Here is a 56,101-nt window from a genome sequence, read left to right as displayed (position 1 = left end):
CAATAATAATCAGAGGGGGAAATGGTTGATGAAAATGAAAACAGGTATCATGGCTATTCTTTTATCAAGTTTATTAGTCGTAACCACTGCATGTGGGGGTTCCGATTCTGCAAGTAACGCCGAAAGTGATGGGGAATGGACCCCATCTAAACCAATTGAAGTCGTTGCTCCTGCTGGTGCTGGTGGAGGATGGGATACGACGGCCAGGACTGTTTCAAAGGTAATGGAGGAACAGAAAATCATTGAAGAGCGTATGGCTGTAGTCAATAAACCAGGTGGAGGAGGTTCTGTCGGCTGGTCATATATCGATAGTAAAAAAGGGGATAACCACACGATGTTCGTCACGTCTCCACCGATGTTCTTTGTTCCCCTTAACGGACAGTCGACATTGTCTCACAAAGACTTCACACCTATAGCCGGGGTGATCGCTGACTATGCAGCCTTTGTGGTAGACGCGAATTCACCTTACGATACGATGAATGATCTTGTCGATGCATTAAAAAAGGATCCGACATCAGTATCCATTGTGGGGGTTTCTTCACCGGGAAGCATGGATCACATGCAGTTCGTAAAAGCGGTTAAGGCAGCGGGGGTAGATGTTAAAAAGCTGAAATATGTTTCGGCTCAAGACGGATCTGGGATGAGCATGCTTCTCGGAGGAAAAGTGGATGTGTACTCCACTGGCCTTGCGGAAGCTTCTGAACAAGCTCGTGCAGGTAAGGTGAAGGTTCTGGCGATTACAGCTCCCGAACGTTTGGAAGGAGATACGGTTTCAGAATTCCCGACGTTAAAAGAACAAGGGATTGATGATGAATTTGTTGTATGGCGTGGATTCTTAGGTCCAAAGGATATGGATCCCGATGCCGTTGCTTATTATGAGAAAGCGTTTAAAGACATGATCGAAACGGAACAGTGGAAGGAAATGCGGGACAAGTTTGGCTGGACGGACAACTACATGTCTTCAGAAGAGTTCAGTACCTTCCTGGATGAAGAGTACAAAGAAATTGAAGCATTAATGGAGGAAATCGGCTTGAAAAAATAATAAGGCCAGGAGCAGAACATCTGCTCCTTCCTTTTCTTGATTAGGAGTGAATCACATGAGAACCAAACCAGATCGAATCATCTCAATACTTTTACTAGTTTTTGCTGGAATCTATTTAGCTCTCAGCTTTCAGCTTCCTGCATTTCCATACGCCATCATCGATAGTGACGTCCTTCCGAAGGGGCTTGGATTCCTGCTCATTATTTTGGCGGTTGTTTTGTTCTTCCAGGCGAAGGATGATACAGAAGAAGATAAGAAAAGACGTTATGTCAAAAAAGAAGATGTCATCATTCTTTTATCGGTATTAGGAGCACTGCTCATATATATTTTTTTACTTGAACCGCTCGGATTTTTATTATCTACTATTCTATTTTTGTTGGTCATCCCGTTTGTATTGGGCTTTAGAAAGAAACTCACAACGGTATTAGTGGCCTTTCTATTTTCAGGCATCATGTATTATTCATTTAACTATTTACTCAACATTACATTACCACAGGGGATTCTACCCTTTTAGGAGGTGACGGGCATGATTGAAAGTATATTATATGGATTTCAAGTAGCATTCACCCCGGAAAATTTATTTTTCGCATTTATAGGGGTGTTGGCTGGTACGATCATCGGGATGCTGCCTGGATTGGGTCCAATCAGTGCCATTGCCATCATGATTCCCCTAAGTTATGGGATGTCGCCGGCTTCCGCATTGATCCTGATGGCAGGGGTTTATTATGGTGCCGTGTTTGGCGGCTCGACTTCTTCTATTCTATTAAATGCCCCCGGTATCTCAGGGACAGTGGCAACAGCATTTGACGGATATCCCATGGCAAAGCAGGGGAAGGCAGGCAAAGCACTCGCCATAGCCGCCATATCGTCTTTTGCGGGTGGAACAATAAGTGTGGTGGCACTTATGCTGGTCGCTCCTTATATGGCCAAGCTTGCCATTACGTTTGGTCCTACTGAGTATTTCGCATTGATGCTTCTGGGCCTGACAGCGATATCCAGCTTATCCGAAGGGTCCACCAATAAAGCACTGATCTCGGCGACGATTGGATTGATCATCGCAACTGTCGGGATTGATCAGCAAACAGGTACACAGCGTTTCACATTCGGAAACCCGGGTTTATTAGAGGGGATCGACTTTCTGATCATTGCTTTAGGATTATTTGCACTATCCGAGGTTTGTCAGTTAATTATCTCACGGAATGAAAATACGTTGAAAGGGAAGAGTGCTGTTGGCAGTTTAAAGCTTGAGAAGAAGGAATTAAAGGAGATGGCAGGACCGATTGGCCGTCATTCCGTCCTTGGTTTTATTTTGGGAGTCCTGCCTGGAGCCGGGGCTACGATCGCTTCATTCCTTTCCTATATTTCGGAGAAACGTTTATCTAAAGAGCCCTCTTCTTTTGGGAAAGGGAATATCAAGGGGTTAGCTGCGCCGGAAACGTCCAATAATGCTGCGACAAGCGGGGCATTCGTTCCCTTGTTAACATTAGGGATACCAGGGTCTGGAACCACTGCTGTATTACTTGGTGCCTTACTTGTTGTAGGGGTGCAGCCCGGTCCATTGATGCTTCAGGATCACCCGGACGTTTTCTGGGGAGTCATCGCAAGTATGTATATCGGGAATCTTTTCCTATTGATACTTAACTTGCCGCTCATCCCGGTACTGGCAAAAATCTTATATATTCCGAAGCAGCTGTTGATCGCTTTGATCATTGTGTTCTGTTTAATAGGGGTATACGCAGTCAGCTTCAACACGTTCCATCTGTATTTGCTTGTAGGATTTGGCGTGTTAGGGTATTTATTGAAAATGTTTAAATTCCCTGCGCCTCCGTTTATTCTCGCATTTATACTGGGGGGAATGATGGAGCAATCGTTCAGACAGGCGATGACAATATCAAACGGTTCTTACAGTGTGTTTTTTCAAAGTAATATCACCATCGGATTACTGATTGTTTCATTCCTTTCACTTGTTCTCCCTACCATTTTAGAATTTACGAAAAGAGGAAAGGCCACGGAAAGTCATGATCTGAAGAAAGAAGCATGATCAATAGAAAAGCAGTGAAGCCCTGAATGCCTCACTGCTTTTCTATTAAGCTTGAAAGAAATATTTTCTCTGAGGTCTCCCGACGCCTCCATATGTAAGCTCCACTTTAATCTTCTTTTGTGAAACAAGATACTCCAGATAGCGCCTGGCTGTTGTACGGGTCACGCCGACTTCCCCCGCCATTTCCTCAGCAGTATAGCCCAGGCTGTGATCGGTTTCTATCCGCTTAAGTATGGAATCCAATGTAATCGTATCGATCCCTTTCGGGGGTTGTTGGACGGTCTGAATGTTACTCGTGCTTTTCTTTCTACTGAACAAGTTGTCCACTTCATGTTGATTTTCGACTTGAGAATCATTCATTCTCTCTTTATAGTGTTGATATTTTAGTAGAGTATCCTGAAATCGGTTAAAGATGATGGGTTTCAGGATATAATCGAATGCCCCGCCACGGATGGCATTGGAGATATGGTCGGTTTCCTTTGCTGCTGTGACGAGGATGACATCTGTGCTGCGATAATGCTTTCTGATCTCCCAGAGAAATTCACTGCCGGTCCCATCAGGAAAGTAGACGTCAAGTAAGATTAGATCAGGATTAACAACAGGTAAGACTTTCTTGGCTTCTGCGATGGTAGTGGCGATCCCGCCTACCTGAAATCCTTCCATTTGAGCAATGTACTGACTGTTGATCTCAGCTGTTTGAATATCATCTTCTATAATGAATACGTTCCACTTACGCAATACTTTCTCCCCCTAATGTTGCTTTGGAATACTAATCGTAAACAAAGCGCCCCCAAGTTCACTATTTTCCACTGTCATGTAGCCGTTCAGGTGCTCCACACTTCGTTGCACCAGGTGAAGACCGATGCCCCTGTCTTTGCCGGCTTTTGTTGAATAACCCCTTTCAAATATTGAGTCTATATCCTGGATTCCTGCTCCGCTGTCTTCTATTTCAAAAATAAAATCATCACCTAAATCAGTCATAAACAATTGAACCCGCCTGTTATGAAATGGCCGGGATAAGACTTCTTCAAAGGCATTATCAAGAATGTTCCCAATGATGGTAATCAATTTTTCCTGCTGCACATCAATAAGTGGCGTTGTAATGGAGCTATCAGGATGAATCGAGAATGAGACCTTCAACTCTTGAGACCGATTATATTTTCCAATGATCAGCCCTGCCAGGACAGGATCAGGAACCGCTTTCAATAGAAATTGAATTAAGTCTTCATATCCAGAGGATTCCTCCTGTATGAGGGCTAATGCCTCTTCGTGGTGATGAAGTTGAATGAGACCAGCAATCGTATTCAGTTTATTTCTGTATTCGTGGGTCTGTGAGCGCAATATACCCGCATATTCTTGCACCTGAGAAAGTTCCTTAGTGAGCTGATCGATTTCATCTTTTCTCCTGAAGCTCGCTACCACCCCGACGATTTCTTCCTCTTCAAAAATAGGGAGCCTGTTGACGATGAGGTCATGATGATTTAATGAAATCTCATCATCCAGCTGGCTTTCCCGTGTTTTTAGGACATCCATCATTTTCGTATCTGGGATGACTTCCAGAATATGTCTCCCTCTGTTGGAGGATTGATGATCAAGAGCCAGGATACTGTGGGCTTTAGCATTTATTTCCGTAATTGATCCATGTTGATCGATTGCGATGATTCCTTCCCGGACCGATTCGATGATCGCCCGCTTTTCCTTGAACTGCATGGCGATTTCAGCAGGTTCCAAACCAAAAATCGCTTTTTTGATTCCTTTCCCTATAAAAAAGGAGCCGATGATTCCGATTAACAGAATGACGCCGACAAGTATCAGTACCCTAGTACGATAGGGAATGACGATGTCATGGATACTGTCTTCAAGAAATCCGACTGACACTACCCCGATGATTTCTTTTTGATCGTTTCTTATAGGAACCTTTCCTCTCACAGATGGTCCTAATGATCCCCGTGCATGAGAAACATAAGATTCACCCCTTATTAAGGCTCTTTCATTGTCTCCACCGACCATCTTTTTCCCGAGCCGTTCAGGCATGGGGTGAGAGTATCGGACAGAGTCTCTATTGCCTACAACAATAAAGGTGGCCCCTGTTTCTTTTCGAATATCTTCTACCAGAGGCTGGATGATCTCCTCCGGCTGATTCGTCTTAAAGGCTTCGATTACAGCAGGCATCTTGGATACAGACTGTGCCACCGCCAAGGCTTGCTTTCCTTTCAAATCCGTCAGCGTGTCTGATAACATTCTAAAGAAAATAATCGACAGGGATAAAATCAAAATCGAAAGAAGTGCTAATACAATAACGATAATCTTAGATTGAAGTGAGAACTTTTTCATCATGGGTTCCTTCTTTTCGGAAAATTCTATTATTACTAGAATAAAAGAGTTGATGGGTTTGTACAAGGGGAGATGAGAATCTACTATAGATGAGTTTTAAACATACAACACGTGGTATATGAAACATAGTACATGAAAGAGGAGGATTCAAACGTTTTGGCAAGCATCGTTACAATCGTAGCCATCATTTTCATCCTGGTAAACTTAATCTATTTCTTTAAGGATAAGCATTTCAAATACAGTTATTTTAGTACAACGCTATTTTATAAGCTGTTTTTCGTACTTTTCAGTATCATGATCGCATTTGCAGTACTCTATTATGTCCTGTCATTTGAGAATCCGATGCTGCGTGTCAGTTCACCCAGTGGCAAGCCGGTAGAGCATACGTTCCTCAATTATCTCTATTATAGCGGGGTGACGATCCTCTCCGTCGGGTACGGAGATTATATCCCGACAGGCCATATCCGATTCTTTGCACTGCTTGAAGCAGCAATCGGATTGCTGCTCCCGACGGCCTATTTTATGAAGGTTTTGGAGTCGAAGGGAAAAGAGAATAGGGAGAATGAATAGAAGAGGGGATCTGATAATGGTGTGAGCGTATACTCCACCAAAGTCAGATTCTTTTTTGGTTCCTTGCCAGCTTCTTCTATCATGAATAGAATAGAGAGGGAATGAAGGGTAAAGAGGGAGTGGCCGTAATAAATAAGATTAAGAAAATGATTTACATATTATTAGGTTTGTTATTTATGGGAATAGGGGTTGTAGGCATCGTGCTGCCCCTAATACCAACGACTCCACTCTTGTTGTTGGCATCCTTTTTCTTTGTAAGGGGATCCGAACGATTTGAGGCCTGGTTTAAAGGAACCAGTGTATATAAGAAGCATTTAGAAGGTTTTATTCGTCATCGGTCCATGACACTGTGCCAGAAGGTTACGCTGCTAATTTTTTCAGACATCATGATTCTTATACCGCTGATTTTATCGGATAGTCTGATAGTTAAGGTGATCCTGAGTTTGATCATTGTGTATAAGTATTACTATTTTATTTTTAAGATAAGGACTGTAGCAGTTCGGGGGGATTGACGGTAGGCATCGAGGCTTAATAAGGGTATATTGGCGCAAAAACTGTGGCTTGTTAACAATTTGGCACAAGTTTTGCCAAAAGTGGCACAACAAAAGCTTAAAGTAGCACAACAAGTTATTGGGAAGAGACATAATACACAACGGGGTATAAGGTCCCTCGACCGACAGATAAGGAATTCCTGCCCCAAAACGTTGCCAGATTTATAATTCAGCACAAATTCCATTAAAATCAACTCAAGAAGACCAAACTATCGTTTCAAACAACATTCTTTAGTGTAAATTCATTTCAAAAATAGCGTGTACCAGGTACAAATGACATCCATTGTACCTGGTACACGCTATGAGTCAACTCCATTACATCCACTACATCCACAGATTCGGCTTCACGACCATAAACCACAGCATTGACAGTAGAAGGATTAGATAAATCCAAACGGTCCGCTTCAATTTCCCAATCAGCCATTCCCGGTCAGCGTCATCTTCTCCAAATTTCCGTATTGTAGGTGAGAACGCTCTTGCGAGAAAGAACAGGGAGCAGAACATAATGACAAGGGTCATGATGATCCACGGTGTACTCCATGTCCAAGGTCCGAGTAGTACCAGAAGGATTCCTGTTCCGACGAGCACATGTCCCGCATGCTTGGAAAGTCGGACCGTGAAGCGGAACGTGTCCAAGTACGAAGGAAGCACGGAATCAGAAGCCGTCCGTAATTTCTTCATCATCGGCAACAGTATGAAAAATGGGCCGATGGAAGCCACGACACTGATTACATGAAGATAGATGAGCGTTCTGTATAATAAATACTCCATCCCTCGTACTCTATTCGTTCACTAATGTGAATTCGTGCACCCATACTTTCATGCTGGGGTGCCACGGCATGCCTGGATGATAAGAGAGGATGGCTTCTTTATATTCCTCAACTGTATTAAACCCTTCCTGCTTGGCATGATTATCTGTCAGCTCACCAAGTGATTGGGAGTAGACGCTTTCTACTATGTATTTCTTTCCTTGAAGCTCCATGACTTCTCCAATATCAGCGTATCGTCCGTTTCTGCGGGTCGCCGTTTTCTCCCCCTTCATCACTTTCTCAACGTCCTCAGCTTTAGTTACCAGACGGTCGATCGTACACGTTTTTGGCGGTAGTTGTTGATTTGTCATTTTACAAAACCCCTTTCGACCTTTAACTATAGCATAGTCCGGGTTCAGGAAAAATGTTGATCAGTATATTTTACTTACAAGGAGTGCACCGAAGAAGTAGTATGTTCATGTATTCCCTCATGATAAAATAAGAAAAGATCTTTGAGGGGAGTCGTGAAATGGAAAACCTAAAAAATATCTTTATACAAAATGAATACATACTATCGAAAGAAAACAGTAAAGCAGTAGAATTCAAGAAAGGGGAAGATATCATTTATTTGCTGCCTACGAAGGATTTATGTGCCGGCATCCACCCACAACGTGTAGAGAATACTAAATCCTTGCGAAGTAGGAGTAATGGTATCACCCATAGTACAGCTTTTACGTTATTTCCGAAGAAGCAGCATACAGGACAGCAGCCTATCCAATATGGATACTCGTTTAAATTTATTTCTGAAAAGGAATTAGATGCTTTTCTGAGCAGCATTGATCGATTGTAAGAGGTGAGTCCATTCTTTGGTGGTAAAAGAATGGACTTTTTTGCGTCCCTACCGCAATCCTTTCTCCTTCTTCGTTATCATCTTGTTATTCTGAAAGGAAATCTGTCCGAATGATTTACTGTTTTCACCGTCCCACACCATATTGATTTGATAGGATGGGGTTCCTTTTTTCCCTCTCTCACCCATTATTTTTCCTTCTCCGCCAATAAGTTCAATGGCTTCTTCTAGTTCCATCCCTTATGTCACACCGTTAAATTCCTCAAGGGTGATGGCCCGGGTACTCTCTTTCGCTTCTTCGGAATTAGAACATCCGAAAAGAAAGGATAAGGAAAGGATACTAATCATAAATCCATTACAATAGTTTCTCATTAATATATATCTCCTCATCTCTTATATCTATGTCACGTTTTAAACTCTAAAATTGTTTCACGAATCGAAATGTTTTTCTGGTAAGAAAAGTCACCTGGTGCTATGATGGGTGAATACTAAATACAGAAAGAAGGCCTCAGGGAGAAGTGAAAAAGTGGCAAACGTATTTGATACTTGTGTTCATCATGTTGATTTGGGGCTTTAATGTTCCTGCATTAAAGGTATTGGTGAGTGAATTTTCGCCTGTAACGATTACATCACTCCGCATCTTTACGGCAGGGATTACCGTATTTGTCATTCTTGGTATCATGAGGAAAATAAGAAAACCAACAGCTAAAGAGTTCTTGTTCATTATCACAGGTGGCTTATTGAATGTGGTCAGTCATCATTATTTTTTATCAGTCGGGCTGACCGGAACGTCGTCGACTAACGGGGGACTGATTCTGGGAACGGGACCTTTGTTGACGGCTTTAATGGCGACGATCATCCTTCGAAACCGGCCGACAGTGATTAAAATCATCGGGTTTCTGTCTGGCAGTGGCGGGGTTGCGATCATTGTGTTGTCAGGCGGAGAGGGATTAGGCGGACTTAAGACCGGAGATCTGTTTATCTTTATCTCCATTTTTTCACAGGCCTTAAGCTTCATTATCATCAGCCGGGCAGCCAAAACGTTGGATCCCCGATTACTTACGGGGTATATGCTGGTGTTCGGTTCCATTGTCTTGTTTGCGATTAGTCTTGTAACAGAGCCGGGAGCACTGAAGGAGTTAGGAAATGCCTCAAGCTCAATTTGGCTTCTATTCTTTGCTTCTGCCATTGTAGCAACGGCAGTAGGGCACATGATTTATAACCATTCGATTGGTGAAATTGGAGCCGCCGAAACATCGATCTTCCTGAATCTCAATACCTTTTTCTCCCTCGTTGGAGCGGCTATTTTCCTTAATGAAACCGTGACGTACCATCACCTGATCGGATTGGTGTTCATCGTGCTTGGAGTGGTGTGCGGTTCCGGTACCCTTGAAGAATTTGTGGTAAAAAGAAAACAGAAACGCTTCCTGGAGGGAAAACAGAATCATCAAATGTAGATGGTTCTGTTTTTTCTTATCCAACATATTTTTAGCTTCCCCTCAATAAAATAAAAGGTCAATTTATTTTGAGGGGGATGGGAATGCTTAACGATCAAATTCAGAAGTTAGTGAATAATTTAATTCAAATCGAGCATGTCTCGACTACCTTATATCTTGCCATGTCCGCCTATATGGCGAATCAGAATTATACGGGGATGGCAAGCTGGCTGCACCTGCAGCCGGTGCCGCACCTGCAGGTGGTTGATCCAGACAGTGAAAAGCTGCTTTCCCTTCATGGAAGCAGCTTTTTTTATTGAATTGAAATGAAAAAGGATACACCCTGCTCATTGAGTTCATACTGAAGAAAACGGATTTCTATTAAGGGTGATCATATGATTTATATTTACAATGATTTCGGTGGGACTCATACGACGTCCTTGGCTGCGGCTTATCACTTACATTTATTAAAACCGGGGAACTTGACAAAGAAGGATGTTCTATCTGTCCCTTTCTTTAACCAGCTTACGAAAAAGGAGTCAGGACACATTCTTTATCATGGAATAGACAAAGAGGATAACCCGGTGTATACGATTGGGCGAAGGAACTCTAAGTATGTCGTTCCTGCACTAGCTGATCTAAGTACCATCCTTCTTAGAAGATATGGAAAAAGGGAGAAAATCATCATTTCCAACACCTCGCCGACTGTTCCTCCCCTTATGACAGCTGGGGGCTTTCTATCAAGGGAGCTGGGAATCGATTCGATAGGCGTGCCCCTTCTCGTGAAAGGGGCACAGCAATGCCACACTCTCATCTATCAACTCGTTGAGGAAACGAAACAAATGTCCAAAGATTCTCATGAACAGGTAGTTGTGTTGGAAAATAAGAAATATCAATATAAAATTGGAAAAAAACATATCTTCTGGAAGAAATAAATATTATAATAAGTAAATACTACTAGGTAAAAGGTTTGTCTTGGTGAAGTTCAGGATGAACCGGATAGAACCATACATAAAGGTAATACTATAGTAAAAACGGAGGTGTCGACATTGGAAGGTAAACCATATCACTATGATGGCAGTCACCATTTCGCAACAGGGGAAGCACAAGAAAACACTCCATTTGAACTAACAGACGAAATGAGAAAGAATATCGGGGGAAACCCTTTTGAAGCTTCCGGCGAGGAAGAGTAAGAAACAACTAAAACCTATGAACAATCGGATGTTGTCTATCAGACACATTCTTTTTTTTTCTGAGAGGTTCAAACCTTGGATAATTCCTTCTTTTTTTCACAAAATAATACAGCGGAAAATATGAGTAAAGGATGGATGCAGAATGGCAAAAGTATTATATATTACGGCACATCCCCATGATGATACTCAATCGTACAGCATGGCGGTGGCGAAAGCATTTATGGATACGTATAAAGAAGTGAATCCTGACGATCAAGTGGTTCACATTGATCTGTACCGAGAACATATACCCCATATTGACGCTGATGTGTTTAGTGGATGGGGGAAACTGCAAACGGGAAAAGGGTTTGAGGAGCTTTCATCGGAAGAAAAGTCGAAAGTGAATCGTCTGAATGAGTTAACAGAACAGTTTATTTCTGCAGATAAATATGTGTTCGTTACACCATTATGGAATTTCTCCTTCCCGCCGGTGATGAAAGCGTATATTGACTCTGTAGCGGTTGCCGGTAAATCGTTTAAGTATACGGAACAGGGACCGGTCGGATTACTGACAGACAAGAAAGCTATTCATATCCAGGCACGAGGTGGGATTTACTCAGAGGGTCCTGCAGCCGGCATGGAAATGGGTCATCGTTATCTGGACATCATCATGCAATTTTTCGGCGTACCTTCCTTCGAGGGTGTATTTGTAGAGGGGCATGCTGCTATGCCTGATAAAGCCCAGGAGATCAAAGAGAATGCCATTGCTAGAGCGAAGGATGCCGCTCAAACATTTTAAAAGGGAAGAGCCTGAACATATGCGTTCAGGCTCTCTTATTATACAATTGTTGGCTTCTCAATCTCATTTCCTTTCGGCTCAGGGACGAAGGCAAGAATGACAAGCCCGATGATAAAGAGGACGACAAGACTGAAGACTCCACTATTGGATTCACCTGTCACTTGGGCGGTGACCGCCACTAACAATGGCCCGAGGATCGAGGCGAACTTACCAAAGATATTATAGAAACCAAAGAATTCATTGGCATTTTTCTTCGGAATTAATTTTGCAAAGTATGCCCGGCTCAATGCCTGGATGCCACCTTGGGAAGAAGCAACGAGCATAGCGAGGATCCAGAAGTCCATTGTGGTCTCTAAAAAGTAAGCATAAATGCAAACGATGATATAAACGAATATCCCTACATACAACATCTTTTTCCCCGTGAATTTCTCTGCCAGCCTTCCGTAAAGAATTGCAAAAGGCCCAGCCACCACCTGAGTAACAAACAGGATGATCAAGAGATTAGTGGCTGTGATCCCAAGATCTGTACCGTATGCAGTGGACATCGTAATGATGGTGCCGACTCCATCAATATAAAAGAAATAAGCAAGAAGAAACAAAAATAGTGCACGATATTTCCTGATTTCTTTCATCGTTTTACCAAGACGCTTAAAGCTATTGGCAACGGGATTCTTTTCACGCTCGATAAAGTAGCGCTGATGGACATTTTTGATTAAGGGGATGGCAAAGAGTCCCCACCATAATGCAGTAATGATGAACGCGATTTTACTGGCGATGGTAACGGAGAAAGGAAGTACCCCATTTTGAGATAATATGATGATGGCGATGCTTATGATAAATGGTATTGTGCTCCCGATGTACCCGAATCCAAATCCACGGGATGACACCCTGTTCATTCGCTCTTCTGTCGTTACGTCGGTTAAAAAGGCATCATAGAAAACATTGGAGCCAGCTGATCCGACCGCTGCCACTGTATAAAAAATTAACAGAAGCAGCCACTGATCACTTGGAACGAAAGCAAGCAGGGCAGTAAATGTAACACCGAGGGCAAAGAAGAAGGAGAAAAATTTCTTCTTGTAGCCTTCATAATCAGCAATCGTTCCCAGAATCGGACCGATCATAGCGAGGATAAAGGTGGCAATCGCAATGGTGTACCCTAAATAAGCAGTCGAATTCGCGGCACTGACCCCTGCATTAGTAGCGGCAGCCTTATAAAAAAGCGGAAATACGGCTGTCGAAATGATAATGGAATAGGCTGAGTTTGCCCAATCATAAAAGATCCAGCTGCTTTCTTCTTTTGAGAAACGCTTCATTGTTTTTCCCCCTAAGGAAACAAAGTCTGTTCTTTATATATCCAGCAATTCTTCGATCACTTTTCCATCTGTTGCACCCAGACTAAGGCCGAGCAGGCGTGCCAGTGTCGGGCCTTCATCTACTAGGTGCATAAAAGGAATTTCAACATTTGACCGGATCCCTTTTCCGGCGGCCATGAAGGTGGTGGAGTAGTTTTCTTTTTCAGGAGAGTATCCGTGAGATCCATACGTATAACGCTTTTCCTTTACATCTTCCGGGGTGATGGTATGAATGAAGGATCCTTTAAGAGCATCTTTAAAATAAAATCCTATTCTTGCTTCAAGCATAAAGGTACAGTATCCATCGGCACCTTTTCTTCCGGCTTCTTCACCAGTGAGTATCTCTTCAATTCCATTGGAAGGATCCATTTGCAATTGCTCCAATAGGGATTGAACTGCTGGTTTCGTTTCAGAATCCTTCACGTACACATAGGCTGATCCATCACATCCTTTGCAATATGCTTTCCAGTCGGTTACCTTTCCCCTGGCATTCAATGTGATTAACCCATTTTCCTTGAAAAGGACGTTCAATTGAATTGCCTTTGATTCATCCAATGCACTATGATCTCCAAGAGCGACAATGGTTGACTGTTCATAGATGCCGTTTTCCTTTAATGCCCGAATGATTTTCCCTAATCGGGCATCATGACGTTGAATGGCGGCATGTGCTTCTTCTGAAGAAAACCCATGGTAATGACGTTGTGTATCAAGATCTGTAAAGTGGACAAGCAATAGGTTGGGTTTCTTTCTGATCGTTGCAACCGTCGATTCCAGAACGAAGTCATCAAGCTCCGGTTGATTAAGGCCATTACGGATGTGACCAAAGAGACGGTTCATGTGTAATTGATAGAGAGGACTGCCATTGAAAAGGGAAACAAGAATTTGGTTATGCCACGAGCGATTGGCGAAAATCTCCGGCATATTATAATCAATATTCCCTTTGGCTGTAACCGGCCACAGAAGAGCGGCTGTGGTCATCCGGGCTTTCTTTGCTTCGTCATATAAGGTGGTACCCTTAATAGCCCTTCTATGCCAATACCAATCCGGAGAAACCCGGCCAGGCTGAATGAGTGTATTATTCACTACACCGTGACGTTTAGGAAATTTACCGGTGACAATGGTGGCGTGACAAGGATAGGTCACAGAAGGGTAAATGGTTTCAACATTTTTGCAAAAGGACCCATGGGCAAGCAGTTCTTGAAAGTGAGGAAGATCCTTTAGAATGGGGTAATCCAAAGCAGATAAACAATCGAAAGATATGACAATCAGATGATCCGTAAGACGAGTCATAATGGCCTCCAGCTTTCGCGTAGGATTGTACTATATACCTATTAATATAGCAGAACATTCAGAATAAAAATATGAAATTTCGAGTATGCATGTTAATGAATCGTAAAGACGAAGATTTACATAAAAAAACAGAGATGGTAAAACCCTCCCTGCCCTTAGTTATACTAAAATTTATATCTTCACTTTTTCCCCGATTCGACTATCCTGCTTCACATCCAGGCTACCTGAATATTCAACCGTATTGATGTCACAATTCTCCCCGATCACAACATTCTTACCGCGAACCAGTTTAGCCTTCGTGTTTTCAAGATACACCTCGTCACCTTCGATCAGATCTGAAAATAGGTAATCTTCCTTTTGGAGAAAGAAGTTGACCACTTGTTTAATCAGTCCGTTCGAGTTATGGTGTTTCACTGCAATCGTTTCGCCACCGATTTCTTTAATGGAGGATTCGTGATTGATTTCGATTTGAATCCGGTCAGCGTTGAGGAGCCCCTCGATATGGACCGAGCCGGAAGAGGAGAAGGTTTCGACTTCACAATCCTTTTCAACTCTTAAAGAACCGCTTGCTTTAATCGATCCCCCTTGAATCTTTCCTCCAACCTTACATGAACCGCTCACCTTGAAATTTTTAAAGATGAGGTCTTTCAATACGTTGCTTGAACCACTTGTGTTCATTTCAGCAGCCATCACCGAGCCTTCATACTTGGAGCTTCCACTGGTCGTAATCGTTTCTGCTTTTGTATCACCTTTAATGGTAGAAGAACCGCTCGTTTTAATGTATCCAGCTTTTACGTCACCTGAAATCGTCCCGGAACCTGAAATTTTAAGCTCGTGGCAGTCGATGTCGCCAGCGATTTTTCCGCTTCCACTGATTTTTACTGCATCAAATTTTCCTCCGCCGGACGTACCGGATCCACTGATCTTCAAGTCATGCAGTTCTTTCTTTTCCATAGTATTCATTCATTTCTCCTCCAATTAAGGGAAGTTAGATCCCTTTTGTATTCGTTAACGTGATTTTCAATTCTTCCATCATCTGTTGTAAATCGAATCTCAATACAGTCTGTGCTAAATGGTCAACAAGCAATTTGGAATGTAGGGGAAGGAGCATCCAGACATATTCCTCTTCTTTGCGAAGACCAACAAGTTCAAGGGAAGAATCTTTCAGTGGAGTGAACTTCTCATGAAGAAAAAGAAATAAGGTTTGCAGTTCTTCTCTTGGGACTTGTATCCTTTTCGCCTTCTCAATGATCAACATATTTAATATATCAGGAAACTCAAATCCCTTTCTTACCGGTAGAAATGCTGTGCAGAAGGATAAGGTATATTCCGACAGAATGTTATACGAAGGTAATTCATCTGCACTGATTTCAATCTTAGTTGGATTTGGTGAAAAGAAATCGGATAGTTCATCCAGTGAATAGTCATCTTTCATCTCTTTGATTGTATCGATACGTGAGAGCATTTTTTCCCTGGGAAAGAACGTTTCCTGACCAGTGAAGCTGGATTTCTTAATAAACCAACTCTCCGGAATAATGTTCTTTCGCTTCCAACGGTAAAGCTGGCCATACGAAATTCCGGTCAGTTCCAATACTTCCTTCTTAGATATAAGATCTGCCTCCAATGAGGGATCACCTCTTCTCTGTAACAAAACATTGTTACGTTACTTGATGATTAGTTTAACAGAACAATGTTACGTTAGTAAAGATGAATTTGTGAAATTTTCAAAAAACATCTCACTCCAAACTATCCAATAAATGTTTAATTATGAGCATCTAGGGTACAAAACAAACAGAAATGTTTTACATAGTAAACATTAATAACCGTTGAGAGGGATGAAAGAATGGGAGACGATCGCCGTACGAAAGTGAATGAGAAAAGCAAGGATGAACAGCTTGAACAGTATCGCGTAGAAGACGAAGGTAAGCATCTTACAACCAATCAAGGATTGAAGGTATCAGAAGATGAATTTTCCTTGAAAGCGGGAGAACGCGGACCTACCTTAATGGAGGATTTCCACTTCCGTGAGAAGATGACTCACTTTGACCATGAGCGTATACCGGAGAGGATTGTCCATGCCCGGGGTTTTGCGGCACACGGAGAGTTCGAACTCTATGATTCCATGAAAGAATATACACGAGCTAAATTTCTTCAGGACACATCAACGAAAACCCCTGTCTTTGTTCGTTTTTCCACTGTGGCGGGATCTAAGGGGTCCGCAGAAACTGTGCGTGATGCACGTGGATTTGCTACGAAATTTTATACGGAAGAAGGCAATTATGATCTTGTAGGAAACAATATTCCTGTGTTCTTTATTCAAGATGCGATTAAATTCCCGGATCTTGTTCATGCTCTTAAACCGGAACCACATAATGAAATGCCTCAAGCAGCTTCTGCCCACGATACATTCTGGGATTTTGTAGCGAATAACCAGGAGTCCGCTCACATGGTCATGTGGGCAATGTCCGATCGGGCAATTCCACGCAGTCTCCGTATGATGGAAGGATTCGGTGTCCATACATTCCGACTGGTGAACGCTTCGGGGAAGGCCCATTTTGTGAAGTTCCACTGGAAGCCTGTATTGGGAACTCACTCTCTCGTTTGGGATGAGGCTCAGAAGATCAACGGGAAAGACCCGGATTTCCACCGCCGTGATTTGTATGAATCCATCGAAAATGGAGATTATCCAGAGTACGAGCTGGGAATTCAGCTCATTAAGGAAGAAGATGAGTTTAACTTTGACTTTGATGTTCTTGATCCTACCAAGCTATGGCCTGAAGAAGAAGTTCCTGTGAAAATCGTTGGGAAAATGACCTTGAATCGCAATGTAGACAATGTATTTGCAGAAACAGAGCAAGCGGCTTTCCATCCAGGATCCGTTGTTCCCGGAATTGATTTCTCTAATGATCCTTTACTACAAGGACGCTTATTCTCCTATACTGATACACAATTGATCCGACTCGGTGGACCTAACTTCCATGAGCTTCCGATTAACCGACCGGTGTGCCCATTCCATAATAATCAGCGTGATGGATATGGCCGTCAAACGATTAACAAGGGTCAGGTGAGCTACCATAACAACTCACTTGCTAAAAATACACCAGCCCCTGCGAGTCAGGAAGAAGGAGGCTACACTCATTACCAGGAGAAGATGGAAGGGCGTAAAGTCCGGGCAAGAAGTGAAAGCTTCAAAGATCACTTCTCACAGGCTACTCTTTTCTGGAACAGCATGAGTGAGCCCGAGAAGGAGCATATCATCCAAGCCTTCAGTTTCGAGCTTGGAAAAGTGAAGAGCAAATCGGTTCAACAGCAGGTAGTCGACATGTTTGCCAATGTAAGCCTGGATCTGGCAAAAGGCTTTGCAGAAGCGATAAGCGCGAAAGTTCCTAGCAGAGAAGGTTCAAAAGTAACCAAATCCTCTCCAGCCTTAAGCCAGGAAAATACGATCAAGAAACCTGCTACCCGTAAAGTAGGGGTCATCGTAGGAAACGGCTTTAAAGGGGAAGAGGTGAAAATGGTTCTATCGGCACTTAAAGAGGATGGCATCCAGCCGGAGATCATCAGTGACAAGCTGGGGATGAGAAAAGGGGATGACGGTACGGAGCTTGAAGTGGACCATACCTTCTTAACAGGGGAATCTGTATTGTTTGATAGCCTTTATGTAGTAGGTGGAGAGGATGTAGATAAAAAGTTCTCTCAAGATACGACCTACTTTGTCAAAGAAGCGTATTCTCACTTCAAACCGATCGGTGCTACGCATCAGGGCACCAACTGGCTGGAAGAAGCAGGTGTCAGCGGCTCAGGTGTGGTAACTGGGGAAGACATGAAGTCATTTGCGAAAGAATTCACAGTAGCCATCTCAGCACATCGTCATTGGGATCGCGAATTAGTATAAAATTTAATAGGCAGCAAGTGGAGTAATTCTCTCTCTACTAGTTGAGAAGTGCTAGATCTGATCATTCAGGTCTGGCATTTTTTATATAATGAAAAACCAAGCCAGTGTAAGTCAATTCCCACTTTTGCATCGTCCAAGTCAATCACTTGATTCACTTCGTTGCACCTACTATACTCTGCAATCAACAGGCCAATCAGCCACTGAAAATGAAAAAATTCCCATAAGCAAAAATCTTGAAAGTCAAAAAAGGTCAAAGTATACTATGTTTGTAAGGTCAAAGAAAGTCAAAGTCGAACTCAGCTTAAACGAATACTAAACACACTGACCTTATCCATAATACAATCTACAAAACTATTTATATAAAACACTACTGCAGGAGGTAATGTTTAATGAAATGCCAAGTATGTCAACACAATCAAGCAACAGTTGAAGTGTATAAGCAAGTGAATGGTCATAAGTCCAGTATGAAGATGTGTTCAACTTGCTTTCAAAAGCAGCAAACGCCTTCTGGAATACATGGAGGATTTCCGTTTGATGAGTTGTTCAAAGGGATGAGCATGGGTGGAAACCAAAATCATGGCTTCCACAATCAGCAATCATCTCCTCAAACCCAAGGCGGAAATGGAGGAAATGGCGTTCTCGATCAGTTTGGACGCAATGTGACAGGAGCAGCCAAAGCTGGTTTGATTGACCCGGTTATCGGAAGGGACAAAGAAGTGGATCGCGTCATTGAAATTTTAAATCGCCGTAATAAGAATAACCCTGTACTCATCGGTGAGCCCGGCGTGGGTAAAACAGCTATCGCTGAAGGGTTGGCCCTTAAAATTGTAGAAGGTGATGTACCATCCAAGTTATTAAATAAAGAAGTGTATGTAATGGATGTTGCTTCACTAACTGCCGGTACAGGGGTTCGCGGTTCTTTTGAAGAACGTTTAAAAGCCATCATCAGCGAACTTCAGAATAGAAAGAACGTGATGTTATTTATTGATGAGATTCATCAATTAGTTGGGGCGGGTTCCGCAGAAGGCTCCATGGACGCAGGAAACATTCTAAAACCTGCTTTAGCCCGGGGTGAACTGCAAGTAATCGGGGCTACGACATTGAAGGAGTACCGCCAAATTGAAAAAGACGCAGCACTCGAGCGTCGTTTCCAGCCGGTCTTGGTCAATGAGCCGACAACTGAAGAAGCTATTGAGATCCTTAGAGGATTAAAAGATAAATATGAAAACTATCATGGAGTCAAGTTTACAGACGAGGCCATTGAGGCTTGTGTGAAACTATCCCATCGATATATTCAGGATCGATTCTTACCGGATAAGGCCATTGATTTAATGGATGAAGCAGGTTCTAAAGTCAATCTGCAGTCAGAGGGTAAAGACAAGACTGCCATCCTAAAAAAATTGAACGATGTAAGAGAGAAGAAGGATCTGGCAACAAAAGAAGAGAACTATGAACAAGCTGCCATCCTTCGCGATCAAGAAGCAGAATTAGAAAGACAAATTAGTGAAGGTGGGTCAGACTCTAAAGCATTTGTAGAAAGAGAACTGATTCAGACGATCGTTGAATCGAAAACGGGTATTCCTGTTGGGAAGCTGCAAAGTGATGATCGAAAACGAATGAAAGCACTGGAAGAAAACCTGGCGGGTAAAGTAATCGGACAGGAAGAAGCAGTGAGAAAAGTAGCGAAAGCGATCCGCCGCAGCCGTGCAGGATTGAAGGCGAAGCATCGTCCAATTGGTACTTTCCTCTTTGTAGGACCAACAGGTGTAGGTAAAACAGAATTAACGAAAACACTGGCAGAAGAGTTATTCGGCTCTAAAGATTCCATGCTTCGATTAGATATGAGTGAGTTTATGGAGAAACACTCAGTATCTAAACTGATCGGTTCACCTCCAGGCTATGTAGGTCATGAGGAGTCAGGTCAATTGACTGAAAAGGTAAGAAGGAACCCTTATTCAATCATTCTCCTGGATGAAATTGAGAAAGCACATCCGGATGTTCAGCATATGTTCCTGCAAATTCTTGAAGATGGACGTCTCACCGACAGTCAAGGTAGAACGGTCAGCTTTAAAGAGACTGTGATCATCATGACAAGTAACGCAGGTGTGACGGACAAGAAGGAAGCAGTGGTCGGTTTTAACACAGGCGGCACAGATGCGATTAAAGAAACGAATATTCTGCAATCACTCGGTGCCTACTTTAAGCCGGAGTTCCTGAACCGTTTTGACAGCATCATTGAATTTGAATCTCTTGACAAAGGAGAGCTTCTTCAAATTCTTGACCTTATGCTTGACGAGTTGAAGGTTGAACTAAAAGAGCAGGGGATTACTGTCACCATCGACGAAGATGCGAAGAGTAAACTCGTTGAACTGGGATATCATCCTGAATTCGGTGCACGCCCATTACGTCGTGTGATCCAGGAAAGAGTGGAAGATAAAATCGCTGACTTACTTCTTGATGAAGATGGCATAACCAACGTAGTCATTTCACTTGAAAACGATGAGATCATCGTCAAATAAGAAAAGAAGCATCCTTTTGGGTGCTTCTTTTTCTATTCTTTCCTCTTCAAAAAAGTGATATATACTGCCATAGCTAAATAAACTCCTAAAACTAAGACAATAAATACAGGGGTCGAAAAGGAAGTCATAAAAACACCCTCACTTTAGATCTTGTAAAGACGGATGGAAAACGAGTAATAAAATCGCGATTATAGGTACGGAAATAATGATGGCAAGTAACGGTCTTTTATGGTGCAATCCTAAGATTGTAAACATGATGACATTAAAAAGTGCAGACCATCCTAAATTCCAGCCATTTTCATAAAGGAACAGTCCTTTTTTATGAAAAAGGTATTCCAATAACGTGAAGTAAGCAATCCAGCAGGCAAGATACAGCCATTTCTTTTTTCTATATGGAAAATAACGAAGAAAGATCATGATGACGACAGGAATGATAAAAAAAGTGAAAACGAGATCAATAAACGTATGATTAAGCCAATCGACCGTCACAGCTTTATATTCCCAAAGTGTATGGTTATAAAAGAGCACGTTATAGGAGAGATTGCAAATAATATAATATTGAACCGTTGGATAATACTCCCTCCAGCGTTTCCAATCAACAAAAAGCTTGGCGAAAATAAGATAAACAACCACTACCAGAATTAGATACATATTGAGTACAATCCTTGTTTTTGTTACTCAGTATGGACTTATCGGAGGTGGAATAGACCTTCTGAATAGATAAAGTGCCTGATTCTCATTGAATCAGGCACTTTAATAGGGTTGTTTTATTCCTTTTCTGCCAGTACTCTATCAATCGCCTGGGCAACACCATGATCTGTATGGAGGCCAGTGACCCAGTCAGCGGCTTCCTTCACGGCTTCCTGTGCGTTCCCCATCGCCACTCCGAATCCGGCTTCACGAATCATGGCTATATCATTCATACTGTCCCCGACCGCCATGACTTGATCCATGGAAAGGTCCAGCCATTTGCAGACCTTGACCAAAGCTGCGGCCTTATTGACCCCTGCAGGATTGATTTCAATATTCGTCGGCGAAGAATTGGTGATTTCCAGTGCTTCATTTTTCACCAGCTCGTCCATCATGACTTTGCGGACGTCATCATCCTGAATATCGAATCCAAACTTCAGCCAGTTATAGGTATCGATTTCCTGATCAAAAGGCTTATTCGTATTGAATAGTCCTTGGGAAGTGGAAGACCAGAAGTATACATCATGCTCTTCTTTTAATTTCCAAAGCTGTTTCACAAGATCAAGATCAAGTGGGATACTGTCTACTAGATTGTATTCATGATCGTAAATTTCCCCGCCATTTACAGTCACCAGATAAGATGAACGGCCAAGCTCATCTGAAATATCCCGGCATGTGAAAAGGGAGCGGCCAGTACTTAATACCACATGAATCCCTTTCTCCTTCGCACGCTGAATGGCTTGTGCGTTTTCAGGAGATACCTCTCCTTCGTGATTTACGAGTGTTCCATCCATATCCAGGGCAATTAATTTAATATCCATCATACCTATCACGTCCTTTAATTCATTCATCTCCAGTGTAATATAATTGGAGCAAATCTTCTAGGGAGCCGACTTAGTGAAGGTATTATTTCCTAAGTACTGTACTTCATATTACAATAGAAAAGAGTATCTATTTGAGAGGGAGAGAACAATGGAGTCTACATATGAAAAGGGTAAGTGGAAGCAGCTTATTACTTTAATAAAGGAAACCGATCCACCGAAAACCCTGTTTGGCATTTCTTTATTCTTGAGCCTACTTACAACGATTGCGGGACTTGCTATACCTTTATTAACAAGTAAGTTGATCGATGACTTCAGTTTAGATTCGTTAAGCAAAGGGGTCATCATAGGCATGATCGCTGCCTTTTTTGTTCAAGCGATTGCGGGAGGTGTGTCTGTTTACATATTGGCGAGGGTCGGGCAGCACGTGATCGCTTCCTTGAGAGAGAAGCTTTGGAGAAAATTACTGGTTCTGCCCGTTCCTTATTATGATTCGCATGAAACGGGTGACTCGGTCAGCCGTATGACCAGTGATACGGGAGTGATCAAAAACTTGATCACCGAGCATCTGACAGGCTTTATTACAGGGATCATTTCTGTAATAGGTGCCATCATCGTGCTGTTTTATTTAGATTGGCCTCTTACCTTGGTGATGTTTTCAATCATTCCACTATCATTATTATTTCTTATCCCGATAGGCAAAAAGATGGCTGATATCTCAAGGGGATTGCAAACCGAGACTGCAAGTTTCTCGGCTATCTTAACGAGAGTCCTTTCGGAAATCCGTCTCGTGAAGTCATCCAATGCGGAGGGGATTGAATTTCAAAAAGGTCAAACAGGAATCAAGAAGCTTTATGTCCTCGGATTAAAAGAAGGGATCATACAAGCGTTAATGTCGCCGGTCGTTTCTTCTTTAATTATCATCGTTCTTGTCCTAATCATTGGGTTCGGTGGTATTCGAGTGACTTCTGGGGCCATGACGGCCGGGGAGCTTGTTGCTTTCTTTATCTACCTCTTTCAGATTATCATGCCGATCACCCAGATCATCGTGTTTGTAACTCAATTCCAGAAAACTGTGGGAGCAACAGAGAAAGTGTTATCGATTCTCAATTTAGAGGAAGAAAACCTTGAGGATGGAAGGTCCGTTCCTCAAACAGATCGTGCCCTGGTTCTTAATGGCGTGACGTTTGGGTATGAAGAGGGGGAGAAGGTGTTAAAGGATGTGACGATAAGGGCTGAAAAAGGGAAAGTTACGGCCATCGTAGGTCCGAGTGGAAGTGGGAAAACGACACTTTTTTCATTGATAGAGCAGTTCTATAAGCCCCAGCAAGGAGCCATTCTCTTGGGGGAAGATACAATCAGCTCATACTCGCTAAAATCATGGCGGGAACTTCTTGGCTACGTCTCCCAGGATAGCCCGGTCTATTCAGGCACAATAGGGGACAATATCTCTTACGGGCTCGATGGGGATATATCAGAGGAAAAGATGATTGCCGCTTCAAAAATGGCCTATGCCCATGAATTTATTAAGGAACTCCCTAACGGTTATCAAACAGAAGTAGGAGAAAGAGGAATCAAGCTTTCAGGAGGACAGCGACAACGACTTGCCATCGCAAGAGCCCTATTGAGGGATCCTGATATCCTCATGCTGGATGAAGCCACTTCAAGCCTGGATAGTCAATCAGAAATTGTCGTTCAGGAAGCCCTAAAGAACTTAATGAAGGGACGAACCACCCTCGTGATTGCCCATCGCTTATCCACCATCGTGGATGCCGATCAAATTGTCTTTTTAGAAAAAGGAAAGGTGACCGGAGTGGGGACACATGAGGAATTGTTTACTTCCCATGCTTTATACCGCGACTTTGCGAGACAGCAGTTAAGGGTAGGGGAGCATCCTGATGCAGGAAGTAAATTAACATGAAACCTTTTACTGAACGAGTTGTAAAAATCATACAGAGCATCCCTTCTGGAAAAGTGATGACGTACGGTCAAATAGCTTCATTTGCAGGCAGTCCAAGAGCTGCCAGGCAGATCGTACGGATTCTTCATTCCATGAGTGAAAAGTATAAACTTCCCTGGCACCGGGTTTTGAATAGCAAGGGGGAAATTGGATTCGGGGATGAAGAGCAAGCGATGACCCAAAGGCTATGTTTGGAAGCTGAAGGGGTTCATTTCATAGGGAAGAATCGGATCAGGTTAGAGGAGTATCGGTATGAGCCCGAACCGGAGTGGGACATTTAATGATAAGGGTGATCAATTCCAATAATTTCAAAATGACGCATAAATTACTCCTCACCTCAAAATTGCATAGCTAAAAAGTTAATTTCTATTGGTTCAGGCTAACGGTACCGGCCGATTCCATTGTGGCATCTCTATGTCAAAATCTTAACCAGGCTTCAATCAAGAAAGCCGAAAACAATGACAAATAAAGATGTAAGGGCTGTGAATCCAATGATCACGTATCCGATGATCCGGATTCCCAATGGCAGACTCCCCATTTCGGGTTTACTCATGGAGGCTCCTTCGATTTTTGACAAATGGTCAGTTACATCATTAAACGGTTTTTTAGGATTTGTCATGGTATCCCTCCTTTCTATATTTTACCATAAAAAAGGTAACCTAAATTCAAGGTTACCTTTTTTTATTAATTCAGCTGTCCATTCCTAAGTCTCTTCAGCCAACGTTTTTGTCGGAAGCTGATAAACAAATAACCAACTAAACTTAATCCAGATACGACGAAACTACCTTGCCAAATGAAATCCACGTCGAATCCCATTCCTGTGAAGGCGCCAACACCACTGAAGAGTAGAAGGATGAAAGCCTGCTTCTTCTGGTTTTCAAATACCACAAATTGAAACTCATTTTGCTGATGATGATCCTTTTGCTCGAGTGCTTTTTCCGGTACGTCCAGGAGCTGACGGACTTTTTGCACCGTTTGAAACAAGGGCTGAGCACTTATCCATTTCATGAGAAGCTCCCACTTGTTTGTGTTACTATCCTTTATCCAATCCATGAAGGCGGGTTTGACGACATCGAGGGTTTCCTCATCGGGACTCAATGTATGGACAAGTCCTTCTATGGTTGCAAAAGACCGACCTAAAAAGATGAAGCGGGTAGGCACTTGTACAGGTAATGATTTCACCATATCATTTATTTCTTTCTTCACGGTTAGCAGATCCATCTGTTTGAACTGCTCCATATCGAGTGTGACAAACTCCTTTAGTACGGGTTCTATCGTTTTCGGACTTGCATCAGGAAGCAAGAACCCTAATTGAGCCAGCGCTTCTGCTGCTTTCCGGAAATTTTTTAGTAGGATTCCTTCCAGAAGATCTTGAAAGTGAGTGGAATCTCTCTTCGAAATTTCCCCGATCATTCCGTAATCAAGGAGAACGAAGGTACCATCCGGTTGAAGCAGTATATTCCCTGCATGTGGGTCGGCATGGAAGATTCCTGGCTCGAGCCATTGGGGAATGAAGAGGCGAAACAATTCCTGAGCTAACTTCTGACCGTCCAATCCATACGACTCAAATGCTTTTCGGTCATTCAATCGAACGCCATCCACCCACTCCATCACCAATACTTTATCTGTACAAAGTTCAGGGTACATAGCAGGAATCTTCACGTTAGGATGGTCCTTGAACCGCTGCTTAAATGAAATGGCCGTGTTCATTTCCTTTGAAAAGTCGAGCTCTTGCTCGATGACCAGCTTCAATTCCTGATAAAGCATTTTGAAATCAATGAACCCTTTTGGAACAGGTGCGAAATGTCTGGCAAACCAAATAATGATGGCAAGGGAGCGGAAATCCGTCTTCACCAGGGAAGGAATCTCAGGGCGCTGCACCTTGATAGCTGCTTGCTTACCATCTGACAGCGTCGCCTTATATACTTCTCCTATAGAAGCTGATGCAACAGCTTCCTGGTCGATGGCCTGAACCTTAGTAGTCACTGAGCTGTCCCATTCACGTTCCAGAACCCTTTCAATCTCCTCCCATGGTGAAGGAGGAACGTGATCGACCAGATCCTGTATTTGATTAATAAATCCTCTCGGCAGTAAATCCTCACGTATACTGAGGAGCTGTCCAACCTTGATCAAAACACCATTTAATTCAAATAAGGTCTCTTTAAACTCTTTTCCTATCTTTTCCCAAAGCTTATCTTTCTCCGATTGGGACTTACCGCGAAGACGGTACCAATAGACTCTTACTACGATGGAAAGAGCCAGTGATAGTACCTTCCACATTCTCCAAAACTTCTTCTCTGACTTCATCGTTTCATCCCCCGTAACTGGACTATCTCTATCTATTATGTAATACGGATAAAAAAGAAGAAAGTTTCTCTAACTTATAATCAAAATATTACATTTTTTTCATTCGATTTTTATGGTATTTTGACACCTTTGTGAACTGCTTAAAAGCCTATTGCAATAAGGAGGGAGAAGAGGTATATTATAAGTGTAAAGGGAATGTGAGAAATTTCACAAACAAAACAGCTATCAAATCGAAACCATCACAAACTTTGATCAACTGTTTTTTTAATCACACTTGTGAAATATTTCACAATATACATCCAAAAGGAGATGATCCATCATGAGATGGTGGGAAAATCAAAAGGTGAGCATGGTTTGGACAGTGATTAGAATTTGGTTGGGCGTTCAGTGGCTGGAAGCGGGTTGGCACAAAGTGAATGATGGTTTTGATGCAACCGGCTTCTTGCAAGGAGCATTGGCTAAGGCGACGGGAGATCATCCAGCCGTTCAAGGGTGGTACGCAGAATTTCTAAAAGGGTTCGCTATTCCCAATGTAGATTTATTCAACATCTTGATTCCTTGGGGAGAAGTGCTGGTGGGAGCTGGTTTGATTGTCGGATTCATGACAATACCTGCACTAGTCGCAGGAGCATTCATGAACTTAAATTTCTTATTGGCGGGTACAGTGAGCACGAATCCAGTTCTCTACACAGTTGCCATCATACTTCTATTTGCCGGCAGAGGGGCTTTCTGTTGGGGAGCTGACCGATGGGTGTTACCATACCTGAAACATATGGTTCTTCCTAAACAGCATAAAAAGCCGATCGTGGTATGATAGTACGTTTAATTAAAACCACCCATGATGGTTTCTCATGGGTGGTTTCTTAATGAATTCCTCAGAACCTATCTTTTTTTACCTACAGGGAGTGCACTATTGGTTTTTCTTCACTCGTGCACGCTGGTTGGCAGCATTGGCGCGAGCTTGTGCTTCCATATCAGCCTGGTCGGCAAGTTCACGTGAGAACTCTTCGTCAACACCGTCAGATTTGAGCTGAGCGGGTGTTTGTGGCAAGCTGTTTTTGTTTCCTCGTTTACTATTTCCGCGTGATCTGCCCAATATGAACATCCCCTTTTCAGTTGGTTAAAAAAATAAAGGTACAGACTAAGGAGTCTGTACCTTTATTCTTCTTCAAAGTAAGGGTTTTTAGTTAGGTAATAATTGTCTATCTATGGGCTTTGGAGCTGAAGCCGCCTGCACGATCAGCTGCTTTGAATTCTCGTGAATACGTTACTTCCTGGGCACTGGATAGAACCGATTTGTTTTTGTCTTTCTTTTTCTTATTATCCATTCGTATGTACATCCCTTCTTTTCAAGATTACTTCTATTTTTGCCTTGAAAAGAAGGGGGCATACCTGTGTTTTAATGATAAATGTCAATCAAGGCACTTTTTAATTCAGGGTATTCAAATTGAAAACCGTTTTCTGAAAGGACACTCGGAAGTACTTTTTGGCCTTCTAGCACTAAGGCGCTCATTTCACCCATTGCTACTTTTAAAGCAAGGGAAGGGACAGGAATCCAGTGTGGCCTGCCAAGCACGGCCCCGAGTGTTTTCCCGAATTCTTTCATGGTAACGGGAGAGGGTGCTGTCACATTCACCGGTCCCGAGATGGATTGTGTTTTAACAATGAAATGCACCGCTCTTGCAATGTCTTTAATATGGACCCACGACATCCATTGGTCACCGGACCCAACCGTTCCTCCCACAAACATTTTATAAGGAAGAGCGATACGAGGGAGGGCGCCTTCCTCCTCTCCCAGTATAATTCCGAAACGAGCATATGCAACCCGGATATCCAACTGATTCGCCTTGCTCGCTTCTTTTTCCCATATTTGAACGGTTTCTCCTAAAAAGTTGTCTGCCGTTTCCGTTGACGCTTCCGTATACGTATTCGTTTTTGAAGAAGGATAGTAGCCGATTGCACTTGCGTTAATAAGACACGCGGGTTTCTCTTTCAGTGCCTTAATAATGTTCATTACCTCTTGAGTCGAGTTGATTCGGCTATTGATGATTCGTTTTTTACGCTCATCCGTCCAGCGGCCGCTGTTGATGGATTCCCCTGCAAGGTTAATGAAGGCTTGGATTCCTTCGAGCGCATCTTCGGGTTTCGCACCGTCGGACAGCCATTTTACGTAGGTAACACCTGAACGATTGTCGTATTTATCCGGGTTCCGGGTAAGTATCATTACTTCGTGATGGTGTTCGAGAAGTTCATCCGTCAAAGCCTGACCGACAAAACCCGTACCACCTGTTATAGCGATCTTCATCATCATCCCTCCAATATACATATTATTTTACCTATCTACAGAATAAAAAACATATGCTGAATGTGTTAGGATTACTATGAGGTGGAAAAAATGGGTAAGATTACGAAAATAACGAAGCAAGTAAAGAACGATGAGCGTTACAATTTATTTATAGATGGAAAATATTCTTTCAGTGTCGATGAAGCAGTATTGGCGAAGTTCCAGCTCAGAAAAGGATTGGAAGTCGATGAGCTTGAAATCTCCGAGCTACAGTACGAAGACGATGTGAAAAAAGCATTCAATAAAGCCATTCAGTATTTAGCCTATCGAATGCGTACGGAAAAAGAAATTAGGGACCATTTACAAGAAGGTGATCCTGAAGATGGCGTCATACAGGAAGTGATTCATAAATTAAATGATATTAAATACATCAATGATTTAGAATTCGCCCACGCTTTTGTCGGGACCCACATGAATACCTCTGATAAGGGTCCGACATGGATCCGCGGGGAATTAAGAAGAAAAGGGGTGGATGACCCTTATATCGAAGAGGCCCTTGCTGTATTTACCGAAGAGAAGCAGGTAGACAAGGCGGTCGGACTAACCGAAAAACTTCTTCAAAAGTACCGGAAAGATTCCAAAATGATCGCCAGGCAAAAAATTGAACAAAACCTGATGCGAAAAGGTTATCCTGGTTCTGTCATGAAAATTGTCTGGGAGACAGTGGAATCTGATCGTGATGACGATGAAAAATGGGATGCCGTCTATCACCAAGGGCTAAAGGCTCATAGAAAACTTAGTTCTAAATATGATGGATATGAGTATGTCCAAAAAATGAAACAAACGCTATATAGAAAAGGTTTTTCAATGGAGGACATTGAAAGACTTTTAGAAGAGTTAAAAGAAAATGAAGAATGATCTTTGGTTTTCAAGATAGAGTGAACTACAAGGGGGAAGCCTGGTGGAGATTTTCACGATACTATTTGCTTGTTTAACACTGTTGCTGCTAATCGGTACGACTAAAAAATTTAAGCTATATGCAGGTGGATTAGTGGTGGGGGCAGCCATTCTATTTATTATTGGTGAAATCATCATTAAAGTCCAAACTGGCTTCTATTCACTGGGGAAACAAGAGTGGTATAACCTAGGATACGCCGAAACCATGGGGAAATGGGTGATGCCATTTTTTATTTTGGGTTTGACGATCTTCTTCATCCTCGTGAACACCCGGATGATTCAGCAGTTTCTAAAAAGAAAAGACGGTATCCGCTGGGTTTGGATGGCATTTTTAGTGGTTATTGATGCATTCGCTGTATTTTTAGTGCCAGTGTTATTATTTATCGTGGCCTTTATATTCTTCCCCTTTGCTCCATAAATGAGAAGGCAGTCTTCGTTGAGGGAAGGCTGCCTTTTGAGGCTTATTTTTTTGATTCAATGACGATTTCGTCTTTTTCTTTGTATTCATTCACAATCAATTCAGCTACTTCTTTAGGGGAGCGAAGCCTTGATGGATCACTGATATGATCACTGTTCTCCCAAAATGGAGTATTCATCCCACCCATATACGCATTCACGATGCGAAGATTTGAATCCTCGTACTCCTTCTGTAAACTTTCACCGAATCCTCTCAGAGCAAACTTACTCGCTACATACAATGATTCGTTCTTTTTACCTCTAAGGCCAGCTGTTGAAATAATGTTAATGATGGTGCTATTTTGGGCCAGTTGATTTAGCAGTGCCTTGGTAAGTCGAATGGGACCCAGTGCATTCGTTTCAAACATGCTTACTAATTCCTCATCGTCCGTATCCTTGAAGGGGCCGAAATAACCTATCCCTGCGTTATGTATGAGTAGTTCTACATGTTGGCCCTGGAGGTGAGTTTCACTGAATTGTTGAATGGCACCAGTTGAACGTATATCCAACGTGGCAAAAGAAACCTTTCCGCCTATGCTTTCGATTTCTGCTGCCGCTTCGTTTAAGCGGTCTTCCGTTCGTCCAAGAAGGAAGATATGATATCCTTGCTGGCTAAGAAGTTTTCCTAATTCTTTTCCGAGGCCCGAGCCTCCTCCTGTGATGATGGCTGTTTTCATGAAGGTAACATCCTTTCTCGTGAATGTGGTTAGATGATTGTCCGAAGTGCTTGTCGGGTCTACCGAGCCGTCTCCGCTTTTCTTATTGTCCAGCTCCAGCGGCTAGCCCCTCGAGGTCATAAGCCGCGATGGCCAAAAAGGCAAAGAACGCCTTTTCAGCCATCCCGTCTTATGCTTGTCGGGGCTGACCAAGCCGCTTCCGCTTTTCTTATTGTCCAGCTACGACTCCTAGCCCCTCAAGATCACTTTTTAAAAATCCCATAAGGCAAAGAGCGCCTTTTGGGATTTTCCAAAAGTGCTTGTCGGGTCTACCCAGTCGTCTCCGCTTTTCTTATTGTATCATTTTCTCTATACTACTATTAGTAGAGGTGATGAAGATGGAACAAGAGAGAAGATATAGTGAGATGACGGAGCATGAGTTAAAGCAGGAAATTGCTTCGTTGAAGGAAAAGGCAAGAAAGGCTGAACAGCTGGGGATTGTGAATGAGTTTGCCGTATTGGAGCGAAAGGCTCTTATGGCCCAGGCTTATTTAATGGATCCTGACAGCTACAAGCCTGGTGGAATCTACGCGATAGAAGGAGATCCCGGTACATATTTCAGAGTGGACTACTTAAACGGGGTATTCGCTTGGGGATATCGCTTGGGTGGCGATGGAAAAGAAGAGGCTTTGCCTATCTCCCTTTTAGCTGGAGAAAAGAAATAATGAAGAGGTCCGTCATAGGGACGGACCTCGGAAGCAGTCTAGGAACGCTTGCGTGTCTGGTTCTCTAGAATGATTAAGTCTTGAGTTTGTGTGGTTTGTCCATTAGCTTGGGAATGGGCATGCTTTGGATTGTAGAATGCCTTGTTAAATGGACTACTGTACTTATTTCGGTAGAAGTTGTTTTTCATGTTTGCCATCGTGACTACCCCCTAAACAAATTTCACTTCATTAAAGTGAGTCGTGATCTCTTTCTCCAGAAGCTTTCATACGTTCTTGAGGATGGGTATTGATGGTGCCGTTAGCCCTTTTAGATGCAAATTCCGCTTTAGCTCTCGGTTCACCTTCGAATTTATTGTTATTCATGTTAGGGAACCCTGTCGTTTTATTTCGCATAATGTGCCTCCTAAAAGGTGAAATGTACTTACTCATACCGTGAAGAAGCAAAGATTCACAACTAAGCTTAACCACGTACTAATAGTATGGGTGAAATGGTGTACATTATCATAAAAGCGGGAACTAAATATATGGAAAAGGAGGAGACAAAATGGAGTCAACATTCCACGAATTAACACAATTGTTAATTGAAAAAAATAACAAGCTATCTTATGAAAAAGCGAGAACCTGGATTGAACTTGTCTGGGAGGATTTCGAAGCAACATACGCAAAAGCAGGTTACGATTATAAAGGGAAAGCAGTAACGGAGAAAGTCGTTCGCCAATGGGTCAATACGTACGGGGAACAGATCCATGAATTTGCTGCACAAAACCCTAAATACAAACACCTGATCGACGATAAAGAAGATGGCGATTTAGTACACTAAAGTGATGAGGGACGGACCTTGAAAAGGTCCGTCCCTCACTGCTTTAATCGATTAAAATGTCGATGTCGACTTTTGAGCGGAGTTTTTCTTCGCTGAAGACCCATCCTGTGTAGGAGCTGACGATGTTCAGGTCTTTGTCGAGCTGGACCAGGGCGACAAATGGATAGTGTCCATTATTTCTGTAGCGAAGATCGATAAAGCGTACTTCAAAGTGATCGTCGTATTCGTCCAATTCCCAGCGGAAAACCGGTGAAAAGGAAAGAAAGGCTGCAAGATTTTTATCTTTTTTAGCAGCATTGATCACTGGATTTTCAGGTATCGGTATCCGTTCAAATTTATCAAAAATCGTAATCGACCGTCTAAATGCCCTTGCGACATAATAATGCTCCTTCGTCACGATGGCTAATCGCCATTGGAAAAATCGGATGGTGGGCGAAACGATGATTTTCTCCGCTTTCGGAATTCTTCGCTTCACCGCATTTTTCACTGCTTTTTGAACCTGGAATCTCAATACATAATAAGCAAAAATCACAATGTACATGACCAAAAAGGTTTTTCCCGGTGGTAATCCAAAGCCCCAAAGGATCAATCCCCCAATATGAATCCCGAAAATAATCGGGTCAAACGTGTTAATGACCCCTAAAGCGACCCATTTCGACGAAATCGGCCTGATTGCCTGGGTCCCATAGGCGTTGAAAATGTCGACAAATACATGAAGGAATACGGCCACAAATGTCCAAATCCATAAATGAAGCAAATCTGCCCCCGGGAAAAATGGATAAAGACAAGCGACGATTAAAAGCGGCCATAGAGCAACGGCTGGAATGCTATGGGTGATGCCTCGGTGATGACGTATATAAACAGCATTATTGCGTAATTTCAAAACGGTATCAATGTCTGGTATTTGAGAGCCGATGACTGCTGCAACTAACACACTTTGAGAAGTGGCTGCACTTTCAGCAACAACGGGATCCAGGGTGGCTAAGCCCCCAAGAGCGAAACCCATGACAATATGAGTGCCTGTATCCAAAAAAAGTCCTCCCTTGGCTCATTTTCATCTGTTTTCTTTATGACTTGTATTCATTTTTGAACATGATATGGTTAAAAGGAGTTTATTTCAATGAAAAACACTTTACACATTTACTTAGAATATGAAATAAAACAAAATTTTCAACCTCAATATAAGCAGATTATGAATAATATTGTAGAGACATTACCACAATACGACGCCTTTAATATCCAATGGGAAAAGTCTGAAGCCGACTCTAATCGTTACATCGAACGGTTTATTGTGCCCACGGAATCCCATTTCCATGTTTTGAAACGTTTACGAACTTCCCGTCGTCATTTATTATTTGGATTATTGGACGAATGTATTTGTGGAGGGTTAAAAGAAATAAACCTTGTTGGATTAAAAACACAGCTTTAATTATTTATTCCCTATTCAACGTAACATTTAACATCCTGGAGGTACAAAATTGACTGAAGAACCATTGAAACATTTACAAACCATTAACCGTGAGGAATTCCAGAAAGATTTAATCTCATGGTTTTCAAGAGAACAGCGAGATCTGCCGTGGAGGAAGGATCAAGATCCCTACAAAGTGTGGGTGTCCGAAATCATGCTTCAGCAAACGAGGGTGGATACGGTCATACCTTATTTTAACCGATTCATCGAAAAATTTCCTACCATAGATGCTCTTGCAATTGCAGACGAAGAAGATGTCCTGAAAGCATGGGAAGGACTCGGCTATTACTCGAGAGTCAGGAATCTCCAATCCGCTGTAAAAGAAGTGAACGAAAAGTATGATGGTATCGTCCCTGATACTCCGAAAGAGATTTCGTCTTTAAAAGGAGTGGGCCCATACACAGCGGGAGCGATCTTGAGTATTGCCTATGGCAAACCGGAGCCTGCTGTCGACGGAAATGTCATGAGGGTATTTTCACGTATCCTGTCCATCTGGCTGGATATTGCCAAACCTGCTTCACGAAAAGTGTTTGAAGAAGCCGTCAGAAATTTGATTTCTGAAGAGAACCCATCCTATTTCAATCAGGCATTGATGGAACTTGGTGCCCTGATTTGTACTCCGACTTCACCATCCTGCTTACTATGTCCTGTTCGGGAGCACTGCCAGGCATTTGAAGAAGGGGTTCAAACTGAGCTTCCGATCAAATCGAAGAAGAAATCTGCCCGTAAATTGAATATGGCGGCAGCTGTTTTGTTTACGGAAGATGATCGAGTCGTTATTCATAAACGTCCAAATAAAGGTCTGCTTGCGAATTTATGGGAATTCCCTAATTTTGAAGTGGGAAATTCAAGCGGCGGTCGAAAGCAATTGGTTGATTTCATGGAGGAAGAATACAAGGTAGATTGCTCTTTGAAAGCAGGGGTTGTCACGAAAATCCAGCATATATTCTCTCACATAGTGTGGGACATTGAAGTATATGTTGGTTCTATCGACAGCGCTACTCTTGATGCCAGCGACCTGATTGCCGTTACGACTGAAGAATTAGAGAAATATGCCTTCCCCGTTTCCCATCAGAAAATTTGGAAGGAAACTGGAGCAGGAATACTGCAAAAATAAAAAAGAGCAGCCGTGATGGTTGCTCTTTATATAATCATTTCAATCGTAACTAACCTTCGTGCCATGAGTATAATCTGCTTCACCCCGCTTCAATCCACCGCGGTTTTCAATTTCCTCAATAATTTCTCGGTGAATCGATTGTCCTTCTGCGTTCAAATAGGGTACTATTTGTTGTAGTGAATGATGAAAGAAAGCAAGCTCGCTTTTCTCCCATTCATTTTTTGGAATCATTGAAAGCTCTGTCATATCTCTGCCTACATACATAACTCATTCCTCCATTTAACTGACATGCTCTTATTAGTGTGCATGTTAAAGACATGGTTATGCCTTACACCAAATGGAAAATGAAATTGAAAGGATGATCAACATGAGTCAAAAAGTAGCATTAGTCACAGGTAGCAGCCGCGGACTTGGACGGGAAATCGCAATTCAACTAGCTGAAAAAGGATACGATATCGTCGTTAATTACGCACGAAGCAAAAAAGGTGCACTTGAAACGGCTGAACAGGTGGAAAAGTTGGGACGAAAAGCATTTGTCGTACGGGCGAATGTAGGGGACGTCGATAAAATCAAATCGATGTTCGAACAGATCAAAGAAGAGTTCGGCCGTTTGGATGTTTTGGTTAGTAACGCAGCATCAGGGGTTCTTCGTCCAGTCATGGAGCTTGAAGAATCTCATTGGGATTGGACGATGAACATTAACAGCAAGGCATTACTATTCTGTGCCCAGGAAGCAGCAAAGTTAATGGATAAGGGAGGACGCATCGTAAGCATAAGCTCATTGGGATCCATCCGTTATTTAGACAATTACACAACTGTGGGAGTATCTAAAGCTGCAGTTGAAGCATTAACGCGTTATCTTGCCGTTGAGCTTGCACCACGTGACATTATCGTAAATGCAGTTTCCGGTGGTGCGATCGATACAGATGCACTCAAGCATTTCCCTAATCGTGAAGAGCTCCTGGAAGATGCCCGCAGTAAAACACCTGCAGGACGAATGGTGGAAATTGATGATCTTGTGAAGTCTGTCATGTTCCTCGTTTCGGACGATTCTTCCATGATTAGAGGACAAACCATCATCGTCGATGGCGGTCGTTCACTACTCGTTTAGTGGAATGTTTTTCCTGAAAAAAATCGAATAGTGAAATCCACGCTTGGTTATCTTAATAAGCGTGGAGGTGATTACAATGGCAAAACAACCAAACAAAACTCAAGCTGGTACAAGCGTTCAACATGTTAAGCAACAAAACGCTCAAGCTGGTGCAACTCAGCAACAACAATACGGTACTGAGTTCGCTTCAGAAACAACAGCAGCTCAACATGTGAAACAACAAAACCAACAAGCAGAAGCTAACAAAGCGAAAGCTTCTGGTAAATACGGTCAACAACAATAATTGAATTGTTCTTGACGGAGAAAGCACCCAATTGATTGGGTGCTTTTTCGTATTTTTACATATAATGGAATTCGGACGCCCGCACACACTCAGATCCACATCGACAAAACTGGTGGCATTGTGACAGAAGTTGTCAAAGGGTTTGGGGTAGGAAAGGAGAATGTTTTAGGAGAGCTTGTTTAGAGGAGTTGGTTGGAGTGATACAGCATCGATTTAATGAGTTGGTTTCAGAGCAGTTAGAAACGATGGATAAGTTGTTATATCTTCAGTCTGAGATAGAACGGTGTCAGGATCTGGAAAAGGAATTACTTCAGCTTCAAGAGATGACGAAGGTTGAATCTATAAAGAGAGAGATTGCGTCAAAAAAGAAGGAACTTAAAGAGATTCAAAAAATGTTTCAACGGCAAACCGATGATGTGATTCGTTCATATCAAAAGGAACAAAACAGTGTGACAACGTAAAAAGCAACTTTAAACGTAAGTGGAAACGAGATATGTTTCACGAATAAACCTTTCACCCAAATGCGGGTCAAGTAAAAGGCAGCTCTCCCAATTTATAATAAAAACCCATTTTTGAACCGAAATCGGGCGATTCTTAAAGGATATTTTCTTTAAGGATAGCCCTTTTGTTTTAAATTTTCTGAGGAAACGTTATAATGATAGAATAGATAAGTATATATAAGGGTAATTATGAAATGAAAGAAGGGGATACGATGGCGGTTCCCACAGAAGGAAAATCTGTACAAATACATAGCTTTAAGCATGATGGCAACATTCACCGGATATGGAATGAGACGACGATCCTGAAAGGAACAAGCAATCAGATTATCGGTGGAAATGATCGAACGATGGTGACGGAATCCGACGGAAGAACGTGGATGACCCGTGAACCGGCAATATGCTATTTCCATTCAGAGCTATGGTTTAACATTATTTGTATGATTCGTGAGGACGGTATTTATTATTATTGTAATTTAAGTTCACCATTTGTATATGATCATGAAGCGATCAAGTATATCGATTACGACTTGGATATTAAAGTGTTTCCTGATATGACATATACATTGCTGGATGAGGATGAGTATGAAGCTCATCGTAAATTGTACGGTTACCCGGATGTGATCGATCACATCCTGAAGCGAAATGTAGACAAGCTTGTTCGCTGGATCCGACAAAGAAAAGGGCCTTTTGCTCCGGACTTTATTGATATTTGGTACGAGCGCTATTTGACTCACAGGGGGTAACACAGCTGGAAAATTGTATAGGCATTAAAGGGCTGACCCAGTAAGGAGCAACCTTTTCATTCCCAAACAGGATTTGAAGAGGAACAGTGCTGCGTTCCATACAGGGTCATCCCTTTTTATTGGGGCAAAATAAATACTAACATCTTAGAAAGGAGTAATCACTTGGATAGTATCAAACGCTACCTTCAATTTGTAAAACCTTATCGGTGGCAAATTATCGGTACATTAATTATAGGTATTATTAAATTTACGATTCCCTTATTGATTCCGATTTTAATCAAATATGTCATTGATGATATAGTAGGGGCTTCTGGCTTATCTGCGGAAGAAAAGACCGATCAATTACTGATGATCATGGGGATCATGCTTGTCCTTTTCTTACTTGTAAGACCGCCTGTAGAGTATTATAGGCAATACTTTGCTCAGTGGACGGGTAACAAGATCCTGTATGATTTGAGGGATCATTTGTTTTCACATATTCAACGACTAAGCTTTAAATATTATTCGAATACAAGAGCGGGGGAAGTCATTTCCAGGGTCATCAATGACGTTGAGCAAACGAAGAATTTCGTGATCACCGGACTGATGAATCTATGGCTCGATGCGGCTACCATAGTCATTGCCCTCTCCATCATGTTTACGATGGATGTTTCGTTAACACTTGTTTCTCTTATAGCGTTTCCTTTCTATGCTTTCTCCGTCCGTTATTTCTTTGGAAGACTTAGAGGGTTGACGAGAGACCGTTCTCAGGCATTGGCGGAGGTTCAAAGTCATTTACACGAACGGGTCCAGGGGATGGCCGTCATAAAGAGCTTTGCTGTTGAAGACTACGAACAGAAACAGTTTCAGGATCAGAATAGCAATTTCTTAACCAAGGCCTTGAAGCAAACAAGCTGGAATGCGAAAGCGTTCGCGGTTGTGAATACTATTACGGATATTTCTCCATTAATCATCATTGGATATGCTGGACTGCAAGTCATTGATGGAGATTTGACCATTGGTACGATGGCTGCCTTTATCGCATATATCGATCGTCTTTATGGTCCGCTTAGACGACTGGTGAATTCTTCAACAACCTTGACTCAATCGATCGCTTCCATGGACCGTGTATTTGAGTTCATGGATGAGAAGTATGATATTGATGATGAACCAGGTGCGATTCCTTGTAAAAATGTACGCGGGGATATTCATTTTAAAAATGTTTCCTTCCGCTATGAATCTGAAGAGGAGGAGGTACTGCGTAATCTCAACCTTGATATTAAAACGGGTGAAACCGTTGCTCTGGTCGGGATGAGCGGAGGAGGGAAATCATCCTTCGTCAGTCTGATTCCCCGGTTCTACGATGTTACAGATGGTGAAATTCTTTTAGATGGTACGGATATCAGAAGATTTCAGGTGAGATCATTGCGGGACAATATCGGAATGGTTCTTCAGGACAATATTCTCTTTAGTGAATCGGTCAAGATGAATATTAAATTCGGTAATCCTGATGCGACGGATGAAGAAGTAATAGAAGCTGCCAAGGCGGCGAACGCACATGATTTCATCATGAAATTACCTCAAGGCTATGACACGAAAGTAGGGGAACGAGGCGTGAAACTATCGGGCGGACAGAAGCAACGTGTCGCGATTGCCAGGGTATTCCTTAAAAACCCGCCGATACTCATACTGGATGAAGCAACGTCAGCTCTTGATCTGGAAAGTGAACACCTGATCCAGGAATCCCTTGAAATCCTGGCGAAAGATCGGACGACCTTCATAGTCGCCCATCGTCTATCAACGATCACTCATGCTGATAGAATCATTCATATGGAACACGGAGAAGTTGTCGAAATGGGGACACATGAAGAGTTGATGGCGAAGCAGGGCCATTATTATAAACTGTTCCAAGTACAACAGCTTGATCAATAAAATGTAAAGTCATGACTTATCACGATACATGTGATAAAAGTCATGACTTTTTTTGTATATCAAAAAAATATATCGAACTTATTGCAGGTGTGTCGTGAAGAAAGTAGGGCTAAATAACTTTATCTGGAAGGAATGAAAAGAATATTTGGACATATATTGAATTGAATTAGGAATGAAAGAGCATATGAATTTTGTGTGGAAAAATTCTGAAAATAGATTGCAACATTTGTAACATCTTGTATAATAAGAAACATATAAAATTTAGAAAATAAGCACTATTAAGAAAAGAGAGATAGTTTCGAAGAGGAGGATTTGAATGAGCGAAGCGCGTCCTTTACTAAAAGTGGAAGATTTAAGGACCTCCTTTTTTACTGATGACGGAGAAGTTCCTGCAGTCGATGGAGTTAGTTTTCATGTGAATGAAGGGGAGGTGCTCGGGGTCGTCGGGGAAAGCGGATGTGGTAAAAGTGTTACATCCCTATCCATCATGGGCCTTGTGCCGAAACCACCGGGGAAAATAGTAGGTGGAAAGATTCTTTATAAAGATGAAGATCTGACACAAGCATCGGAAAAGCGGATGAGAGATATCCGGGGTAATGATATAGCGATGATCTTCCAGGAACCGATGACATCTTTAAACCCTGTTTTTACCATAGGTGATCAATTAACGGAAGCAATACGGATACATACGAAGGTTGGAAAGAAACAAGCAAGAGATAAAGCAATCGAAATTATGAAGATGGTAGGTTTGCCGAGATCGGAAGAGTTGATCAATGAATACCCGCATCAGCTATCAGGCGGTATGAGACAAAGGGTCATGATTGCCATGGCAATGGTCTGTGATCCACGTGTGTTGATAGCAGACGAGCCGACAACCGCTCTTGATGTGACGATTCAGGCCCAAATTTTAAAATTGATGAAACGATTAAATAAAGAGCTGAATACAGCGGTCCTCTTGATCACTCATGATTTGGGAGTTGTAGCCGAAACATGTGAACGAGTGGTCGTTATGTACTCAGGTAAAGTGGTGGAAGAGGGTACGGTAGAAGAAATCTTCAAGAACCCGCAGCATCCTTACACGAAAGGTCTGATTCAATCCGTACCGGACATGAGAATCAAGCAGCAGCGATTGCATTCAATTCAGGGGAATGTTCCTAAACCGGGATCCATCAAGACCGGATGCCGGTTTGCAGCCCGCTGTGATTATGCCTTCGATCGCTGTTTAGTCGAAACACCGGAATTATATGAAACATCACAAGGACATTGCACACGATGCTTCCTGTTCGATGAAGTGGAGGAGGGAGTTTATGACGGAACCGTTGCTAAAGGTTGAGAATCTTAAGAAACACTTTCCGATTACAGGAGGAATTCTTGGACGACCTGTCAGTTCGGTAAAAGCGGTAGATGGGGTTTCTTTTACCGTGAATAAAGGAGAGACACTTGGGATCGTAGGAGAAAGCGGATGTGGAAAGTCGACGACGGGCAGGATGCTTATGAGACTCATCGATCCATCGGAAGGAAAGGTGACATTCGAGGATCGAGAACTTACCAGTCTATCAAACTCAGAAATGAGAAAGATTCGCCGGGAAATGCAAATGGTCTTTCAGGATCCTTTTGCTTCCTTGAATCCAAGGCATACTGTTGAGCAGATTCTCGAAGAACCATTAAAGGTCCACGGAATGGGTTCAGCGAAGGAAAGAAAAAAGAGGGTTCATGAACTACTCAATATTGTTGGGTTAAGCAGTTATCATGCAAAACGTTATCCACATCAATTCAGTGGTGGACAAAGGCAGCGAATTGGTATCGCCAGAGCACTTATGACAAACCCAAAACTCATCATTGCCGATGAGCCTGTGTCAGCTCTTGACGTATCCATTCAGTCCCAGGTCCTGAACCTGATGCAGGATTTGCAAAAAGAGTTCGGACTCACCTATATCTTCATTGCGCATGATTTAGGTGTAGTTAGACATATAAGTGACCGGGTAGGCGTGATGTACCTCGGAAAAATGGTAGAGCTGAGTAATAGTGAAACTCTCTATGAAAAACCGCTTCACCCATACACCCAGGCACTACTATCAGCGGTACCGGTGCCGGATCCTGATTTCAAAAGAGAAACAATTCTCTTGCAAGGGGATATTCCGAGCCCGTCCAATCCACCGAGTGGTTGTACATTCCACACCAGGTGTCCGCATGCTACGGAGATATGTAAACAGAAAGTGCCGGAATTCAAGGAACACCAACCAGGGCATTATGTAGCTTGTCATCTTTACTAGAAGGCAAGTCTCATAAGTATATAAACATTATTCAGGAGGGGATTTAGTTGAGAAAAAAAAGCTGGTCAATTTTAATGCTGCTCATCCTACTCGTATCATCCGTTCTTTACGGATGTGGAGGGAATGAAAGCTCTTCAGGCGAAGGCAGCGATAGTAAAGATAGTGGCGATCCTAAAGTATTGATCTTTGGTCGCGGAGGGGATTCAGTAGCACTTGATCCTGCTGCGGTTACGGATGGTGAATCATTTAAAGTAACAAAGAATATCTTTGAAACTCTAGTTGAATTTGGTGAGCAGGATACAGAACCAAATCCAGGATTAGCTGAAGAGTGGAAGGTATCTGATGATGGTTTGACGTATACGTTCACACTTCGTGAAGGGGTCAAATTCCAAGATGGTACAGACTTCAATGCTGACGCAGTCGTGAAGAACTTCGAGCGTTGGATGAATGGAAATGAAGAGGCATTCTACTACTATAAATCTATGTTTGGTGGATTTAAGGGTGATGAAGGTCATGTTATCAATGAGGTAAAAGCGGTTGATGAGAAAACCGTTGAGTTTGTCCTTAAACGTCCACAGGCTCCGTTCTTAAAGAACATTGCGATGAGCCCGTTTGCGATTGTAAGTCCTAAAGCTCTTGATGAGTTAGGTGATAAGTTAGGTGAAGCACCGACTGATGCCGGAACAGGTCCTTTCAAGTTCAAAGAGTGGAAGCGTAATGACAAAATCGTTTTAGTCAAGAATGAAGACTACTGGAAAAAAGATCTACCGAAATTAGATCAAGTTGTCTTCAAATCAATTCCTGAAAACTCTGCACGACTTAACGCGCTGGTTTCTGGTGAAATCGATCTTGCAGATGGTATCAATCCAAGTGATGCAGCCCAAGTTGAAGGTAATGACCAATTACAATTATTCGAACGTCCTTCTATGAACGTTGGATACTTAGGGTTAACATCAACTCGTAAACCTTTTGATAATCCAAAAGTACGTCAAGCGATCAACTATGCAATCAACAAGCAGGAAATCATTGACGCATTCTTCGAAGGAAGAGCAGAAGTAGCGAAAAACCCAATGCCTCCAGTTATTGGGGGATACAATGACGCACTTGAAGGATATGAATACAATCCTGAAAAAGCCAAGGAACTTCTTGCTGAAGCAGGACTCGAAGATGGATTCGAAATGGAATTATGGGCAATGCCTGTTCCACGTCCATACATGCCGGATGGTCAAAAAGTAGCTGAAGCGATTCAAGCCGACCTTCAAGAAGTAGGGGTGAAAGCGAAAATCGTATCTTACGAGTGGGCGACATACTTAGAAAAAGCCCGTAACGGAGAAGCGGATGCATTCTTACTTGGATGGACTGGTGACAACGGTGATGCAGATAACTTCCTATATGTATTACTTGATAAAGACAATATCGGAAGCAACAACTACACTTACTACAGCAATGATGAGCTTCATGAATTATTAATTGCTGCTCAATCTGAAACAGATCAAGCAAAACGTGAAGAGATGTACAAACAGGCTCAAGAAATCATCCATGAAGATGCTCCTTGGGTACCTCTGGCGCACTCTACACCATTATTGGCTGGTAGTGCGGCTGTGAAGAACTTCCAACCGCATCCAACCGGATCTGACTTCTTAGGTTCAGTAGATATGGAATAATCGTAATAAGATTCAACCTAGGGGAGATGAGTTTTAATCTCCCCTTTGTACATACAAAAGCGGAGGCGGCTCGTTCAGCCCCGACAAGCATAAGGCGAGCTTGCACGAAAGGCGTTTTTTGCCTTTGGGGCAAGATTGACTTATGACCTCGAGGGGCTAGCCGCCGTAGCTGGACAAAAAGAAAAGCGGAGGCGGCTCGAACAGAGCATGTAACGTGAAAACGATTTAAGCAAGCTACCAAGAATACTAGAATCTCCTTTCAGAGAGGTGAACAAAATGTTCCAATACACCATACGAAGATTACTTCAATTAATACCCGTATTATTAGGGATGACCTTTATTGTATTCTTTATCATTCGTGCGATACCAGGGGACCCCGCCCAGGTGATCTTGGGTCAACAGGCTTCTAAGGAAGCCATTGAGCAGCTTAGAGGTCAGTTAGGTCTTGATAATGCCTGGTATGTTCAATATTTTGAGTATCTAAAAGGCCTTTTAACAGGTGATTTAGGCAGTTCCATTCGTACTAAAACAGAAGTTTCAAATGAAATCTGGCCGTACTTGGCCGCGACAGCAGAATTGGCGATTGTAGCGATCATCATTGCCGTGGTCATAGGGGTGAATGCGGGTATTATCAGTGCCTGGTTCCAAAACTCGTGGTTTGATTATACAGCTATGATCCTGGCTTTGGTCGGGGTGTCCATGCCGATCTTCTGGCTTGGTTTGATGGAGCAGTGGATCTTTGGTATTCAACTTGACTGGCTCCCGACCACAGGAAGGGAAAACATCCGAAATCCAATCGATGCCATTACGAATCTATATATTATAGATACCATCATACAGGGGCGTTTCGACCAATTAGGTGAAGTGCTGAGGCATCTGATCCTTCCGGGGATCGCACTTGCTACGATTCCAATGGCGATCATTGCCCGTATGACCCGTTCAAGCATGCTTGAGGTGATGCGTTCCGATTATATTCGAACTGCCCGTGCCAAGGGTTTGAAGATGTTCTGGGTGGTGTACAAGCATTCTCTTAAAAATGCCATCATTCCAGTACTGACGGTAATCGGTCTGCAAATGGGGCTCCTATTAGGGGGAGCGATATTGACTGAGACAATCTTTGGATGGCCTGGAATTGGTCGCTATATTTATGAAGCGATCGGCTTCCGTGATTATCCTGTTGTACAGTCCGGCATTCTCGTAGTCGCAACGATCTTTGTCACCATCAACTTAATTGTCGATTTACTATATGCCGCAGTCGATCCGCGCATTAAATACAACTAACATCAATAGAAGAAAGAGGTGAACTCTCATGGCAGAATTAGCAGAACCACAAAAGGAGCTTCATCCTTCCCTGCAGGAAGAAACGGTTTCTCCTTGGAAGGAAGCGTGGAAAAGCTTTAGAAAAAACAAAATAGCTTTAGTCGGATTTTTCATCGTGCTTTTCTTTGTCGTCTTAGCCATTGCTGCACCCGTCATCGCCCCACAAGGCATCAATGAACAAGATTTATCGAAAAGACTTCAAGCTCCATCTTCCGAACATTGGCTCGGAACAGATGACTTTGGGCGGGATATATTGTCCAGAATTATTTATGGGGCACGAATTTCATTATGGGTAGGTTTCTTTGCAGTTATCGGTTCCGCAGTAGTAGGAAGTCTACTTGGTATCGTGGCAGGTTATTATGGAAGATGGGTGGATACGATCATCTCACGAATCTTTGATATTATGCTTGCATTCCCAAGTATCCTGTTAGCGATCGCTGTTGTAGCTGCTCTTGGGCCATCCCTGAGAAATGCTTTAATTGCCATTGCGATTATCAATATCCCAAACTTTGGACGACTCATTCGGTCACGGGTGTTGAGTGTAAAGCAGGAAGAGTATGTTATGGCTGCTAAAGCCATTGGGATGAAAGATAGCCGTATTCTATTGAGTCATATCCTTCCTAACAGTATGGCGCCGATCATTGTACAGGGAACCCTTGCCATTGCGACTGCTATTATTGAAGCAGCGGCACTTGGCTTCCTTGGTTTAGGAGCTCAAGCCCCTCAACCGGAATGGGGGAAAATGCTGGCTGACGCACGTACGTTCATGCTGCAAGCCCCTTGGACAATGATCTTCCCTGGACTTGCCATCATGCTGACGGTACTGGGATTCAACTTGATGGGGGACGGACTTCGGGATGCCCTTGATCCTAAGATGAAAAACTAAATAGAACAATAAAACGGAGCAAAGGCATTAACATCCTTTGCTCCGTTTTCTATTTATTCTTCTTCTTCCCCGATCATCACTTCATTGTCTTCTTTATGATACGATTGAAAGCTTGTGATAAGTTTTTCCAGATGCTCTAAATGCTCATCGTATTCAAAGATAGCCGAGAAAATATGAAGCAGATGGAAGTTATGAATATTTTCATCTTTACTATGCTGTTTTACTTCCTGGATCATGATATTCATCAGTTCTTTCCGATGCATGCACACATCCTGCTGAGCTTCAGACTCTGCATGTGGATGCATTTTACCTAAGAACTTCAATAGAAGCTGTTCGTGGTAAGTAAGGAGACAATCGAGCTGGCCTTTGATAACTCCCCGTAATTCATCCGGTAACTGAAAGATTTCATTTTCATACCGGTTCAATCGCTTCAAAATGTCAAAGCTACGATTCGTTGATGAAATCATCTGACGGAAAATCACAAGCTTACGACTTTTGACAATCGAATTTTTCTTAAAATAATCTCGTTCTTCTTTATAGAGAAGATACAATTGATCGACCTTTATAAGCTTTTCTTTAATACGCTCCAAGTCTTTTTTTAAGAGGTGGAACTCTGTTGCGTGCCTTGAACTTAATCGAATCCACTTTAAGATTTCTTCTGTTGAATCAGATATTTTATGATATAGCTTCGTTTCGTATTTCGGCGGCAGGAAAATCAGGTTAATAATGAACGATGAGAATACCCCGATCATGATGGTTGAGAAGCGGATGAATGCAAATTGAATAAAATCCTGATCCGTCACTTCCATAATCGCGATCAACGTTACCAGGGCAAGACCAATCGTGTTTTGCAACTTTAGTTTAAGAATGATGGCAATGGCTATGACAGCAGCAAGACCTACAATAAGTGGATTGCTACCGAATAAGAGAACGAAAATAACAGCAATCCCAGCACCGATCAGGTTCGCTTGAATCTGTTCGATGATCGATAGATAGGAGCGATAAATGGTGGGCTGTACGGCAAAGACCGCCGCGATTCCAGCAAACACTGGAGAAGGTATACCCAATAGCTGCGATACAAGTAAAGCTAATACAATCGCAATTCCCGTTTTTAGGATGCGAGCACCAAGTTTCATGGAATTAGGATCCTTTCTTGTGTAACGTATTTATAAACAATACTGTACTATACATGTACTTACAAGTAATATCAATAGGCAAATCTAAATAAGTTTTTACAGAATATGTACCTTTTTGTAGAGGGGGATAAACAAATCACAGCAGGCGGAATTCTTCTACAGAATGAATAAATATGCCGGGAAGGTAAGAGTTATTCTGAAAATGGTAAAAAAAAGACTGCCCAACGCAGGTGGGACAGTCTTTAGGTTATTCTATTATAATTGTGCGAATGCACGATCGACTGCATCGATCGTTACTTGGATATCTTCTTCTGTATGAGCGGTCGTAATGAACCATGCTTCATATTTAGAAGGAGCCAGATTGATTCCCTGATTAAGCATCAGCTTAAAGAACTTCGCAAACATTTCCCCATCGGTCGCTTCAGCTTGCTCATAGTTTTCCACTTTTTCTGTAGTAAAGTAAAGTGTGAGAGCTCCTTTTAATCTGTTAATGGAGATTGGTGCGTTATGTTTTTCAGCTGCTGTAAGGATCCCCTTTTCAAGCATTTCTCCGAGTTTATCAAGTTTCTCATATACGCCTTCTTCTTTTAACACTTCAAGGCAGGCAATTCCTGAAAGGATGGAGGCGGGATTTCCTGCCATTGTACCTGCTTGATAGGCAGGACCTAACGGAGCGACCTGTTCCATGATTTCTTTCTTCCCGCCGTACGCCCCGATTGGAAGACCGCAGCCGATGATTTTCCCCAGCGCCGTCAAGTCAGGCTTTACCTTTAACATATCCTGAGCCCCGCCGTACATGAAGCGGAATGCCGTGATGACTTCATCGTAAATCACAAGGCTTCCTGCACTGTGTGCAATTTCATTTACCTGTTCTAAGAAGCCTTCTTTCGGCTCCACAATTCCGAAGTTCCCAACGATCGGTTCAACGAGCACTCCAGCAATTTGATCTCCCCATTTTTCCATTGCTTCTTTAAAGGGTTCGATGTCATTAAAAGGAACGGTAATGACTTCCTGGGCGATGCTCTTCGGAACGCCGGCAGAATCCGGGGTGCCGAGAGTAGAAGGGCCTGAACCTGCAGCGACAAGTACCAGATCGGAATGACCATGATAACATCCTGCAAATTTAATGATCTTATCTTTTCCTGTGTAAGCTCGTGCTACCCGTATCGTCGTCATGACGGCTTCCGTTCCTGAATTCACGAAACGTACTTTATCCATGTATGGCATTGCTTCTTTAATCATTTTCGCGAATTTCACTTCATGACGGGTAGGCGTTCCGTATAGGACACCGTTTTCTGCTGCGGATTTGATCGCTTCTGTGATATGTGGGTGAGCATGACCGGTAATGATAGGACCGTATGCTGCCAAGTAATCGATGTATTTGTTCCCATCTACATCCCAGAAGTATGCGCCATGTCCTCTTTCCATCGCCACCGGAGAACCTCCGCCTACTGCTTTATATGAACGGGATGGACTGTTCACGCCTCCGACGATATGTTCCAGTGCTTCTGTATGTAAAGTTTCTGATTCAGTGAATTTCATGTTTACCTCCTGAAAAAAATGTATTTGATTATCTGGTAAGCTACCACTCTATTGTAGTACGCCTATTTGTACTTTAGCAAATAGGGAATCATTGGACACATTTATTTTCAAGCAGACTGTTCAAAGGGAACCTGTTCTCTGTGGTACACTATTCTTTGTTTGTAAAAGAGGCACCAATACTTATCGATTATAGGAGGACGCAGCATGAATGCAATCGAAGTCAATCATTTGCGTAAGGAATTCAAGGCTTTTTCCAGTCGTTCCGGATTAAAAGGGGCATTCAGGGATTTGTTTACGCGTAATTATAAAATCGTTCCTGCGGTGAATGATATCTCATTCAATGTGAAGCAGGGAGAGATGGTCGGATACATTGGTGAAAACGGTGCAGGGAAGTCCACCACCATCAAAATGCTGACTGGGATCTTGACACCAACCGGTGGAGAGCTGACCGTCAATGGAATGAATCCTCACCGCGACCGGGAAAAATTTGTTCAGACAATCGGGGTTGTGTTCGGACAGCGTTCACAGCTCTGGTGGGATATCGCGGTTCAGGAATCCTTTCAGCTTTTAAAGAAAGTGTATAAAGTGCCGGATCAGCAATACCAGGAACATATGGATCATGTCATAGAGACGCTGGATATCGCACCGCTTCTGGACAAGCCTGTCCGTAAATTATCCCTGGGACAGCGGATGAGATGCGAGTTAGCGGCGGCGCTAGTTCACAATCCGCCTTTGCTATTTCTTGATGAACCAACGATCGGGTTAGACGTTCTAGTGAAACTGAAAATCCGTCAATTTTTAAAAGAAATCAATGAAAAGTACAATACGACGATTTTGTTAACCACACATGATTTATCTGATATTGAAGCTCTTTGCGAAAGGGTCGTCATGTTGGATGAAGGAAAAATCATTTATGATGGTGCACTGAGTCAGCTGAAAGAGAACTGGGGAGACCAAAAGGAAGTCGTGTTTCAATTTCTTGATGATACGTCACTTACTGCTTTATCCGACCTTACTGGAAATCAGAATATCTCCTGGTCTTTCGATGAGAAAAAACAGAGCTATTCGGCTTTAACTGAAGCGGATGATGAAGTAATCTCACAACTGATAACGAAAGTCGTGGCGAACTTCAAAGTGAAAGACATGAAAATAGAAGAAACGACAACAGAAGAAATCATTCGAAACATCTATGAAAAAGGAGCTGTAACAAGATGAGTAATGGAATAGAAGCCATCATTCCATTTAATAGTGAGCTCCAGTGCGAAGGAGGGTATCATGGCTAAGTATATTGAAATGATTCGCATCCGCTTTCTCATGATGCTGGCATACAGAACTAATTATTATAGTGGAATATTAATATATAGTATCAATATAGGTGCTTACTATTTCTTATGGCAGGCTATTTACGGTGGAAAGCAAGATATAGAAGGGTTGTCAATCATTCAAATGACCACCTATGTAGCCGTTTCCTGGATGGCCAGGGCCTTTTATTTTAATAATATTGACCGTGAAATCGCTCAGGAAATTAAAGAAGGAAAAGTGGCTGTTGAATTTATCAGGCCCTATAACTATCTTGGGATGAAGACGATGCAGGGACTCGGAGAGGGAATCTTCAGACTGTTATTTTTCTCGTTCCCGGGAATGATTATTGTCAGCCTCATCTTCCCGCTTCAATTCGGTACAGGATTAGATACATTGGGCTTATTTGCGATTTCAATCCTGTTTAGTTTCATTATCAATACACAAATCAATTTGCTGACGGGGATCACGACCTTTTTCTTATTTAATAATGACGGTCTCATCCGGGCGAAACGAGTGGTCATTGATTTGTTCTCCGGCTTATTGCTTCCGATTCATTTTTTCCCGCTTTGGGCGCAAAATGTGATGGGATACTTACCGTTCCAAAGTATAAGTTATGTTCCCAGCATGATTTTCACCGATGGCTTTACTACTTCTGAATCATTCAATGCGATACTTATGCAGGGCGTATGGTCATTGGTTCTTCTCATACCTATCAAGATACTCTGGGTCATGGCAAAAAAACAAATGATTATTCAAGGAGGGTGACCGATGTTTTATGTGAAGATGTTTTTTCAATACGTCGCCCAATATATGAAGATCAGACTGCAATACAGGGCCGACCTGGTTGTGGAGATTCTTTCTGATTTACTGTTTCAGGCAGTTAACCTCGTATTTATCCTGGTCGTGTTTGGCCATACTCAGCTGTTGAGCGGCTGGACAAGAGACGAAATTATTTTCATCTATGGTTTCTTCCTGGTCCCGTTTGCACTATTTAGTTCGTTCTTCAATATATGGGACTTTAACGACAGGTATGTGGTCAAGGGAGAGTTCGACCGGATACTGACCCGTCCCATACACAGCTTGTTTCAAATCATCTTAGAGCGAATGGAACTGGAGTCGCTTTTCGGAGTGATCACGGGCCTTTCGGTTATGTTTTACGCCGGGGGAAGACTGGATATTACCTTTGAATGGTACGAACCCATTTTATTTATCCTTTTTGTCATTGGGGGAGCTCTGGTGTATGCAGGGATCTTCATCGCCCTTGCCAGCATCGGGTTCTGGTCGGATGCGAAAACGTCGATCATGCCGATGATGTACAATATCGGAAACTATGGAAGATACCCCGTTGATATCTATAATAAAGTGATTCGTTTCGTGTTAACGTGGATTCTTCCATTCGCGTTCGTTGGAGTCTATCCATCTGCCTTTTTCCTGGAAAAGACGGAATGGTATCCATACTCGTTTCTGACTCCTTTTGTGGGCATCGGATTTTTTATCTTCTCGATCGTGTTATGGAATGAAGGAGTGAAACGATACAGGGGTGCAGGTAACTAGAATGATTCTGAGGTATAAAGCGTACATATACTAAGACAAGCAGAAAAAAGAGGGTATGTACATGCTTTATATCATTGGTTTTTTCATTCTGTTCTGCATGGTGATGAGTTTACGGGCTTTATTTTATCCTTCCAGATGGAAAGAGCATCACGTTTCATTTCATCACTTTATCTTCCTGGGGATGAGTTATATCACGATCATGATCGGATTTGGCCTTCTGTTTACACTCCTTGAGCTTGAAGGGGTTCCGATTCTCGTTGAAGGAGGGAAACCTTTAACCGGAGACTTTCTCGATCATTTCTTTACCACAATGTATTTCAGTGGCATCACCCTCTTCTCAGTAGGGTACGGGGATGTCACACCTATTGGGATCGGGAGAGGAATTGCCCTCATTGAATCATGGCTGGGTTACACTATCCCTGCGGCCTTTGTCGTGAAATCATTCCTAAACTACGAAAACAAGTAGCGTATGGTTTGAGTTTTTTCCTGCTTTTGGGTACGCTAAAGTCAGAATACTATCCAATGGAGGGGAAGATACATGACAGTTGGTCAAAAAGCACCGGAATTTGAATTACTTGCAAGCAATGGAGAAAAGGTGAAGCTTTCGGATTACCAGGGAAAAAACGTGGTCCTTTATTTCTATCCAAAGGATATGACACCTGGCTGCACGACAGAAGCATGTGATTTCAGGGATCAGCATGAAAACTTCGAAAATCTGGATGCCGTTATCTTAGGAGTGAGCCCGGATCCTGTTGATAAGCATGAAAAGTTTGTAGACAAGCATGGATTGCCATTCCTTCTTCTTGTAGATGAAGATCACAAGGTGGCAGAGGAGTACGGCGTGTGGAAGCTGAAGAAAAACTTCGGGAAAGAATATATGGGAATTGAACGTTCCACCTTCATTATCGATAAAGAAGGAAACCTTTCAAAGGTATGGAGAAAGGTGAAAGTGAAGGGACATGTGGAGGAAGCTCTGCAATACATTCAAGAGAACCTTTCCTAAGCCTATTTTCAAGCCTATTTTAACTGGGTCGAGGCTTTTGTCCATTCACAAAGCGTGTAAGGACATATAGTAAGAGTAGGGCAACCTCCTCAAATAAGTCAGTCTCATCCGTGTAGAAGGATCGACCATGTCGGTCCTCTTTTTTTTATGCCTCAAGGATGCTAAAGCTAGGGCGATTGCTCTCCCGTATGGTAAAATAATGGGTAATAGTGATGGGAGGCAGCCACATGAAAATCATCTTTACATTTCAACCCAAGGAAGAATTCGTCTCAGACATGAAAAACAGCTTCCCTGCGGTTGAATTTCTCTTTTATAAAAAAATCAAAGAAGCAGAAAATGAACTTCCAAACGCAGAGGTGATTGTCACTATGGGTGAAGACCTAACGGACGACCACATTGAAAAGAGTGCGAAGTGCAAATGGATCATGGTCACTTCGGCAGGACTGGAAAAAATGCCATTTGAAGCCATCAAAAAAAGAGGCATCCTGGTGACCAATGCAAGGGGAATCCATAAAATTCCTATGGCTGAGTTTACAATCGGATTAATGCTTCAGTATGCAAAACAGCTTCAAGCGGTATTGAAACAGGAAAGCGATAACGTGTGGAGCCGAAGACTTCCGACCGCAGAACTTCATCAAGCTTCTCTCCTTATACTCGGAGCGGGAGCGATTGGAGGAGAAATCGCCCGGTTGGCCAAAGCGTTTCACATGAGAGTGAGTGGTGTGAACTCCAGCGGATCGCACGCGGAACACTTTGACAGCATGTTCACACTGGAAACATTCACAGAGCAGCTGCAGCACGCAGATTACGTCGTATCCGTTCTCCCCAGTACTGCTAAAACGAAGCATCTCCTAAAGGTTGTTCACTTTGAACAAATGAAGGACACGGCTGTATTTATCAACATAGGCCGCGGTGATTTGATAGAAGAATCCGTTCTTCTTGAAGCGAATGAAAAGAAGTTGATCGGTCATATGTATCTTGATGTGTTTGACAAGGAACCACTACCCAAGGATCATCCTTTCTGGCAGAATGAAGGGATAACGGTGACACCTCATCTATCCAGCATCACAAAAAAATACATGCCAAGAGCACTTGATATTTTTAAAAAGAATTTAACTACATATAGTAAGAAGAGTGGAAACTATATTAACGTGATTGATGCAGAGAGGGGATATTAGGATGAAAATATATACAAAAACGGGAGATAAGGGAACGACGTCTTTAGTATATGGAACGAGAGTGTCAAAAAAAGATCAGCGTGTAGAGGCATACGGGACATGCGATGAAGCAAATTCCATGATTGGTTTAGGTCTAAGCTACCTTAAAGCTGAATACTTTGATGGAAAAGAAAAGTTTGAGGAGTTCTTTCATAAGGTACAAACCATTCTCTTTCATGTTGGAGCGGAACTGGCTACTCCTGCAGGGAAAGAAGTGAAATGGAAGCTTGAAGAATCACATATTAAAGAACTGGAAGAGCAAATCGACTTTCTTGATGGCGCCCTTACGCCCCTTAGCAATTTCATCCTTCCTGGAGGTCAGCCTGCTGGAGCTGCATTTCACACAGCCAGAACAATCGTGAGAAGAGCCGAAAGAGAAGCGGTTGGCATTGATGAAGACATTAATCCGTTGGTCCTTTCTTATCTGAACAGACTTTCTGACTACCTTTTCGTTGCAGGCCGCTATATAAACCAGCAGCTCGGGGAACAAGAGAAAAACTTACACGAGTAACTAGGGAGAAAGATTGACAAAAGGGACCGATGATTAGTACACTATTTATAAAGATTATAAAATAATAATTCTTATGAAAAGAGGTGCATGACGATGTCTGAAGAAGGACAATTAAAAGAAGCGATTTCGACATTGAAGGAAACGGGAGTCCGTATTACTCCTCAACGTCATGCGATATTAGAGTATCTCATTGATTCAATGGCTCATCCAACTGCTGATGATATATATAAAGCACTTGAAGGTAAATTCCCGAACATGAGTGTCGCTACTGTTTATAATAACTTACGCGTATTCCGTGAAGTAGGCTTAGTGAAAGAGTTAACCTACGGTGATGCCTCCAGTCGCTTTGACTTTGTGACAACGGATCATTACCACGTCATCTGTGATGGCTGCGGTAAAATTGTTGACTTTCATTACCCGGGACTGGATGAAGTGGAACAACTGGCTTCCCATGTCACTGGATTTAAAGTGAACAACCATCGTATGGAAATCTACGGAACATGCGCTGACTGCTCTACAAAGGAAACCCACTAGATAAGAATGGTTCTTCCCGTAGAACCATTCTTTTATTTTACAAAAAAGACCTTCAATAGAAGGTCTTTTCTCATGCAGGTTTATCTCTTCTTTTTATTATAACCCTCATCAAACTCTTCGCCTTCTAAGTTCGGATCAAGAGTTAATGGTTCATTACAATACATACACATATCTACACGCCCAAGGACCTTGGTGACTTTTCCGCAATTAGGACATGTCACTTGCACGGCCTTAGTGGAGAGCATCCCGATCCAGAAGTAAACAACTGTGCTTCCGATGATTCCCAGAAAACCCAGCAGCATAAATGTTGTCATAACCCATGGATGTTCTCTAAAATATATACCTACGTACATAATGATAAATCCGATGAAAACCAAGCTTAAGGCAAACGTTCGGATTTTATTGATTTTACTCGAATATTTCTTAGCCATTTGTTTGTCCCTCCTAAAAAAATACTATACCATATTTGGTGTAATAAGAGGGATGCGAAACCGTTTTGTCGAAAAATGACTATATTCAGAGAAGGAAATCCCCTTTGAATGTCGAAATAGTAACCAACCAATGAGTGATGTGGAGGAGTATGAAATGGAAGACATTTTACGACCGTTATACCAAGAGCGTACTAGTCACCCCAATACTTTAGGAGCGCTTTTAATAGAACAAAGCAAGAAATCCAGCCCGTTGACAGATACTTTTGATATTGTCCTTTTTCTAGTTGTGAAAGAAGCTGAAGAACCAGTGTTCATTAAGCACTATTCCTATAAAGAGCAAAAGGCAGCCTTACATATCGTAACGGAAGCTAAGCTGAATGAGTGGATCTTACTCGGGTCCAACCGCAAAGTAATCGATTGGCTATTCAATGGTAAAGTACTGTTCGATCGCAACGAATATATTCATAATCTTAAAACAGAGTTAAGAGATTTCCCCTTCTATGGAAGAAAGATCAAGATGGGTATGGAATTTGCCAAGTTGATTCGTCGTTACATGGACGGTAAGGAATTCTTCGAAAGTAAGCATTATTTAGATGCCTACAATCACATCGTTCATTCATTGCATCATTTAGCAAGGCTCGCGGTCATCGAAAATGGATTTCATCCAGAGGTAACAGTATGGAACCAAGTAAAACAAATCGAGCCTGAGATTTATAAACTATATGAAGAGCTTGTAACAAGCGATGAAGAAATTGATAAACGACTTGAGCTGCTGTTTCTGGCAAGCGAGTTCCTTATCCACTCAAGAACGAAGGTTTCGACGGAACATCTATTGAACATCCTGGACCAAAAAGAACACTGGACGTTCCAGGATCTTCTTAATCATCAAGAGGCCAAACATTATTCAGTGGATTTAAGCATGCTCATCGAATATCTGACAGATAAAGGATTCGTTGAAATCGTAGATGTGGAGACAAAGGGACAAGGGATTTATCATCGCTATTACCGAGCCGTAAAATAATTATAGTGAAATATTAATTTTTCGTTGACTTCATTTTAAAACCTTGTTATATTAGTAAATGTCGCTGCTGAACGACGACAACGAGCGGGCAGTGGCGACTTGAAAAAAACTTAAAAAGTTGTTGACATAAACTCCACAACTTGGTAAGATAATAAAGTCGCTTCAAACGAAGCGCTTACACATTGAACCTTGAAAACTGAACAAAACAAGACAATACGTCAACGTTAATTCTAGATTTATTTTTAAAGAGCTATTCAAACTTTTATCGGAGAGTTTGATCCTGGCTCAGGACGAACGCTGG

At 42.4% G+C, this 56,101-nt stretch carries 65 protein-coding genes and 1 pseudogene; 41 read left to right on the top strand and 25 right to left on the bottom strand.

From position 1 onward, the window contains the following. Positions 1-34: 34 nt before the first annotated feature. The 3 genes from ACFQWC_RS11180 to ACFQWC_RS11170 are packed head-to-tail and all read left to right on the top strand — an operon-like array spanning position 35 to position 3,083. Positions 35-1,042: a tripartite tricarboxylate transporter substrate binding protein gene (locus tag ACFQWC_RS11180; RefSeq protein WP_299745145.1), complete on the top strand. Its 1,008-nt coding sequence runs from the start codon at positions 35-37 to the stop codon at positions 1,040-1,042. A gap of 55 nt (positions 1,043-1,097) precedes the next feature. After that, a complete protein-coding gene (locus tag ACFQWC_RS11175) occupies positions 1,098-1,556 on the top strand; it encodes a tripartite tricarboxylate transporter TctB family protein (protein WP_299744937.1) in 459 nt (152 codons plus the stop codon). Positions 1,557-1,568: 12 nt separating this feature from the next. Continuing rightward, on the top strand, positions 1,569-3,083 hold the full coding sequence (locus tag ACFQWC_RS11170; protein ID WP_377107331.1) for a tripartite tricarboxylate transporter permease: 1,515 nt from the start codon (positions 1,569-1,571) through the stop codon (positions 3,081-3,083). A gap of 45 nt (positions 3,084-3,128) precedes the next feature. Here the strand turns inward: ACFQWC_RS11170 and ACFQWC_RS11165 are convergent, their stop codons facing one another. Beyond that, a complete protein-coding gene (locus tag ACFQWC_RS11165) occupies positions 3,129-3,821 on the bottom strand; it encodes a response regulator (RefSeq protein ID WP_377107329.1) in 693 nt (230 codons plus the stop codon). 12 nt (positions 3,822-3,833) lie between these two features. Continuing rightward, positions 3,834-5,417 carry an ATP-binding protein gene (locus ACFQWC_RS11160; protein ID WP_377107327.1) on the bottom strand — a complete coding sequence of 528 codons (1,584 nt, stop codon included), beginning with the start codon at positions 5,415-5,417 and terminating at the stop codon, positions 3,834-3,836. Positions 5,418-5,573: 156 nt separating this feature from the next. Between ACFQWC_RS11160 and ACFQWC_RS11155 the strand changes: the two genes are divergently transcribed. Both ACFQWC_RS11155 and ACFQWC_RS11150 read left to right on the top strand, forming a co-directional pair. Then, positions 5,574-5,987, top strand: a complete 414-nt coding sequence (locus ACFQWC_RS11155; protein WP_299744950.1) for a potassium channel family protein — start codon at positions 5,574-5,576, stop codon at positions 5,985-5,987. A gap of 101 nt (positions 5,988-6,088) precedes the next feature. Beyond that, entirely contained in the window at positions 6,089-6,499 is a 411-nt protein-coding gene (locus ACFQWC_RS11150; RefSeq protein WP_377107325.1) for a YbaN family protein, read from the top strand. A gap of 363 nt (positions 6,500-6,862) precedes the next feature. On the opposite strand, the gene ACFQWC_RS11145 is transcribed toward ACFQWC_RS11150, so the two are convergent. Both ACFQWC_RS11145 and ACFQWC_RS11140 read right to left on the bottom strand, forming a co-directional pair. After that, positions 6,863-7,309 carry a hypothetical protein gene (locus ACFQWC_RS11145; protein WP_299744956.1) on the bottom strand — a complete coding sequence of 149 codons (447 nt, stop codon included), beginning with the start codon at positions 7,307-7,309 and terminating at the stop codon, positions 6,863-6,865. Between the two features lie 10 nt (positions 7,310-7,319). Then, positions 7,320-7,658, bottom strand: a complete 339-nt coding sequence (locus ACFQWC_RS11140) for an ASCH domain-containing protein (RefSeq protein WP_299744959.1) — start codon at positions 7,656-7,658, stop codon at positions 7,320-7,322. Between the two features lie 158 nt (positions 7,659-7,816). Between ACFQWC_RS11140 and ACFQWC_RS11135 the strand changes: the two genes are divergently transcribed. Beyond that, positions 7,817-8,137 carry a hypothetical protein gene (locus ACFQWC_RS11135; protein ID WP_377107323.1) on the top strand — a complete coding sequence of 107 codons (321 nt, stop codon included), beginning with the start codon at positions 7,817-7,819 and terminating at the stop codon, positions 8,135-8,137. Positions 8,138-8,185: 48 nt separating this feature from the next. On the opposite strand, the gene ACFQWC_RS11130 is transcribed toward ACFQWC_RS11135, so the two are convergent. Together ACFQWC_RS11130 and ACFQWC_RS11125 are read right to left on the bottom strand one after the other, a co-directional pair. Continuing rightward, positions 8,186-8,371, bottom strand: a complete 186-nt coding sequence (locus ACFQWC_RS11130) for a hypothetical protein (protein ID WP_377107321.1) — start codon at positions 8,369-8,371, stop codon at positions 8,186-8,188. Between the two features lie 3 nt (positions 8,372-8,374). Then, positions 8,375-8,506, bottom strand: a complete 132-nt coding sequence (locus tag ACFQWC_RS11125; RefSeq protein ID WP_299744968.1) for a hypothetical protein — start codon at positions 8,504-8,506, stop codon at positions 8,375-8,377. 146 nt (positions 8,507-8,652) lie between these two features. Between ACFQWC_RS11125 and ACFQWC_RS11120 the strand changes: the two genes are divergently transcribed. From ACFQWC_RS11120 to ACFQWC_RS11100, 5 genes and pseudogenes are all read left to right on the top strand, one after another. Beyond that, positions 8,653-9,591, top strand: a complete 939-nt coding sequence (locus ACFQWC_RS11120; RefSeq protein WP_299744972.1) for a DMT family transporter — start codon at positions 8,653-8,655, stop codon at positions 9,589-9,591. Between the two features lie 83 nt (positions 9,592-9,674). Then, positions 9,675-9,812 (top strand): annotated as a pseudogene (locus ACFQWC_RS11115) (ferritin-like domain-containing protein); the annotation flags it as partial. A gap of 153 nt (positions 9,813-9,965) precedes the next feature. Next, the gene (locus ACFQWC_RS11110) at positions 9,966-10,505 is read left to right on the top strand and encodes a DUF3189 family protein (protein WP_299744975.1); all 540 of its coding nucleotides are present in this window, start codon (positions 9,966-9,968) and stop codon (positions 10,503-10,505) included. A 114-nt stretch (positions 10,506-10,619) separates the two neighbouring features. Further along, on the top strand, positions 10,620-10,763 hold the full coding sequence (locus ACFQWC_RS11105) for a hypothetical protein (protein WP_299744978.1): 144 nt from the start codon (positions 10,620-10,622) through the stop codon (positions 10,761-10,763). A 142-nt stretch (positions 10,764-10,905) separates the two neighbouring features. After that, positions 10,906-11,541 (top strand): FMN-dependent NADH-azoreductase, encoded by a 636-nt coding sequence (locus tag ACFQWC_RS11100; RefSeq protein WP_299744981.1) that lies wholly within the window; start codon positions 10,906-10,908, stop codon positions 11,539-11,541. 38 nt (positions 11,542-11,579) lie between these two features. Here ACFQWC_RS11100 and ACFQWC_RS11095 read toward each other — a convergent pair whose 3' ends face one another. From ACFQWC_RS11095 to ACFQWC_RS11080, 4 genes are all read right to left on the bottom strand, one after another. After that, complete coding sequence (locus ACFQWC_RS11095; protein ID WP_377107318.1) at positions 11,580-12,854, bottom strand: MFS transporter; 1,275 nt, start codon at positions 12,852-12,854, stop codon at positions 11,580-11,582. 33 nt (positions 12,855-12,887) lie between these two features. Next, positions 12,888-14,183 carry an alkaline phosphatase family protein gene (locus ACFQWC_RS11090; RefSeq protein WP_377107316.1) on the bottom strand — a complete coding sequence of 432 codons (1,296 nt, stop codon included), beginning with the start codon at positions 14,181-14,183 and terminating at the stop codon, positions 12,888-12,890. A 171-nt stretch (positions 14,184-14,354) separates the two neighbouring features. After that, the gene (locus ACFQWC_RS11085; RefSeq protein WP_299744987.1) at positions 14,355-15,146 is read right to left on the bottom strand and encodes a polymer-forming cytoskeletal protein; all 792 of its coding nucleotides are present in this window, start codon (positions 15,144-15,146) and stop codon (positions 14,355-14,357) included. Between the two features lie 25 nt (positions 15,147-15,171). Next, complete coding sequence (locus ACFQWC_RS11080; RefSeq protein WP_299744990.1) at positions 15,172-15,807, bottom strand: DUF4004 family protein; 636 nt, start codon at positions 15,805-15,807, stop codon at positions 15,172-15,174. A gap of 219 nt (positions 15,808-16,026) precedes the next feature. Here ACFQWC_RS11080 and ACFQWC_RS11075 point away from each other — a divergent pair, with 219 nt between their 5' ends. Then, the gene (locus tag ACFQWC_RS11075) at positions 16,027-18,078 is read left to right on the top strand and encodes a catalase (protein ID WP_299744993.1); all 2,052 of its coding nucleotides are present in this window, start codon (positions 16,027-16,029) and stop codon (positions 18,076-18,078) included. 389 nt (positions 18,079-18,467) lie between these two features. Beyond that, a complete protein-coding gene (locus ACFQWC_RS11070) occupies positions 18,468-20,597 on the top strand; it encodes an ATP-dependent Clp protease ATP-binding subunit (protein WP_299744995.1) in 2,130 nt (709 codons plus the stop codon). Between the two features lie 138 nt (positions 20,598-20,735). Here the strand turns inward: ACFQWC_RS11070 and ACFQWC_RS11065 are convergent, their stop codons facing one another. Both ACFQWC_RS11065 and ACFQWC_RS11060 read right to left on the bottom strand, forming a co-directional pair. Continuing rightward, positions 20,736-21,248: a CBO0543 family protein gene (locus tag ACFQWC_RS11065; RefSeq protein WP_299744998.1), complete on the bottom strand. Its 513-nt coding sequence runs from the start codon at positions 21,246-21,248 to the stop codon at positions 20,736-20,738. A gap of 116 nt (positions 21,249-21,364) precedes the next feature. Continuing rightward, the gene (locus ACFQWC_RS11060) at positions 21,365-22,111 is read right to left on the bottom strand and encodes a Cof-type HAD-IIB family hydrolase (protein ID WP_377107312.1); all 747 of its coding nucleotides are present in this window, start codon (positions 22,109-22,111) and stop codon (positions 21,365-21,367) included. Between the two features lie 148 nt (positions 22,112-22,259). On the opposite strand from ACFQWC_RS11060, the gene ACFQWC_RS11055 reads away from it, so the two are divergent. After that, positions 22,260-24,029: an ABC transporter ATP-binding protein gene (locus ACFQWC_RS11055; RefSeq protein ID WP_299745003.1), complete on the top strand. Its 1,770-nt coding sequence runs from the start codon at positions 22,260-22,262 to the stop codon at positions 24,027-24,029. Then, positions 24,026-24,349, top strand: a complete 324-nt coding sequence (locus ACFQWC_RS11050) for an MGMT family protein (protein WP_299745006.1) — start codon at positions 24,026-24,028, stop codon at positions 24,347-24,349. The genes ACFQWC_RS11055 and ACFQWC_RS11050 overlap by 4 nt, the downstream gene beginning before the upstream one ends. Positions 24,350-24,504: 155 nt before the next feature. Here ACFQWC_RS11050 and ACFQWC_RS11045 read toward each other — a convergent pair whose 3' ends face one another. Together ACFQWC_RS11045 and ACFQWC_RS11040 are read right to left on the bottom strand one after the other, a co-directional pair. Next, positions 24,505-24,687: a hypothetical protein gene (locus ACFQWC_RS11045; protein WP_299745009.1), complete on the bottom strand. Its 183-nt coding sequence runs from the start codon at positions 24,685-24,687 to the stop codon at positions 24,505-24,507. A 65-nt stretch (positions 24,688-24,752) separates the two neighbouring features. Continuing rightward, entirely contained in the window at positions 24,753-26,375 is a 1,623-nt protein-coding gene (locus ACFQWC_RS11040) for an ABC1 kinase family protein (protein ID WP_299745012.1), read from the bottom strand. 319 nt (positions 26,376-26,694) lie between these two features. On the opposite strand from ACFQWC_RS11040, the gene ACFQWC_RS11035 reads away from it, so the two are divergent. Beyond that, positions 26,695-27,189, top strand: a complete 495-nt coding sequence (locus tag ACFQWC_RS11035) for a DoxX family protein (RefSeq protein ID WP_299745014.1) — start codon at positions 26,695-26,697, stop codon at positions 27,187-27,189. 96 nt (positions 27,190-27,285) lie between these two features. On the opposite strand, the gene ACFQWC_RS11030 is transcribed toward ACFQWC_RS11035, so the two are convergent. From ACFQWC_RS11030 to ACFQWC_RS11020, 3 genes are all read right to left on the bottom strand, one after another. Beyond that, entirely contained in the window at positions 27,286-27,471 is a 186-nt protein-coding gene (locus ACFQWC_RS11030; RefSeq protein ID WP_044339722.1) for a YfhD family protein, read from the bottom strand. Between the two features lie 106 nt (positions 27,472-27,577). Then, positions 27,578-27,703, bottom strand: a complete 126-nt coding sequence (locus ACFQWC_RS11025; protein WP_079531092.1) for a YfhE family protein — start codon at positions 27,701-27,703, stop codon at positions 27,578-27,580. A gap of 71 nt (positions 27,704-27,774) precedes the next feature. After that, complete coding sequence (locus ACFQWC_RS11020) at positions 27,775-28,680, bottom strand: TIGR01777 family oxidoreductase (RefSeq protein WP_299745036.1); 906 nt, start codon at positions 28,678-28,680, stop codon at positions 27,775-27,777. A gap of 90 nt (positions 28,681-28,770) precedes the next feature. Here ACFQWC_RS11020 and recX point away from each other — a divergent pair, with 90 nt between their 5' ends. Beyond that, positions 28,771-29,577 (top strand): recombination regulator RecX, encoded by an 807-nt coding sequence (recX, locus tag ACFQWC_RS11015; protein ID WP_299745039.1) that lies wholly within the window; start codon positions 28,771-28,773, stop codon positions 29,575-29,577. A 43-nt stretch (positions 29,578-29,620) separates the two neighbouring features. Further along, a complete protein-coding gene (locus tag ACFQWC_RS11010; protein ID WP_299745041.1) occupies positions 29,621-30,034 on the top strand; it encodes a hypothetical protein in 414 nt (137 codons plus the stop codon). A gap of 43 nt (positions 30,035-30,077) precedes the next feature. Here the strand turns inward: ACFQWC_RS11010 and ACFQWC_RS11005 are convergent, their stop codons facing one another. Continuing rightward, positions 30,078-30,749 (bottom strand): SDR family NAD(P)-dependent oxidoreductase, encoded by a 672-nt coding sequence (locus tag ACFQWC_RS11005; RefSeq protein WP_299745044.1) that lies wholly within the window; start codon positions 30,747-30,749, stop codon positions 30,078-30,080. Positions 30,750-31,126: 377 nt separating this feature from the next. Between ACFQWC_RS11005 and ACFQWC_RS11000 the strand changes: the two genes are divergently transcribed. After that, positions 31,127-31,453 (top strand): YfhH family protein, encoded by a 327-nt coding sequence (locus tag ACFQWC_RS11000; protein WP_299745047.1) that lies wholly within the window; start codon positions 31,127-31,129, stop codon positions 31,451-31,453. 38 nt (positions 31,454-31,491) lie between these two features. Here ACFQWC_RS11000 and ACFQWC_RS10995 read toward each other — a convergent pair whose 3' ends face one another. Beyond that, entirely contained in the window at positions 31,492-31,650 is a 159-nt protein-coding gene (locus ACFQWC_RS10995) for a YpzG family protein (RefSeq protein ID WP_082051311.1), read from the bottom strand. A gap of 31 nt (positions 31,651-31,681) precedes the next feature. Next, entirely contained in the window at positions 31,682-31,846 is a 165-nt protein-coding gene (locus ACFQWC_RS10990; protein WP_044339716.1) for a small, acid-soluble spore protein K, read from the bottom strand. Positions 31,847-31,997: 151 nt separating this feature from the next. On the opposite strand from ACFQWC_RS10990, the gene ACFQWC_RS10985 reads away from it, so the two are divergent. Beyond that, the gene (locus tag ACFQWC_RS10985; protein WP_299745057.1) at positions 31,998-32,273 is read left to right on the top strand and encodes a YfhJ family protein; all 276 of its coding nucleotides are present in this window, start codon (positions 31,998-32,000) and stop codon (positions 32,271-32,273) included. A gap of 43 nt (positions 32,274-32,316) precedes the next feature. Here the strand turns inward: ACFQWC_RS10985 and ACFQWC_RS10980 are convergent, their stop codons facing one another. Beyond that, complete coding sequence (locus tag ACFQWC_RS10980) at positions 32,317-33,303, bottom strand: metal-dependent hydrolase (RefSeq protein ID WP_299745060.1); 987 nt, start codon at positions 33,301-33,303, stop codon at positions 32,317-32,319. Positions 33,304-33,393: 90 nt separating this feature from the next. Between ACFQWC_RS10980 and ACFQWC_RS10975 the strand changes: the two genes are divergently transcribed. Continuing rightward, on the top strand, positions 33,394-33,702 hold the full coding sequence (locus ACFQWC_RS10975; RefSeq protein WP_299745063.1) for a hypothetical protein: 309 nt from the start codon (positions 33,394-33,396) through the stop codon (positions 33,700-33,702). Between the two features lie 49 nt (positions 33,703-33,751). Further along, complete coding sequence (mutY, locus tag ACFQWC_RS10970) at positions 33,752-34,858, top strand: A/G-specific adenine glycosylase (RefSeq protein ID WP_299745066.1); 1,107 nt, start codon at positions 33,752-33,754, stop codon at positions 34,856-34,858. A gap of 39 nt (positions 34,859-34,897) precedes the next feature. Here the strand turns inward: mutY and ACFQWC_RS10965 are convergent, their stop codons facing one another. Then, positions 34,898-35,122 carry a hypothetical protein gene (locus tag ACFQWC_RS10965; RefSeq protein WP_299745069.1) on the bottom strand — a complete coding sequence of 75 codons (225 nt, stop codon included), beginning with the start codon at positions 35,120-35,122 and terminating at the stop codon, positions 34,898-34,900. A 103-nt stretch (positions 35,123-35,225) separates the two neighbouring features. On the opposite strand from ACFQWC_RS10965, the gene fabL reads away from it, so the two are divergent. The 10 genes from fabL (at position 35,226) to nikC (ending at position 45,549) form a co-directional block, all read left to right on the top strand. Next, entirely contained in the window at positions 35,226-35,969 is a 744-nt protein-coding gene (fabL, locus tag ACFQWC_RS10960; RefSeq protein WP_034762580.1) for an enoyl-[acyl-carrier-protein] reductase FabL, read from the top strand. Positions 35,970-36,045: 76 nt separating this feature from the next. Further along, positions 36,046-36,252 carry a gamma-type small acid-soluble spore protein gene (locus ACFQWC_RS10955; protein WP_299745079.1) on the top strand — a complete coding sequence of 69 codons (207 nt, stop codon included), beginning with the start codon at positions 36,046-36,048 and terminating at the stop codon, positions 36,250-36,252. A gap of 197 nt (positions 36,253-36,449) precedes the next feature. Continuing rightward, entirely contained in the window at positions 36,450-36,713 is a 264-nt protein-coding gene (locus ACFQWC_RS10950) for a YgaB family protein (RefSeq protein WP_299745082.1), read from the top strand. Between the two features lie 251 nt (positions 36,714-36,964). Beyond that, positions 36,965-37,495, top strand: a complete 531-nt coding sequence (ntdP, locus tag ACFQWC_RS10945) for a nucleoside tri-diphosphate phosphatase (RefSeq protein ID WP_299745151.1) — start codon at positions 36,965-36,967, stop codon at positions 37,493-37,495. Between the two features lie 162 nt (positions 37,496-37,657). Next, a complete protein-coding gene (locus tag ACFQWC_RS10940) occupies positions 37,658-39,406 on the top strand; it encodes an ABC transporter ATP-binding protein (protein ID WP_299745085.1) in 1,749 nt (582 codons plus the stop codon). Between the two features lie 316 nt (positions 39,407-39,722). Beyond that, on the top strand, positions 39,723-40,739 hold the full coding sequence (locus ACFQWC_RS10935; protein ID WP_299745087.1) for an ABC transporter ATP-binding protein: 1,017 nt from the start codon (positions 39,723-39,725) through the stop codon (positions 40,737-40,739). Next, positions 40,714-41,679: an ABC transporter ATP-binding protein gene (locus ACFQWC_RS10930; protein WP_299745090.1), complete on the top strand. Its 966-nt coding sequence runs from the start codon at positions 40,714-40,716 to the stop codon at positions 41,677-41,679. Before ACFQWC_RS10935 ends, ACFQWC_RS10930 begins: the two co-directional genes overlap by 26 nt. Before the next feature lie 74 nt (positions 41,680-41,753). Further along, positions 41,754-43,343, top strand: coding sequence for an ABC transporter substrate-binding protein (locus ACFQWC_RS10925; protein ID WP_377107989.1), 1,590 nt, complete (start codon positions 41,754-41,756; stop codon positions 43,341-43,343). Positions 43,344-43,619: 276 nt separating this feature from the next. Then, positions 43,620-44,624: an ABC transporter permease gene (locus tag ACFQWC_RS10920; RefSeq protein WP_299745093.1), complete on the top strand. Its 1,005-nt coding sequence runs from the start codon at positions 43,620-43,622 to the stop codon at positions 44,622-44,624. A gap of 28 nt (positions 44,625-44,652) precedes the next feature. Next, positions 44,653-45,549: a nickel transporter permease gene (nikC, locus tag ACFQWC_RS10915; RefSeq protein WP_044339707.1), complete on the top strand. Its 897-nt coding sequence runs from the start codon at positions 44,653-44,655 to the stop codon at positions 45,547-45,549. A gap of 53 nt (positions 45,550-45,602) precedes the next feature. Here the strand turns inward: nikC and ACFQWC_RS10910 are convergent, their stop codons facing one another. After that, a complete protein-coding gene (locus ACFQWC_RS10910) occupies positions 45,603-46,685 on the bottom strand; it encodes an FUSC family protein (protein ID WP_113970037.1) in 1,083 nt (360 codons plus the stop codon). A gap of 255 nt (positions 46,686-46,940) precedes the next feature. Next, positions 46,941-48,227, bottom strand: coding sequence for a glutamate-1-semialdehyde 2,1-aminomutase (locus ACFQWC_RS10905; RefSeq protein WP_377107301.1), 1,287 nt, complete (start codon positions 48,225-48,227; stop codon positions 46,941-46,943). A gap of 204 nt (positions 48,228-48,431) precedes the next feature. Here ACFQWC_RS10905 and ACFQWC_RS10900 point away from each other — a divergent pair, with 204 nt between their 5' ends. The 8 genes from ACFQWC_RS10900 (at position 48,432) to perR (ending at position 54,348) form a co-directional block, all read left to right on the top strand. Next, entirely contained in the window at positions 48,432-49,442 is a 1,011-nt protein-coding gene (locus ACFQWC_RS10900; RefSeq protein ID WP_299745104.1) for an ABC transporter ATP-binding protein, read from the top strand. 60 nt (positions 49,443-49,502) lie between these two features. Continuing rightward, positions 49,503-50,294, top strand: coding sequence for an ABC transporter permease (locus ACFQWC_RS10895; RefSeq protein ID WP_299745107.1), 792 nt, complete (start codon positions 49,503-49,505; stop codon positions 50,292-50,294). A gap of 3 nt (positions 50,295-50,297) precedes the next feature. Beyond that, on the top strand, positions 50,298-51,083 hold the full coding sequence (locus ACFQWC_RS10890; RefSeq protein ID WP_299745110.1) for an ABC transporter permease: 786 nt from the start codon (positions 50,298-50,300) through the stop codon (positions 51,081-51,083). 61 nt (positions 51,084-51,144) lie between these two features. Next, positions 51,145-51,549, top strand: coding sequence for an ion channel (locus tag ACFQWC_RS10885; RefSeq protein WP_299745113.1), 405 nt, complete (start codon positions 51,145-51,147; stop codon positions 51,547-51,549). Positions 51,550-51,621: 72 nt separating this feature from the next. Further along, positions 51,622-52,086, top strand: a complete 465-nt coding sequence (bcp, locus tag ACFQWC_RS10880) for a thioredoxin-dependent thiol peroxidase (protein ID WP_299745115.1) — start codon at positions 51,622-51,624, stop codon at positions 52,084-52,086. Positions 52,087-52,313: 227 nt separating this feature from the next. Further along, a complete protein-coding gene (locus ACFQWC_RS10875) occupies positions 52,314-53,264 on the top strand; it encodes a D-2-hydroxyacid dehydrogenase (protein ID WP_299745118.1) in 951 nt (316 codons plus the stop codon). Between the two features lies 1 nt (position 53,265). After that, the gene (locus ACFQWC_RS10870; protein WP_299745121.1) at positions 53,266-53,814 is read left to right on the top strand and encodes a cob(I)yrinic acid a,c-diamide adenosyltransferase; all 549 of its coding nucleotides are present in this window, start codon (positions 53,266-53,268) and stop codon (positions 53,812-53,814) included. A 93-nt stretch (positions 53,815-53,907) separates the two neighbouring features. Continuing rightward, positions 53,908-54,348 (top strand): peroxide-responsive transcriptional repressor PerR, encoded by a 441-nt coding sequence (gene perR / locus ACFQWC_RS10865; RefSeq protein ID WP_377107297.1) that lies wholly within the window; start codon positions 53,908-53,910, stop codon positions 54,346-54,348. Positions 54,349-54,428: 80 nt separating this feature from the next. Here perR and ACFQWC_RS10860 read toward each other — a convergent pair whose 3' ends face one another. Next, on the bottom strand, positions 54,429-54,779 hold the full coding sequence (locus ACFQWC_RS10860) for a YgzB family protein (RefSeq protein WP_299745127.1): 351 nt from the start codon (positions 54,777-54,779) through the stop codon (positions 54,429-54,431). A gap of 154 nt (positions 54,780-54,933) precedes the next feature. Between ACFQWC_RS10860 and ACFQWC_RS10855 the strand changes: the two genes are divergently transcribed. Next, positions 54,934-55,800 (top strand): nucleotidyltransferase-like protein, encoded by an 867-nt coding sequence (locus ACFQWC_RS10855; RefSeq protein WP_299745130.1) that lies wholly within the window; start codon positions 54,934-54,936, stop codon positions 55,798-55,800. The last annotated feature ends 301 nt before the right edge of the window (positions 55,801-56,101 follow it).

Origin of the sequence: Rossellomorea sp. GCM10028870, from assembly GCF_042666755.1 — a bacterium.
Classification (GTDB): Bacteria; Bacillota; Bacilli; order Bacillales; family Bacillaceae_B; genus Rossellomorea.
The sequence above is the reverse complement of the archived record's forward strand: the minus strand, read 5'-3'. Positions and strand labels throughout refer to the sequence as shown.

Coding starts and splice junctions, on each gene's coding strand:
- ACFQWC_RS11180 (WP_299745145.1), top strand. CDS start 35: ATGAAAACAGGTATCATGGCTATTCTTTTATCAAGTTTATTAGTCGTA.
- ACFQWC_RS11175 (WP_299744937.1), top strand. CDS start 1,098: ATGAGAACCAAACCAGATCGAATCATCTCAATACTTTTACTAGTTTTT.
- ACFQWC_RS11170 (WP_377107331.1), top strand. CDS start 1,569: ATGATTGAAAGTATATTATATGGATTTCAAGTAGCATTCACCCCGGAA.
- ACFQWC_RS11160 (WP_377107327.1), bottom strand. CDS start 5,417: ATGAAAAAGTTCTCACTTCAATCTAAGATTATCGTTATTGTATTAGCA.
- ACFQWC_RS11150 (WP_377107325.1), top strand. CDS start 6,089: ATGAAGGGTAAAGAGGGAGTGGCCGTAATAAATAAGATTAAGAAAATG.
- ACFQWC_RS11145 (WP_299744956.1), bottom strand. CDS start 7,309: ATGGAGTATTTATTATACAGAACGCTCATCTATCTTCATGTAATCAGT.
- ACFQWC_RS11140 (WP_299744959.1), bottom strand. CDS start 7,658: ATGACAAATCAACAACTACCGCCAAAAACGTGTACGATCGACCGTCTG.
- ACFQWC_RS11135 (WP_377107323.1), top strand. CDS start 7,817: ATGGAAAACCTAAAAAATATCTTTATACAAAATGAATACATACTATCG.
- ACFQWC_RS11130 (WP_377107321.1), bottom strand. CDS start 8,371: ATGGAACTAGAAGAAGCCATTGAACTTATTGGCGGAGAAGGAAAAATA.
- ACFQWC_RS11125 (WP_299744968.1), bottom strand. CDS start 8,506: ATGAGAAACTATTGTAATGGATTTATGATTAGTATCCTTTCCTTATCC.
- ACFQWC_RS11110 (WP_299744975.1), top strand. CDS start 9,966: ATGATTTATATTTACAATGATTTCGGTGGGACTCATACGACGTCCTTG.
- ACFQWC_RS11100 (WP_299744981.1), top strand. CDS start 10,906: ATGGCAAAAGTATTATATATTACGGCACATCCCCATGATGATACTCAA.
- ACFQWC_RS11095 (WP_377107318.1), bottom strand. CDS start 12,854: ATGAAGCGTTTCTCAAAAGAAGAAAGCAGCTGGATCTTTTATGATTGG.
- ACFQWC_RS11090 (WP_377107316.1), bottom strand. CDS start 14,183: ATGACTCGTCTTACGGATCATCTGATTGTCATATCTTTCGATTGTTTA.
- ACFQWC_RS11085 (WP_299744987.1), bottom strand. CDS start 15,146: ATGAATACTATGGAAAAGAAAGAACTGCATGACTTGAAGATCAGTGGA.
- ACFQWC_RS11075 (WP_299744993.1), top strand. CDS start 16,027: ATGGGAGACGATCGCCGTACGAAAGTGAATGAGAAAAGCAAGGATGAA.
- ACFQWC_RS11070 (WP_299744995.1), top strand. CDS start 18,468: ATGAAATGCCAAGTATGTCAACACAATCAAGCAACAGTTGAAGTGTAT.
- ACFQWC_RS11065 (WP_299744998.1), bottom strand. CDS start 21,248: ATGTATCTAATTCTGGTAGTGGTTGTTTATCTTATTTTCGCCAAGCTT.
- ACFQWC_RS11060 (WP_377107312.1), bottom strand. CDS start 22,111: ATGATGGATATTAAATTAATTGCCCTGGATATGGATGGAACACTCGTA.
- ACFQWC_RS11055 (WP_299745003.1), top strand. CDS start 22,260: ATGGAGTCTACATATGAAAAGGGTAAGTGGAAGCAGCTTATTACTTTA.
- ACFQWC_RS11050 (WP_299745006.1), top strand. CDS start 24,026: ATGAAACCTTTTACTGAACGAGTTGTAAAAATCATACAGAGCATCCCT.
- ACFQWC_RS11045 (WP_299745009.1), bottom strand. CDS start 24,687: ATGACAAATCCTAAAAAACCGTTTAATGATGTAACTGACCATTTGTCA.
- ACFQWC_RS11040 (WP_299745012.1), bottom strand. CDS start 26,375: ATGAAGTCAGAGAAGAAGTTTTGGAGAATGTGGAAGGTACTATCACTG.
- ACFQWC_RS11035 (WP_299745014.1), top strand. CDS start 26,695: ATGAGATGGTGGGAAAATCAAAAGGTGAGCATGGTTTGGACAGTGATT.
- ACFQWC_RS11025 (WP_079531092.1), bottom strand. CDS start 27,703: ATGGATAATAAGAAAAAGAAAGACAAAAACAAATCGGTTCTATCCAGT.
- ACFQWC_RS11020 (WP_299745036.1), bottom strand. CDS start 28,680: ATGAAGATCGCTATAACAGGTGGTACGGGTTTTGTCGGTCAGGCTTTG.
- recX (WP_299745039.1), top strand. CDS start 28,771: ATGGGTAAGATTACGAAAATAACGAAGCAAGTAAAGAACGATGAGCGT.
- ACFQWC_RS11005 (WP_299745044.1), bottom strand. CDS start 30,749: ATGAAAACAGCCATCATCACAGGAGGAGGCTCGGGCCTCGGAAAAGAA.
- ACFQWC_RS11000 (WP_299745047.1), top strand. CDS start 31,127: ATGGAACAAGAGAGAAGATATAGTGAGATGACGGAGCATGAGTTAAAG.
- ACFQWC_RS10995 (WP_082051311.1), bottom strand. CDS start 31,650: ATGGCAAACATGAAAAACAACTTCTACCGAAATAAGTACAGTAGTCCA.
- ACFQWC_RS10990 (WP_044339716.1), bottom strand. CDS start 31,846: ATGCGAAATAAAACGACAGGGTTCCCTAACATGAATAACAATAAATTC.
- ACFQWC_RS10985 (WP_299745057.1), top strand. CDS start 31,998: ATGGAGTCAACATTCCACGAATTAACACAATTGTTAATTGAAAAAAAT.
- ACFQWC_RS10975 (WP_299745063.1), top strand. CDS start 33,394: ATGAAAAACACTTTACACATTTACTTAGAATATGAAATAAAACAAAAT.
- ACFQWC_RS10965 (WP_299745069.1), bottom strand. CDS start 35,122: ATGTATGTAGGCAGAGATATGACAGAGCTTTCAATGATTCCAAAAAAT.
- fabL (WP_034762580.1), top strand. CDS start 35,226: ATGAGTCAAAAAGTAGCATTAGTCACAGGTAGCAGCCGCGGACTTGGA.
- ACFQWC_RS10955 (WP_299745079.1), top strand. CDS start 36,046: ATGGCAAAACAACCAAACAAAACTCAAGCTGGTACAAGCGTTCAACAT.
- ntdP (WP_299745151.1), top strand. CDS start 36,965: ATGGCGGTTCCCACAGAAGGAAAATCTGTACAAATACATAGCTTTAAG.
- ACFQWC_RS10935 (WP_299745087.1), top strand. CDS start 39,723: ATGAGCGAAGCGCGTCCTTTACTAAAAGTGGAAGATTTAAGGACCTCC.
- ACFQWC_RS10930 (WP_299745090.1), top strand. CDS start 40,714: ATGACGGAACCGTTGCTAAAGGTTGAGAATCTTAAGAAACACTTTCCG.
- ACFQWC_RS10925 (WP_377107989.1), top strand. CDS start 41,754: ATGCTGCTCATCCTACTCGTATCATCCGTTCTTTACGGATGTGGAGGG.
- ACFQWC_RS10920 (WP_299745093.1), top strand. CDS start 43,620: ATGTTCCAATACACCATACGAAGATTACTTCAATTAATACCCGTATTA.
- nikC (WP_044339707.1), top strand. CDS start 44,653: ATGGCAGAATTAGCAGAACCACAAAAGGAGCTTCATCCTTCCCTGCAG.
- ACFQWC_RS10910 (WP_113970037.1), bottom strand. CDS start 46,685: ATGAAACTTGGTGCTCGCATCCTAAAAACGGGAATTGCGATTGTATTA.
- ACFQWC_RS10905 (WP_377107301.1), bottom strand. CDS start 48,227: ATGAAATTCACTGAATCAGAAACTTTACATACAGAAGCACTGGAACAT.
- ACFQWC_RS10900 (WP_299745104.1), top strand. CDS start 48,432: ATGAATGCAATCGAAGTCAATCATTTGCGTAAGGAATTCAAGGCTTTT.
- ACFQWC_RS10895 (WP_299745107.1), top strand. CDS start 49,503: ATGGCTAAGTATATTGAAATGATTCGCATCCGCTTTCTCATGATGCTG.
- ACFQWC_RS10890 (WP_299745110.1), top strand. CDS start 50,298: ATGTTTTATGTGAAGATGTTTTTTCAATACGTCGCCCAATATATGAAG.
- ACFQWC_RS10885 (WP_299745113.1), top strand. CDS start 51,145: ATGCTTTATATCATTGGTTTTTTCATTCTGTTCTGCATGGTGATGAGT.
- bcp (WP_299745115.1), top strand. CDS start 51,622: ATGACAGTTGGTCAAAAAGCACCGGAATTTGAATTACTTGCAAGCAAT.
- ACFQWC_RS10875 (WP_299745118.1), top strand. CDS start 52,314: ATGAAAATCATCTTTACATTTCAACCCAAGGAAGAATTCGTCTCAGAC.
- ACFQWC_RS10870 (WP_299745121.1), top strand. CDS start 53,266: ATGAAAATATATACAAAAACGGGAGATAAGGGAACGACGTCTTTAGTA.
- perR (WP_377107297.1), top strand. CDS start 53,908: ATGTCTGAAGAAGGACAATTAAAAGAAGCGATTTCGACATTGAAGGAA.
- ACFQWC_RS10860 (WP_299745127.1), bottom strand. CDS start 54,779: ATGGCTAAGAAATATTCGAGTAAAATCAATAAAATCCGAACGTTTGCC.
- ACFQWC_RS10855 (WP_299745130.1), top strand. CDS start 54,934: ATGGAAGACATTTTACGACCGTTATACCAAGAGCGTACTAGTCACCCC.